The sequence below is a fragment of the Micrococcus sp. Alg238-R198 genome (assembly GCF_900537135.1).
GTDB classification, from domain to species: Bacteria; Actinomycetota; Actinomycetes; order Actinomycetales; family Micrococcaceae; genus Micrococcus; species Micrococcus luteus.
Genome location: NZ_UNRH01000008.1, coordinates 57,672 through 113,316 on the forward strand (window position 1 = coordinate 57,672; position 55,645 = coordinate 113,316).

General features: G+C 73.3%; 51 protein-coding genes and 1 tRNA gene (2 of these 52 only partly in view). 35 read left to right on the forward strand and 17 right to left on the reverse strand.

Going from position 1 to position 55,645, the window contains the following annotated elements; translation table 11 throughout:
- Window positions 1-848 carry the 3' portion of a threonine ammonia-lyase gene (gene ilvA, locus G6R13_RS08775; protein WP_061866918.1) on the forward strand. 484 nt of this gene lie to the left of the window's left edge, so 848 of the gene's 1,332 nt are visible here — the last part of the coding sequence; its start codon lies off the left edge, out of view; the stop codon is at window positions 846-848.
- A 10-nt stretch (window positions 849-858) separates the two neighbouring features.
- Here the strand turns inward: ilvA and G6R13_RS08780 are convergent, their stop codons facing one another.
- From G6R13_RS08780 to G6R13_RS08790, 3 genes are all read right to left on the reverse strand, one after another.
- Window positions 859-1,497 (reverse strand): GPP34 family phosphoprotein, encoded by a 639-nt coding sequence (locus G6R13_RS08780; protein ID WP_061866917.1) that lies wholly within the window; start codon window positions 1,495-1,497, stop codon window positions 859-861.
- 96 nt (window positions 1,498-1,593) lie between these two features.
- Window positions 1,594-2,088: a transcription elongation factor GreA gene (gene greA / locus G6R13_RS08785; protein WP_073115954.1), complete on the reverse strand. Its 495-nt coding sequence runs from the start codon at window positions 2,086-2,088 to the stop codon at window positions 1,594-1,596.
- Between the two features lie 258 nt (window positions 2,089-2,346).
- Window positions 2,347-2,793 carry a DUF4307 domain-containing protein gene (locus G6R13_RS08790; protein WP_002856530.1) on the reverse strand — a complete coding sequence of 149 codons (447 nt, stop codon included), beginning with the start codon at window positions 2,791-2,793 and terminating at the stop codon, window positions 2,347-2,349.
- Window positions 2,794-2,908: 115 nt separating this feature from the next.
- Between G6R13_RS08790 and mca the strand changes: the two genes are divergently transcribed.
- Window positions 2,909-3,901: a mycothiol conjugate amidase Mca gene (mca, locus tag G6R13_RS08795; RefSeq protein WP_080694998.1), complete on the forward strand. Its 993-nt coding sequence runs from the start codon at window positions 2,909-2,911 to the stop codon at window positions 3,899-3,901.
- A gap of 48 nt (window positions 3,902-3,949) precedes the next feature.
- Window positions 3,950-4,354 carry a hypothetical protein gene (locus G6R13_RS08800; protein ID WP_036384966.1) on the forward strand — a complete coding sequence of 135 codons (405 nt, stop codon included), beginning with the start codon at window positions 3,950-3,952 and terminating at the stop codon, window positions 4,352-4,354.
- Between the two features lie 156 nt (window positions 4,355-4,510).
- Here the strand turns inward: G6R13_RS08800 and G6R13_RS08805 are convergent, their stop codons facing one another.
- Window positions 4,511-5,230 carry a hemolysin III family protein gene (locus G6R13_RS08805; protein WP_069941637.1) on the reverse strand — a complete coding sequence of 240 codons (720 nt, stop codon included), beginning with the start codon at window positions 5,228-5,230 and terminating at the stop codon, window positions 4,511-4,513.
- Between the two features lie 105 nt (window positions 5,231-5,335).
- Here G6R13_RS08805 and G6R13_RS08810 point away from each other — a divergent pair, with 105 nt between their 5' ends.
- Window positions 5,336-6,109, forward strand: coding sequence for an isoprenyl transferase (locus G6R13_RS08810; RefSeq protein ID WP_163721452.1), 774 nt, complete (start codon window positions 5,336-5,338; stop codon window positions 6,107-6,109).
- On the opposite strand, the gene G6R13_RS08815 is transcribed toward G6R13_RS08810, so the two are convergent.
- Window positions 6,088-6,735, reverse strand: coding sequence for a rhomboid family intramembrane serine protease (locus G6R13_RS08815; RefSeq protein ID WP_122053981.1), 648 nt, complete (start codon window positions 6,733-6,735; stop codon window positions 6,088-6,090). The genes G6R13_RS08810 and G6R13_RS08815 overlap by 22 nt on opposite strands.
- A gap of 222 nt (window positions 6,736-6,957) precedes the next feature.
- Here G6R13_RS08815 and G6R13_RS08820 point away from each other — a divergent pair, with 222 nt between their 5' ends.
- Complete coding sequence (locus G6R13_RS08820) at window positions 6,958-8,406, forward strand: PhoH family protein (protein WP_163721454.1); 1,449 nt, start codon at window positions 6,958-6,960, stop codon at window positions 8,404-8,406.
- 332 nt (window positions 8,407-8,738) lie between these two features.
- Entirely contained in the window at window positions 8,739-9,242 is a 504-nt protein-coding gene (locus G6R13_RS08825) for an A24 family peptidase (RefSeq protein WP_144825400.1), read from the forward strand.
- 90 nt (window positions 9,243-9,332) lie between these two features.
- On the opposite strand, the gene G6R13_RS08830 is transcribed toward G6R13_RS08825, so the two are convergent.
- Genes G6R13_RS08830 through G6R13_RS08840 form a run of 3 tightly spaced genes read right to left on the reverse strand, consistent with a single transcriptional unit; the run spans window position 9,333 to window position 12,068 of the window.
- Window positions 9,333-10,754, reverse strand: a complete 1,422-nt coding sequence (locus G6R13_RS08830; protein ID WP_163721456.1) for a class II fumarate hydratase — start codon at window positions 10,752-10,754, stop codon at window positions 9,333-9,335.
- Between the two features lie 55 nt (window positions 10,755-10,809).
- The gene (locus G6R13_RS08835; RefSeq protein WP_049147417.1) at window positions 10,810-11,481 is read right to left on the reverse strand and encodes a carbonic anhydrase; all 672 of its coding nucleotides are present in this window, start codon (window positions 11,479-11,481) and stop codon (window positions 10,810-10,812) included.
- Window positions 11,478-12,068, reverse strand: coding sequence for a DUF4245 domain-containing protein (locus tag G6R13_RS08840; RefSeq protein ID WP_163721457.1), 591 nt, complete (start codon window positions 12,066-12,068; stop codon window positions 11,478-11,480). Before G6R13_RS08840 ends, G6R13_RS08835 begins: the two co-directional genes overlap by 4 nt.
- Before the next feature lie 107 nt (window positions 12,069-12,175).
- On the opposite strand from G6R13_RS08840, the gene glpX reads away from it, so the two are divergent.
- The gene (glpX, locus tag G6R13_RS08845) at window positions 12,176-13,198 is read left to right on the forward strand and encodes a class II fructose-bisphosphatase (protein ID WP_163721459.1); all 1,023 of its coding nucleotides are present in this window, start codon (window positions 12,176-12,178) and stop codon (window positions 13,196-13,198) included.
- A 23-nt stretch (window positions 13,199-13,221) separates the two neighbouring features.
- On the opposite strand, the gene manA is transcribed toward glpX, so the two are convergent.
- The 4 genes from manA to G6R13_RS08865 are packed head-to-tail and all read right to left on the reverse strand — an operon-like array spanning window position 13,222 to window position 17,880.
- The gene (gene manA / locus G6R13_RS08850) at window positions 13,222-14,466 is read right to left on the reverse strand and encodes a mannose-6-phosphate isomerase, class I (RefSeq protein ID WP_163721461.1); all 1,245 of its coding nucleotides are present in this window, start codon (window positions 14,464-14,466) and stop codon (window positions 13,222-13,224) included.
- Window positions 14,467-14,507: 41 nt separating this feature from the next.
- Complete coding sequence (locus tag G6R13_RS08855) at window positions 14,508-16,121, reverse strand: LCP family protein (protein ID WP_163721463.1); 1,614 nt, start codon at window positions 16,119-16,121, stop codon at window positions 14,508-14,510.
- Window positions 16,121-16,678 carry a 5-(carboxyamino)imidazole ribonucleotide mutase gene (gene purE, locus G6R13_RS08860; RefSeq protein ID WP_002854497.1) on the reverse strand — a complete coding sequence of 186 codons (558 nt, stop codon included), beginning with the start codon at window positions 16,676-16,678 and terminating at the stop codon, window positions 16,121-16,123. The genes G6R13_RS08855 and purE overlap by 1 nt, the downstream gene beginning before the upstream one ends.
- Window positions 16,675-17,880 (reverse strand): 5-(carboxyamino)imidazole ribonucleotide synthase, encoded by a 1,206-nt coding sequence (locus tag G6R13_RS08865; protein ID WP_163721465.1) that lies wholly within the window; start codon window positions 17,878-17,880, stop codon window positions 16,675-16,677. The genes purE and G6R13_RS08865 overlap by 4 nt, the downstream gene beginning before the upstream one ends.
- 163 nt (window positions 17,881-18,043) lie before the next feature.
- On the opposite strand from G6R13_RS08865, the gene G6R13_RS08870 reads away from it, so the two are divergent.
- A complete protein-coding gene (locus tag G6R13_RS08870) occupies window positions 18,044-18,604 on the forward strand; it encodes a GtrA family protein (protein ID WP_095353426.1) in 561 nt (186 codons plus the stop codon).
- Between the two features lie 27 nt (window positions 18,605-18,631).
- Here G6R13_RS08870 and G6R13_RS08875 read toward each other — a convergent pair whose 3' ends face one another.
- Window positions 18,632-19,255: a hypothetical protein gene (locus tag G6R13_RS08875; protein WP_020628242.1), complete on the reverse strand. Its 624-nt coding sequence runs from the start codon at window positions 19,253-19,255 to the stop codon at window positions 18,632-18,634.
- Between the two features lie 171 nt (window positions 19,256-19,426).
- On the opposite strand from G6R13_RS08875, the gene G6R13_RS08880 reads away from it, so the two are divergent.
- A complete protein-coding gene (locus G6R13_RS08880; RefSeq protein ID WP_020628241.1) occupies window positions 19,427-19,948 on the forward strand; it encodes a WhiB family transcriptional regulator in 522 nt (173 codons plus the stop codon).
- A gap of 55 nt (window positions 19,949-20,003) precedes the next feature.
- Here G6R13_RS08880 and G6R13_RS08885 read toward each other — a convergent pair whose 3' ends face one another.
- On the reverse strand, window positions 20,004-20,549 hold the full coding sequence (locus G6R13_RS08885) for a hypothetical protein (RefSeq protein WP_240335726.1): 546 nt from the start codon (window positions 20,547-20,549) through the stop codon (window positions 20,004-20,006).
- 62 nt (window positions 20,550-20,611) lie between these two features.
- On the opposite strand from G6R13_RS08885, the gene G6R13_RS08890 reads away from it, so the two are divergent.
- Genes G6R13_RS08890 through G6R13_RS08900 form a run of 3 tightly spaced genes read left to right on the forward strand, consistent with a single transcriptional unit; the run spans window position 20,612 to window position 23,787 of the window.
- Window positions 20,612-20,914, forward strand: coding sequence for a DUF3499 family protein (locus G6R13_RS08890; protein WP_010079302.1), 303 nt, complete (start codon window positions 20,612-20,614; stop codon window positions 20,912-20,914).
- 45 nt (window positions 20,915-20,959) lie between these two features.
- Window positions 20,960-22,519 (forward strand): adenosylhomocysteinase, encoded by a 1,560-nt coding sequence (ahcY, locus tag G6R13_RS08895; protein ID WP_240335727.1) that lies wholly within the window; start codon window positions 20,960-20,962, stop codon window positions 22,517-22,519.
- Between the two features lie 47 nt (window positions 22,520-22,566).
- A complete protein-coding gene (locus G6R13_RS08900; protein WP_095353428.1) occupies window positions 22,567-23,787 on the forward strand; it encodes a TIGR01906 family membrane protein in 1,221 nt (406 codons plus the stop codon).
- A 75-nt stretch (window positions 23,788-23,862) separates the two neighbouring features.
- On the opposite strand, the gene G6R13_RS08905 is transcribed toward G6R13_RS08900, so the two are convergent.
- Window positions 23,863-25,701, reverse strand: coding sequence for an AMP-dependent synthetase/ligase (locus G6R13_RS08905; RefSeq protein WP_095353429.1), 1,839 nt, complete (start codon window positions 25,699-25,701; stop codon window positions 23,863-23,865).
- 68 nt (window positions 25,702-25,769) lie between these two features.
- Window positions 25,770-27,383, reverse strand: coding sequence for a phospholipid carrier-dependent glycosyltransferase (locus G6R13_RS08910; protein WP_163721467.1), 1,614 nt, complete (start codon window positions 27,381-27,383; stop codon window positions 25,770-25,772).
- A 96-nt stretch (window positions 27,384-27,479) separates the two neighbouring features.
- Here G6R13_RS08910 and rsmI point away from each other — a divergent pair, with 96 nt between their 5' ends.
- The 13 genes from rsmI to G6R13_RS08975 all read left to right on the forward strand — a co-directional run bounded on the left by rsmI (window position 27,480) and on the right by G6R13_RS08975 (window position 42,872).
- Entirely contained in the window at window positions 27,480-28,337 is an 858-nt protein-coding gene (gene rsmI / locus G6R13_RS08915; RefSeq protein WP_095347423.1) for a 16S rRNA (cytidine(1402)-2'-O)-methyltransferase, read from the forward strand.
- Window positions 28,338-28,520: 183 nt separating this feature from the next.
- A complete protein-coding gene (locus G6R13_RS08920) occupies window positions 28,521-30,008 on the forward strand; it encodes an NAD-dependent succinate-semialdehyde dehydrogenase (protein ID WP_095353432.1) in 1,488 nt (495 codons plus the stop codon).
- 119 nt (window positions 30,009-30,127) lie between these two features.
- Window positions 30,128-31,081: a TatD family hydrolase gene (locus G6R13_RS08925; RefSeq protein WP_095353433.1), complete on the forward strand. Its 954-nt coding sequence runs from the start codon at window positions 30,128-30,130 to the stop codon at window positions 31,079-31,081.
- Between the two features lie 24 nt (window positions 31,082-31,105).
- Window positions 31,106-32,926 carry an ABC transporter ATP-binding protein gene (locus G6R13_RS08930; protein WP_240335728.1) on the forward strand — a complete coding sequence of 607 codons (1,821 nt, stop codon included), beginning with the start codon at window positions 31,106-31,108 and terminating at the stop codon, window positions 32,924-32,926.
- A 60-nt stretch (window positions 32,927-32,986) separates the two neighbouring features.
- A complete protein-coding gene (gene rsmA, locus G6R13_RS08935) occupies window positions 32,987-33,910 on the forward strand; it encodes a 16S rRNA (adenine(1518)-N(6)/adenine(1519)-N(6))-dimethyltransferase RsmA (RefSeq protein ID WP_095353435.1) in 924 nt (307 codons plus the stop codon).
- Complete coding sequence (locus G6R13_RS08940; protein ID WP_095353436.1) at window positions 33,907-34,875, forward strand: 4-(cytidine 5'-diphospho)-2-C-methyl-D-erythritol kinase; 969 nt, start codon at window positions 33,907-33,909, stop codon at window positions 34,873-34,875. The genes rsmA and G6R13_RS08940 overlap by 4 nt, the downstream gene beginning before the upstream one ends.
- A gap of 65 nt (window positions 34,876-34,940) precedes the next feature.
- Window positions 34,941-36,782: an ABC-F family ATP-binding cassette domain-containing protein gene (locus tag G6R13_RS08945; RefSeq protein WP_095353437.1), complete on the forward strand. Its 1,842-nt coding sequence runs from the start codon at window positions 34,941-34,943 to the stop codon at window positions 36,780-36,782.
- Between the two features lie 98 nt (window positions 36,783-36,880).
- Window positions 36,881-38,416, forward strand: coding sequence for a sugar transferase (locus G6R13_RS08950; RefSeq protein ID WP_240335729.1), 1,536 nt, complete (start codon window positions 36,881-36,883; stop codon window positions 38,414-38,416).
- A gap of 64 nt (window positions 38,417-38,480) precedes the next feature.
- Window positions 38,481-38,552: transfer RNA gene (locus G6R13_RS08955), tRNA-Gln, on the forward strand.
- Window positions 38,553-38,589: 37 nt separating this feature from the next.
- Window positions 38,590-40,083 carry a bifunctional UDP-N-acetylglucosamine diphosphorylase/glucosamine-1-phosphate N-acetyltransferase GlmU gene (gene glmU, locus G6R13_RS08960; RefSeq protein ID WP_095353438.1) on the forward strand — a complete coding sequence of 498 codons (1,494 nt, stop codon included), beginning with the start codon at window positions 38,590-38,592 and terminating at the stop codon, window positions 40,081-40,083.
- 111 nt (window positions 40,084-40,194) lie between these two features.
- A complete protein-coding gene (locus tag G6R13_RS08965; protein WP_036340441.1) occupies window positions 40,195-41,175 on the forward strand; it encodes a ribose-phosphate diphosphokinase in 981 nt (326 codons plus the stop codon).
- A 2-nt stretch (window positions 41,176-41,177) separates the two neighbouring features.
- A complete protein-coding gene (gene lepB / locus G6R13_RS08970; RefSeq protein WP_095353439.1) occupies window positions 41,178-41,924 on the forward strand; it encodes a signal peptidase I in 747 nt (248 codons plus the stop codon).
- Window positions 41,925-41,996: 72 nt separating this feature from the next.
- Window positions 41,997-42,872 (forward strand): glycosyltransferase family 25 protein, encoded by an 876-nt coding sequence (locus tag G6R13_RS08975; protein WP_095353440.1) that lies wholly within the window; start codon window positions 41,997-41,999, stop codon window positions 42,870-42,872.
- 20 nt (window positions 42,873-42,892) lie between these two features.
- Here G6R13_RS08975 and G6R13_RS08980 read toward each other — a convergent pair whose 3' ends face one another.
- The gene (locus G6R13_RS08980; protein WP_095353441.1) at window positions 42,893-44,017 is read right to left on the reverse strand and encodes a PqqD family peptide modification chaperone; all 1,125 of its coding nucleotides are present in this window, start codon (window positions 44,015-44,017) and stop codon (window positions 42,893-42,895) included.
- 170 nt (window positions 44,018-44,187) lie between these two features.
- On the opposite strand from G6R13_RS08980, the gene G6R13_RS08985 reads away from it, so the two are divergent.
- The 10 genes from G6R13_RS08985 to G6R13_RS09030 form a co-directional block, all read left to right on the forward strand.
- Complete coding sequence (locus G6R13_RS08985; RefSeq protein WP_095353442.1) at window positions 44,188-45,111, forward strand: glycosyltransferase family 2 protein; 924 nt, start codon at window positions 44,188-44,190, stop codon at window positions 45,109-45,111.
- Window positions 45,108-46,169, forward strand: a complete 1,062-nt coding sequence (locus tag G6R13_RS08990; protein ID WP_095353443.1) for a glycosyltransferase — start codon at window positions 45,108-45,110, stop codon at window positions 46,167-46,169. The genes G6R13_RS08985 and G6R13_RS08990 overlap by 4 nt, the downstream gene beginning before the upstream one ends.
- A complete protein-coding gene (locus tag G6R13_RS08995) occupies window positions 46,166-47,287 on the forward strand; it encodes an RNA-binding protein (RefSeq protein ID WP_163721470.1) in 1,122 nt (373 codons plus the stop codon). The genes G6R13_RS08990 and G6R13_RS08995 overlap by 4 nt, the downstream gene beginning before the upstream one ends.
- A complete protein-coding gene (locus G6R13_RS09000; protein ID WP_095353445.1) occupies window positions 47,284-48,075 on the forward strand; it encodes an acylneuraminate cytidylyltransferase family protein in 792 nt (263 codons plus the stop codon). Before G6R13_RS08995 ends, G6R13_RS09000 begins: the two co-directional genes overlap by 4 nt.
- Entirely contained in the window at window positions 48,072-50,315 is a 2,244-nt protein-coding gene (locus G6R13_RS09005) for an N-acetylneuraminate synthase family protein (protein ID WP_163721471.1), read from the forward strand. The genes G6R13_RS09000 and G6R13_RS09005 overlap by 4 nt, the downstream gene beginning before the upstream one ends.
- Window positions 50,306-51,442 carry a glycosyltransferase gene (locus tag G6R13_RS09010; RefSeq protein WP_236557119.1) on the forward strand — a complete coding sequence of 379 codons (1,137 nt, stop codon included), beginning with the start codon at window positions 50,306-50,308 and terminating at the stop codon, window positions 51,440-51,442. The genes G6R13_RS09005 and G6R13_RS09010 overlap by 10 nt, the downstream gene beginning before the upstream one ends.
- Window positions 51,439-52,476, forward strand: a complete 1,038-nt coding sequence (locus G6R13_RS09015; RefSeq protein ID WP_070709443.1) for a glycosyltransferase family 4 protein — start codon at window positions 51,439-51,441, stop codon at window positions 52,474-52,476. Before G6R13_RS09010 ends, G6R13_RS09015 begins: the two co-directional genes overlap by 4 nt.
- A gap of 16 nt (window positions 52,477-52,492) precedes the next feature.
- Window positions 52,493-53,455: a glycosyltransferase gene (locus G6R13_RS09020; RefSeq protein ID WP_070709445.1), complete on the forward strand. Its 963-nt coding sequence runs from the start codon at window positions 52,493-52,495 to the stop codon at window positions 53,453-53,455.
- 10 nt (window positions 53,456-53,465) lie between these two features.
- A complete protein-coding gene (locus G6R13_RS09025) occupies window positions 53,466-54,599 on the forward strand; it encodes a glycosyltransferase (RefSeq protein ID WP_163721473.1) in 1,134 nt (377 codons plus the stop codon).
- A gap of 168 nt (window positions 54,600-54,767) precedes the next feature.
- Window positions 54,768-55,645, forward strand: the 5' portion of a protein-coding gene (locus G6R13_RS09030; RefSeq protein WP_161664816.1) for a glycosyltransferase family 4 protein. The gene runs 136 nt beyond the window's last position; 878 of the gene's 1,014 nt are visible here — the first part of the coding sequence; the start codon lies at window positions 54,768-54,770; its stop codon lies off the right edge, out of view.

Sequence of the window (55,645 nt, forward strand, 5' to 3'; positions counted from 1 at the left end):
TCGCCGAGGCGCAGCGGTGGGCCACGGAGACCGGTGCCGTGTTCATCCCGCCGTTCGACGACCCGGCCGTGATCGCGGGCCAGGGCACCGTCGGCCTCGAGATCCTCGACGTGCTGCCGGACGTGGACACCGTGATCATGGGCATCGGCGGCGGGGGGCTCATCGCCGGCACGGCCGTGGCCCTCAAGGAGGCCGCCCGGCGTCGTGGGCGCACGGTGCGCGTCATCGGCGTGCAGGCGGCCACCGCCGCCGCGTTCCCCGGCTCCCTCGAGGAGGGCCGCGTCCAGGTGCTGGAGAGCGTGTCCACCATCGCGGACGGCATCGCCGTCGGCAGGCCCGGGGCCCTGCCGCTGCGGATCGCCGCCGAGCTGGTGGACGCCGTCGTGACCGTCACGGACGACGAGATCGCCGCGGCCCTCGTCCACCTCCTCGAGCGCTCCAAGCTCGTCGTGGAGCCGGCGGGCGCCGTCGGGGTGGCCGCCCTGCTGGCGGGCCGCACGGCGGACCTGGGCTTCGAGCTCGGCACCACCGCCGTGATCCTCTCCGGCGGGAACATCGATCCGATGCTCATGCTGAAGTCCATCCAGGCCGGACTGTCGGCCGCGGGGCGCTATATGACCGTGCGCATCCCGCTGCGGGACCGCCCGGGCGAGCTGGCCACGATCTCACGGATCATCGCGGACACGGACGCCAACGTGGTGCGCGTGGACCACACCCGCGTCGGCCCGGAGCTGTCCATGGGCGGCGCGCACATCACGATCGACATGGAGACCCGCGGCGCCGAGCACTCCGCCCAGGTCCTGGAGGCGTTGCGCGCGGCCGGTTACAGCCCGGCCCCGCTGCCCTGACCGGGCCGGCTCAGGCCGCGGAGCCGGCGGCGGCCGCGGTGACGGTGCCGGAGGTCCCGCCCACCGCGCGGCGCACGGCCTGGACCAGGAGGTCCTCGCGCGTCAGTGTCTCGATGCGGCGGACCATCTCGCGGCGGTCGTAGCGCTCGTGGGAGCCCGGCAGCAGGCGTCGGGCGAGGTTGAGGTGCTGCAGCACGCCGAGCAGGAGCACGTCCTCGTCGGCGGGCTCGGCCTCGTCGAGGACCACGGCGGTCAGGTGCGCCAGCAGCTCGGTGCGCTCGGTGCCCCGGGGGACGTGCCGGGTGGCCAGGAAGGCCTTGCGCTCGGTGAGGCGGCCGGTCTCGGTCAGATGGGCGACGACGGCCTTGCGCAGGTCCGGCTTGCCGGCCGCCACAGTGGACACGAGCGGTCGGCCGGCCAGGGCGTCGACCTGTCCGAGGGAGGAGTCCAGGACGGGGTCGCCGGTGGTGCCGGCCGCGGTCACGAGCACGCGGGCCCGGTCCACGGGGACGTCCTCGAGGGTCACGATCCCGGCGGAGCGGTGGTCGGCCAGCGCGGCGGCCGCGAGGGCCACGCGGTGGTGGGAGGGGCTCTCGGAGAGCCCGTCCTCGCGGGTGAGCAGCAGGTGCGCCTTCTCGACGGTCAGCATGGGGCCAGAGTAGCAACGGGGGCGCGGTGGGGCCCGGGACGGACGACGGCCGCGGCCCCTCGAGGGGACCGCGGCCGTCGTCGGGGCCGGGGAGGGTCAGCCGGAGTAGGGCTGGACGTCCTTGATCTCGACCTTGATGTCCTTGCCGTTCGGGGCGGTGTAGGAGACCTTGTCGCCCTTCTTGGCGCCGTTGATGGCCTCGCCGAGCGGGGAGCGCTCGGAGTAGACCTCGAGCGACTCGTCGTCCGCGGCGATCTCGCGGTTGCCGAAGAGGAACGTCATCTCGTCGCCTGCGACGACGGCGGTCACCACGGTGCCCGGGTGCACGGCGCCGTCGTTCTCGGCGGCCTCGCCCACGCGGGCGGTCTCGAGCAGGTGCTTCAGCTCGGCGATGCGGCCCTCGTTCTTCGACTGCTCCTCGCGGGCGGCGTGGTAGCCGCCGTTCTCCTTGAGGTCGCCCTCATCGCGGGCGGCCTCGATGCGCTCGATGATCTCCTGACGGCCGGGACCGGAGATGTACTCGAGCTCCTTGGAGAGGCGATCGTACGCCTCCTGGGTCAGCCACGGGGCGTCGGACTGGCTGGTGGTCATGCTCTGTTCCGCCTTTCTGTCTCGGGTGATGCGGAGTCCGGGGCGCGGCGCACCGGGTCTGGCGCGCGATCCGCGTCCGGCGGACGCGCCCGCATGCGAAAGACCCCGCCGATCAGGAGGGCGCGCGTGCCCCGAGGGCTCCGTGCGACGCCTGCCTGACTCACCGGCGGGGCGGGAATGCTCCGACGAGTCTATCCGGGCGGCGTGCGTCACACCAAAGGCGGCCGCTACGCCGAGGGCGGAGCGGGCCGGGAGGGTTCAGACCTTGCGGCAGGTCTCGACGACGCCGGAGTCGCCCCGCACCACGGTGCGCACGTCCACGGTGTAGCGCTGCTGCGCGTCCGAGGGGGAGTCCCGCCGGTCGGCCGGCAGGGTCTCCAGGCGGACGGTGCGGAAGCCGACGGGGGCGGCGTGGGAGTCGGTGACGAGCACATCGCACTCGGCCTGCACGCCCTCCGGGACGGAGGCCTGGAAGGTGACGGTCGCGTGGCCGTCGTCCTCGATGGTGAAGCCGACGTCCTTGTACTCGATGGCGCCCACGGACATGTTCAGGCCGATCCACACGGACAGCAGCACGGCCACGACCAGCCCGAGCCCGCCGAGGCCCGCCCACAGCCGACGACGGCCCGGACGCGTGTGGTCCGTGCCGTACCGGTTGGCTAATGTGGGGTCCTGCGCGCGGACCGCGGGGGCGTGGTGAGACATCCCCTCCACCCTAGCCGCTGCCCGCCGCCGGAGGCCGATGACGACGTCGGCCTGGACCCCTCACGCCGCCGCCCCCGCGGCGGCCCCGCCATCCGGACAGGAGTGTGCGATCCCCGTGACCGATCAGACCCCCCAGGCCCAGCCCGCCGCAGGCACCGCCCTGCCGCCCTCCACCGGGCTGCGTCTCATGGCGGTGCACGCCCACCCGGACGACGAGTCCTCGAAGGGGGCCGGCACGATGGCCGCCTACGCGGCGGCCGGGGCCGAGGTCATGGTCGTCACGTGCACCGGCGGCGAGGCCGGCACCCTGCTCAACCCGTCGTTCGGGGACACCACCCGGGCGGACCGGGACATCGCGGCCGTGCGCCGCGAGGAGATGGCCGAGGCCGCGGGCATCCTCGGCATCCGGCACGCCTGGCTCGGCTTCCTCGACTCGGGCCTGCCCGAGGGGGATCCGCTGCCCGCCCTCCCGGCGAACTGCTTCGCCGAGGTCCCGCTCCAGGACGCGGCGACCCCGCTGATCTCGCTCGTGCGCCGGTTCCGCCCGCACGTGCTCATCTCCTACGACGAGGTCGGCGGCTACCCGCACCCGGACCACCTGCAGGCCCACGCCGTGACGATGGAGGCCTACCGGGCCGCGGGCCTCGCGGACGAGTACCCCGAGGCCGGGCCCGCGTGGGAGGTCTCGAAGGTCTACTACGACTGCGGCTTCAACCCGCGGAAGTTCCGCACGATGGCCGCGGTGGCCGAGGCCGACGGCGAGGACGTGCCGTTCGCCCGACGCCTGATGATGTTCGACGCGATGGACGCGATGCGCGAGGTGCTGCGCCGCCGTGAAGCCGGGGAGGACGTGCCCGACCCGGAGGTCATCCCGCCGTGGGTCACCGCGGACCACGACGTCACCACGCAGGTGGACGTCACCGGCTTCCTCGACGAGCGCGATGCCGCCCTGCGGGCGCACCGCACGCAGATCGACCCCGACGGCATGTTCTTCGACGCCCCCCACGACCTGCAGCGGCGCGCCTGGCCGTGGGAGGACTTCGCGCTGATCGACTCGCGCGTGCCCTCCGAGCTGCCGGAGCACGACCTCTTCGCCGGCCTGCGCTGAGCCGACCCGGCTCGGGCCGTGCGGCCGGGACCGGTAGAGTGGGGCGGCGTGACACCCCTGTCTGGCCTTCCCCTCGTCCTCACCGCGCTCGCGGCCGCGAGCCCCGCGCCGGTGCCCGCCGTCCCGGAGCCGACGCTGCGCCCCGGGCTCGAGGAGGCGGAGGTCACCCCCGGCATCGAGGGGTTCCTGTTCACCGCGCTCATGGTGGTCATGGCGATCATCGTCCTCCGCGTCATGGTCCGCTCGGTGCGCCGCGTCCAGCAGCGTTCCCCGGAGGCCGAGGCCATGCTCGTGGAGCGCCATCAGCAGCACCTGCCGGACGAGGTCCGCGCGGGCGGCGAGCACCTGGACGCGGACTCCGAGGACCGGCTGCGCCGCCTGCAGGAGAAGTACCCCGGCTACCTCCAGGAGCCGGCCCCGGAGCCCCAGGCCCCGGACACCGGACGCGACTGACCGTCGTCGGGCCCGTGCACGCCCGAGACTCGACGCCGGAGACTCCACGCCCGAACCCTTGAGGCCCGCAGACGCGCCGCTACGGCATGACCGTAGCGGCGCGTCTGCGGGCCTCGGCGCTGCCCGGCGGGGCGCAGACCCCCTTCCTCGACACGCTCAGGCGACGACGAGCACCGCCCGGTAGATGGCGACGGCGTGGCACACGAAGCCGGCCACCGTGAAGGCGTGGAACAGCTCGTGGAAGCCGAACCACTCGCGGTGGATCGTGGGGGCCTGCAGCGCGTAGCAGACCGCGCCCGTGATGTACGCGACGCCGCCGGCCACGATCAGCCACCCCGCCGCCGCATCCGCGGCGAAGAAGTCGCCCAGGTACAGCAGCGCCGCCAGCCCGAGCACCACGTACACCGGCGTGTAGAGCCAGCGCGCGGCATCCGTCCACAGCACCCGGAACGCGACGCCGGCCACGGCCCCCACCCACACCAGGGTGAGCAGCACCCGCGCCCGGTCCGGAGCCAGCAGGGCCAGGGAGAGCGGCGTGTAGGTGCCGGCGATGACCAGCATGATGTTCGTGTGGTCCAACCGCTTGAGGACACGGGAGACCACCTCGTTCCACTGCACCAGGTGGTACGTCGCCGAGACCGCGAACAGCAGCAGGCCCGTCACGGTGTAGACCGCGCTGGCCCACCGCAGCGTCGCGGTCGGCGCGAGCACGATGAGCACGATGCCGGCCGCCAGCGTCAGCGGCGCCATGACCGCGTGGATCCAACCGCGCAGTCGGGGCTTGTACAGCGGATGGTCGGGGTCGCGGATGCGCTCGATGCGCCAGCGCAGGCGACGGGCGGCGTCGGTCTCGCGGAGGGGTGTCACAGGGTCCATGCCTCCATTGTCGTCGGTCGGCCCGGGGCCGGGGCACGGGATGGTCGCTGTGTGCCGCGCGCGTATCCTGGAGGCTCGCAGGACCGTCCGAGAGGGGAGCGCGCCGTGGGTCGACCCGAGGCCTTCTACCGCCTGTACGAGCGGCGGCTGACGCGCGGCCTGGACCCGGAGCGCCTGCCCCAGCACATCGGCGTGCTGGTGGACGGCAACCGTCGCTGGGCCCGCGCGTTCGGGGCGTCCACGCAGCAGGGCCACCAGGCCGGAGCTGAGCGCATCCTCGACTTCATCGGCTGGTGCGACGAGGCCGGCATCCCCGTGGTCACGCTCTACATGCTCTCCACCGAGAACCTGCGGCGTCCGGCGGAGGAGCTCGCCCCGCTCCTGAAGATCATCCAGACGACGGCGGAGCGCCTCGCCCAGCCGGCCGAGGGCCGCGCCCCCGTGTGCGTGCAGCCGGTCGGCGCGGTGGACCTGCTCCCCGAGCCCATGGCGCGACGGCTCGCCGAGGTGGCCGAGCAGACCAAGGGCCACGACGGCGTGCACGTGAACGTGGCCGTGGGCTACGGGGGCCGCCAGGAGATCCTCGACGCCGTGCGCGAGCTGCTGCGGGACGAGCACGCCCTGGGCCACAGCGCGGCGGAGGTGGCCGAGTCCGTCACCGTCGAGCAGATCGCGGACCGGCTCTACACGCGCGGCCAGCCGGACCCGGACCTGGTCATCCGCACGTCCGGGGAGCAGCGGCTCTCCGGGTTCCTGCTCTGGCAGTCCGCCTACTCGGAGTTCTACTTCTGCGAGGCCATGTGGCCCGCGTTCCGCAAGGTCGACTTCCTGCGCGCCCTGCGCGACTACGGCAGCCGTCAGCGCCGGTTCGGCACCTGACGGTCGGCGCGGCCCCACCACAGGCCCAGCAGCACCCCGACGACGGCCCCGGCCAGGTGGCCGGTCCACGAGATGCCGGGGGCCGGCAGCAGGCCGATCAGGCTCGAGCCCAGGTGCGTGAGCGCGACGAGCACGGAGACGACGACCGCCCCGATCCGCCGCACCGCGATCCCGTAGACGATCAGGAACGCGATCAGCGCGTACACGATCCCGGAGGCGCCGATGTGCACTCCGGGGGTGCCGATCACCCAGGTCAGCAGGCCCGAGCCCAGCCAGGCGCAGACGAGCAGGGCCACCGGCCGACGCGAGACCAGGGCGGCCAGCGGACCGAGGACGAGCAGCGCCGTCGTGTTGCCGATCAGGTGGGCCCAGCCGGCGTGCAGCACGGGGGAGAACAGGACCCCGTCGAGGCCGCCGAGGCGTCGCGGGATCAGGCCCACGCCGGGGATGATCACCCGGCCGAGGAAGATCAGCACGACCTGCGCGACCCACATGGCCGCGATCAGCACGGCGGTGGGCGCGACGGCGCCCAGCAGGCGGCCGCCGGCGCGCTCGGCCAGGGTCGGGGCGGGGGCCGGGCCGCCCGGCAGATCGGGCAGGCCGGGGGACGGGCGGTGCATGCTCATGGGCCCTCCTGGGGACGGGGAGCGGGCGGCCGTCGGGACGTCGGCGGCGCGTCTCCAGTGTAGGGAGCACTGGCCCTCGGGGACCGTGGCGGGGCCGGGACGGACCGTCACCGCGACTTCATCCCGGGTTCACCGTGCCGGGACCCGGCGGACGACGCCGCTTCCTAACGTGGACCGTGGGCGGACCCCCGTCCGCACGGTTCACCGGCACAGGAGGCAGACATGGTGGCAGAGCTCGTGGAGCACGCGCAGACCCGGCAGGAGCCGTCGAGCCGGCCGGGCCAGGCGCGTGCCGAGGCGGGGGCGGCGGAGGCGACCGGCCTGCGGACCTACGTGGTGGACACGTCCGTGCTGCTCTCGGACCCGCGCGCCCTGCTGCACTTCGCCGAGCACGAGGTGGTCCTGCCGCTCGTGGTGGTCTCGGAGCTCGAGGCCAAGCGCGCCGACCCCGACCTCGGCTACTACGCGCGCACGGCCCTCCGCCTGCTCGACGATCTGCGCGGCCGCCACGGCGCGCTGGACCAGCCCGTGCCGATCACCCCCGAGGGCGGCGCGCTGCGGATCGAACTGAACCACGTGTCCGTGGACGTGCTGCCCCTGGGCATCCGCGGCACGGACAACGACTCCCGCATCCTCGCCGTCGCGAAGGCGCTCGCGGACGAGGGCGCCACGGTCACGGTCGTGTCCAAGGACCTGCCGATGCGCGTGAAGGCGGCGGCCATGGGCCTCGCCGCGGACGAGTACCGCCACGAGCTCGTGCGTGACTCGGGCTGGCGCGGCACCGTCTCCCTCAGCGTGGCGCAGGAGCGGCTGGACGCCCTCTACGACGACGGCGAGGTCGACCTGGCCGGCGTCCCGCTGGGGACCCTGACCGGCACGGGCGTCGAGACCGGGCCGGAGGAGGCCCCGGCCGAGGCGGACCGCCTGCCGGTCAACACGGGGCTGGTGCTCACCGCGCCCCGGGGCTCCGCTCTGGCCCGGGTCGGCGAGGGCGGCCGAGCCTGCCTGGTGCGCGGGGACCGCGACGTGTTCGGCCTGCACGGCCGCTCCGCAGAGCAGCGGCTGGCCATCGAGCTGCTGACGGATCCGAGCGTGGGCATCGTCTCCCTCGGCGGCCGCGCGGGCACCGGCAAGTCCGCGCTGGCGCTGTGCGCGGGCCTCGACGCCGTGATGGAGCGCCGCGAGCACCGCAGGGTGGTCGTGTTCCGCCCGCTGTACGCCGTCGGCGGCCAGGACCTGGGCTACCTGCCCGGCTCCGAGGGCGACAAGATGGGCCCGTGGGCGCAGGCCGTGTTCGACACCCTGGGCGCGCTCGTCTCCCCGTCCGTGGTGGACGAGGTGGTGGACCGCGGGATGCTGGAGATCCTGCCGCTGACGCACATCCGCGGCCGCTCGCTGCACGATGCGTGGGTGATCGTGGACGAGGCGCAGTCGCTCGAGCGGAACGTGCTGCTCACGGTGCTGAGCCGGATGGGCCGCAACTCGAAGGTGGTGCTGACCCACGACGTCGCCCAGCGGGACAACCTGCGCGTGGGCCGGCACGACGGCATCGCGGCCGTGGTGGAGCGCCTCAAGGGCCACCCGCTGTTCGGGCACGTGACGCTGACCCGTTCCGAGCGCTCCCCGATCGCCGCGCTGGTCACGGACCTGCTGGAGGAGGGCCGAGCCTGAGCCGGGCATGAAAAAGGGGCCGCTGCCGAAGCAGCGGCCCCCGGCGGGGGTGCTCGGCCCCGCGGAGGGGGGGATGGGGGACCGAGGAAGCCCGCCACCATGGCCCCTTTGAAACGGGATTGAGGCCATGGGGTCTGTGTGAGCCCCGTACGTCCATCAGACGGCCGGAAGCTCGTGACTTCACAGTAGACCCACGCGAGGGCTCGTCGCAATGGGCGGCTCCGGTTGCGCTGTGGGCAGAACACCGGGTGGCCGGACCGTGAACGCGAGGTGGCCGGATCGCCCTGTGGACGGCGACCCGGCGGGTGCGCCGCCCGACCTAGGCTGGGCGCATGAGCGGGGTGGGATGGGCGTGGACGCACGGCGCGCCGGCGACGGCGGTGCTGTGGTCCCTGGGACTGGTGTGGTTCGCGGTGTGCACGGGCGTGCTCGTGCGCACGGACCTGCGCGAACATCGGCTGCCGAACCGATGGACGCTGCGGCTGGCGCTGGGCGGGTTGACGATGATGACCGGGGGAGCGCTGCTGGCGGGCCGGGGTGACCTGGCCCTCTGCAGCCTGCTGGGCGGTCTCGGCTACACCGTGGCGATGCTCGCGCTGCACGTGCTCAGCCGCGGCGGCCTCGGGATGGGCGACGTGAAGCTGGCCGGCGGGCTGGGCGTGTACACGGGGGTGCTCGGCCCGACGGCGGTGCTCGCCGCCGGGGTGGGCGCGATCCTGCTCGGCGGCGTCGTGGCGGGGCTGTTGGTGCTCGCGGGCCGGGCGACGGGGCGGACGGCGCTGCCGTTCGGGCCGGCGATGGTGGCGGCGGCCGCCGGAGTGCTGGTGCTGGCGTGAACCACGGACGGCCGCCCTCCGCACGGGAGGACGGCCGCTCGTCGTCGTGGTCCGGGAGACGGCGTCGCGCCGCTCACCGGATCCGCCGGATCACTCCGGGTGGGTCATGGACATGGTGTCCAGGGCCTTGTCCAGCTGCTCCTCGGTGACCTCGCCGCGCTCGACGTAGCCGAGGTCCACGACGGCCTCGCGCACGGTCATCTTGTTCGCGACGGAGTGCTTGGCGATCTTGGCGGCGGCCTCGTAGCCGATCACCTTGTTCAGCGGGGTCACGATGGACGGCGAGGCGCCGGCGAGGAAGGCGCAGCGCTCCTCGTTGGCCTCGATGCCGTCGATCATCATGTCCGCCATGACGCGCGTCGTGTTGGCCAGCAGGCGGATCGACTCGAGCAGGTTGGCGGCCATCACGGGGATGCCCACGTTGAGCTCGAACGCGCCGTTGGTGGAGGACAGGGCGACGGTGGTGTCGTTGCCGATCACCTGGGCGCACACCATGATCGCGGCCTCGCAGATCACGGGGTTGACCTTGCCCGGCATGATCGAGGAGCCCGGCTGCAGGTCCGGGAGGGCGATCTCACCGAGGCCGGTGTTCGGGCCGGAGCCCATCCACCGCAGGTCGTTGTTGATCTTCATGATCGAGTACGCGATGTTCCGCAGCTGACCGGAGGCCTCCACGAGGCCGTCACGGTTGGCCTGGGCCTCGAAGTGGTTGCGGGCCTCGGTCAGCGGCAGGCCGGTCTCCTCGGCGAGCAGCTCGATCACGCGGGCGGAGAAGCCCTGGGGCGTGTTGATGCCGGTGCCCACGGCGGTGCCGCCGAGCGGGACCTCGGCCACGCGCGGCAGCGCGGACTGGATGCGCTCGATGCCGTAGCGGACCTGCGCGGCGTAGCCGCCGAACTCCTGGCCCAGGGTCACCGGGGTGGCGTCCATGAGGTGGGTGCGGCCGGACTTCACGATGCCGGCGAAGTCCTCCGCCTTCTTCTCGAGGGAGACGGCCAGGTGGTCCAGCGCCGGGACGAGGTCGTTCACGAGGGCGGCGGTGACGGCCACGTGCACGGAGGTCGGGAACACGTCGTTCGAGGACTGGGAGGCGTTGACGTGGTCGTTGGGGTGCACCTCGTCCTCGGAGCCGGCCTCCTGGAGGGCACGGGTGGCGAGGGTGGCGAGCACCTCGTTGGTGTTCATGTTCGAGGAGGTGCCGGAGCCGGTCTGGAACACGTCGATCGGGTACTGGTCGTCGTGGTCGCCGGCGATGACCTGGTCCGCGGCGGCGACGATGGCGTCCGCGCGCTCCTGCGAGATGATGCCCAGCTCGGCGTTCGCCTTGGCCGCGGCCTTCTTGATCTGGGCCAGGGCATGGATGTGGGCCGGCTCGAGGGTCTTGCCGGAGATCGGGAAGTTCTCCACGGCGCGCTGGGTCTGGGCGCGGTAGAGCGCGTTCACCGGCACCTTCACCTCGCCCATGGTGTCGTGCTCGATGCGGAACTGCTGATCGGTGTTCTCTGCGGTCATGGTCACATCCTAGGACGGCGCGGGCGCCCGGTGCCGCACCGGACGCCCGACGTCGTCAGACCGCCAGGTCGCCGTGCACGCGGCCCGGTCGCGCGGTGCCCTCGGACAGCGAGTAGGTGAGCCCGACGACGGCGGTGCGCCCCGACTCGACGGCCGCGCGGACGGACTGCGAGGTCTCCAGGAGGTGGTCGCAGGTCTGGTCCACGTGCTCGGCCACGAACTCGTCGACCTCCTCCAGACCGCGGCGGCGCCCGGCCAGCACGGACGGGATGATGCGCTCCACGAGGGGGCGCACGAAGCCGCGCGGCATGGTGCCGGAGATGTAGGACTCGACCGTCGCCGTGACGGCGCCGCACGAGTTGTGGCCCAGGACGATGACGAGCGGGATCTCCAGCACGTCCACGCCGTACTCGATGGAGCCCAGCACGGCGTCGTCGATCACGTGGCCGGCCGTGCGCACCACGAACACGTCGCCGAGGCCCAGGTCGAAGATGATCTCGGCCGCCAGGCGCGAGTCGGCGCAGCCGAATATCACGGCGACCGGGGCCTGGCCGGCCGTCAGCCCGCTGCGGCGCTCGGCGTTCTGGTTCGGGTGGCTCGGCTCGCCCGCCACGAAGCGGCGGTTGCCCTCGACGAGGACCTCCCACGCCTCCGCGGGGGTCAGGTCGGAGGTGGGGACGACGACGTCGGGGGCCGGTGTCGTCTCGGGGCGGGTGTGGGGGGTCATCGGGTCTCCTTCGCGACGCCGTGCGCCAGGTCTTCGAGGACGGCGCGGTCGCCGGTGGTGGTCAGCACCACGGTGCTGCCGTCCACCTCCGCCACGAGCCGTCGCTCCGGCTTCGTCGGATCGGCGTGGAGGTCCCACGCGATCCCGTCGATCTCGATCGTCTGCGACGCCGGGACCTGGTCCACCCGCAGGCTCACCCAGGTGGGGTCGACGTCCTCGGCCTGCTGCAGGCCCGCGAACACCGTGTCCGTGACCACCCAGCCGACGTCCCACGTGGAGACGCCGTCCAGCTTCTGCAGGCGGGCGTAGTTGGCGTACCAGGACTCCGGCACCTCGGGCGCCAGGGCCGGCAGGTCGCCGTCGTCGTGGGGGACCGTGGCGGCCTCGGCGGCGACGTCGACGCGGTCCTCGCGGGGCCGCTGCGGCGGCTCCGGGTTGAGCAGGAGGACCACGGCCACGATCGCCAGCAGAGCCACCAGGGAGAGCACCATGGCCATCCACGGCTGCCGGGCCCGCTGCGCCTGCGTGGCGGTCAGGACGGGGCGGGGGGCGGGGGAGTGGGGGTCGGCGGAGCTCACGGTCAGCATTGTGCCACCCGCGGGAGACCGCCCCCGTAGGATGAGGGCCGGGGCAGAGCCGCCCTCACGCCCCGTCCCGTGCGGACGGAGCGCCGCGAGCAAGGATCGGAGCAGCGATGACCAGCGCGTCCTCGGAGAAGACCGGCTACGAGAATCACGTCCCGGACCGCAACCTGGCCATGGAGTTGGTGCGGGTGACCGAGGCGGCGTCCATCGCCGCGAGCCCCTGGGTGGGTTACGGGGACAAGAACAAGGCGGACGGCGCCGCGGTGGACGCGATGCGCGCGTTCATGGACACCGTGGCCATGGACGGCACCGTGGTGATCGGCGAGGGCGAGAAGGACGAGGCCCCCATGCTGTTCAACGGCGAGCGGGTCGGCGACGGCTCCGGCGCCGCCGTGGACGTGGCCGTGGACCCGATCGACGGCACCCGCCTGACCGCCATGGGCTACAACAACGCGCTCTCCGTCTTCGCGGTGGCCGAGCGCGGCACCATGTTCGACCCGTCGGCCGTGTTCTACATGGACAAGCTCGTGGTGGGCCCCGAGGCCGCCGACTTCGTGGACATGCGCCTGCCGGTGAAGCAGAACGTGAACCTCGTGGCCAAGGCCCTGGACAAGCCCGTCTCCCAGGTGACCGTGTGCGTGCTGGACCGCCCCCGCCACGAGGGCCTGGTCAAGGAGATCCGCCAGGCCGGCGCCCGGGTGAAGTTCATCCTGGACGGCGACGTCGCCGGCGCCATCGCCGCCGCCCGCCCGGACACCGGCGTGGACATGATGATGGGCATCGGCGGCACCCCCGAGGGCATCGTCACCGCGTGCGCGATCAAGGCCACCGGCGGCATCATCCAGGGTCGCCTGGCCCCCACCGACGACGCCGAGAAGCAGAAGGCCCTCGACGCCGGCCTCGACCTCGACGCGGTGCTGACCACGAACGAGCTGGTCACCTCCGACCACTGCTACTTCGCGGCCACCGGCATCACCGACGGCGACCTGCTGCGCGGTGTGCGCTTCGCCGACGGCCGCGTGCACACGCAGTCCATCGTGATGCGCTCGTCGTCCGGCACGGTCCGCACCGTGGACGCCGAGCACGACGTGAAGAAGTGGTCCAAGTGGCTGGGGGACCGCGACGCCCGCTGAGCCCGCGGGCCGGTCTGCCGGGCTCAGCCCCGCGGCAGGCCGGCCACGTGCACCGTCGCCGGGGCGCCGGCCGCGGCGCGGACGGCCAGCGGGCCGGACGCCGTCTCCGCTGCGGGCAGGAACACGGCCTCGCCCGGGCCCAGCTCGATCTCCTGGCCTGCCAGGGCCAGGCTCGCCGTGCCGCGGGTGACCACCGCGATCCCGGGCCCGTGCACGTCGAGCCCGTGGACGGCGTCGTCCTCGAGCGTGGCCTGGAGCAGCTCGAACTCCTCGAACGGCGGGCGGAAGGCCACCACGGAGTCGGCCACGCGCTCGGGCTCGGTGGAGGGCACCGGCAGCGCCTCGAAGGTGACCACGCGGCGCAGCTCGGGCACGTCCATGTGCTTCGGGGTGAGTCCGCCGCGCAGCACGTTGTCCGAGGCCGCCATGACCTCCACGCCCAGCCCGTGCAGGTACGCGTGCACGTTGCCGGCGGGCAGATGGATGGCCTGACCCGGGGCCAGGTCCACGCGGTTGAGCAGGATGGCCACCACCACGCCGGGGTCGTCCGGGTGGTGCTGGGCGGCCTCGAGGGCCGTGGCCAGCGAGGGGTCGCGCTCGGCCAGGTCCGGCGCAGCCCGCAGCACGTCCACGACCTGCGCCACGGCGCCGGGGGCGCCCCACACGGAGTCCGGGTCGAGGATCGAGGTGAACGCGTCCTCGAGGTCCCCGGCGGCGAGGGCCTGGCTGATCCGGGCGGCGGCGATGGCGACGGCGGACGTGTCCCCGTCCGCCCGCTCCGTGAGGGCACGGGCCAGGGCCTCGAAGCTGTCCGAGGAGACCTCGGGGGAGCGGAAGCCGCACATCGCCGAGAAGGGGGTCAGCGCGAGCAGCATCTCCGGCTTGTGGTTCGCGTCCTTGTAGTTGCGCTCCGGGGCGTCGACCGGCACGCCGGCGGCCTCCTCCGCGGCGAAGCCCGCGCGGGCCTGCTCCAGGGTGGGGTGCGCCTGGATGGACAGCGGGGCGCCCGCGGCGAGCAGCTTCATCAGGAAGGGCAGACGGCCCTCCGGTGCGGCGGGCCCGAGGCAGTGCTCGGGGTCCCCGGCCACCACCTCGTCCAGGCCGACGTGGGCGCCGTCCGCCACGACGGCGACGCACGGGGCGCCCGGATGGTCGCCCAGCCACAGCTCGGCCTCGGGGCGGCCGGTGGGCTCGCGTCCCTGCAGGTCGGCGAGGAGCGTGGGGGAGCCCCAGGCGTAGTCACGGATCACGGGCTTCAGGACGTGCATGCGCCCAGCCTAGGTCAGCCCGTCGGCCCGCGCGTCGCGCCTCACGGGGCGGGGACGCACAGCCCGTTCGTCGAGGACGCGTGGTTCAGCACGTCCTCCTGGCCCAGGTCCTCGGCCGTCATCAGGTCCTCGGCGGTGAAGGGCTCGCCGTCGGAGCGGGTCGGCGGGGCCGGCCACGTGGCCGGGTCGTCCTCGTCGACGTCGGGGGCCTCCGTCTCCTGCGCGACGACGGCCAGCACGGTGAGCAACGGCGTCGCCGAGACCCCGGTCGGCTCCGATCCGGCGGTCGCGGACTCGGCGGCCAGCATCTCGTCCACGCGGCGGTGGACGAGGTCGTAGTCGGGGTAGGTGGTGAAGTGGGTGCCCGTGTCGCCGAAGTCGGGCGGGCCGATGGTCAGCCGCCGCATCTTCTGGCCGCGCGAGCGCTCGGCGAGGTCCGCGAACGTGCCGAGCTGGGACTGCGGCAGGTCGGTGGTCACGATCTGCTCGCCCGCCGCGAGGATCCCCTCGAAGCGGGTGAGCACGGTGGCGGGGCTGAACTGCTCCAGCATCGCCGCCTGCATGCACTGCTGCCGGCGGATGCGGGCATAGTCGGTGGACCAGTGCCGGGAGCGGGCGAAGGCGAGCGCGTCGTCGCCGTTGAAGTGGTGGGTGCCCGGCTCCCACCAGATGTTGCCCCAGGCGCCGTCGGGCCGGACGCCGCGGTGCACCACGTAGCCGCCGCTGACGACGTCCACCCCGCCCATGGCGTCGATCAGCTGGGCGAAGCCGCCCATGTCCATGAGGGCGTAGCCGGAGACGTCCAGGCCGAGGATGCCGCCGGCGGCGTCCTTCATGGCCTCGGCGCCGGGGTGTTCGGCGTCCGGGTAGAGGTCTGCGTGATGCTCCTCCACGTCCGTGTAGAGGGCGTTGAGGATGCACTCGTCGCCGCAGTCGAAGCCGTTCGGGTACACGTCCCACAGTGGGGAGCCCTCGACGAACGGCGCGTTCTGGAGGTTGCGGGGCAGGGAGAACATCACGATGGCGCCGGTGCGGGCGTCCACGGAGACCACGTGCATGGAGTCCGGGCGCAGCCCCTGGCGGCCCTCGCCGGCGTCCGCGCCCAGGACCAGGATGTTGTAGCGGCCCTCGGCCTCCGGGACGGCCGGCCCCTCCTGGAAGACCTCGCCGAGCGCCCCGCGGCTCGTGTTCGCCGCCCAGCCGCCGTAGAGCAGGGCGCCGCTGGTGAGCACGAGCGCGAGCGCGGTGACCGCCGCCGTGATCTTCCGCGCGCCGGGGGCGAGCAGGTGCGGCCGGATCAGCCGGAACGTGTCCACCCACAGCACCGCCCAGCCCACCGCCAGCGCCGCCAGGACCACCGCCAGCCCGAGCAGCACGCCGTCCCGGGCCATGAGCGAGATCAGGCTCGCGCGGGAGACCAGCCACCACAGCAGCCCGAGGATCAGCACGGCCCACACGGTGACGGTGACCCGCAGCGCCACGCGGCCGAGCCGGCGGCTGCCGGCGACGAGCTGGGCGCCGCCGGGGACCAGCAGGGTCAGGGCGGTGAGGATCAGCGCCCGGCGGGTGCGCTCGGTGGGGGAGGCGACGCGTGGATCTCGGAGCGGGTCGGGCTGCGCGTGACCGGCGGGCACGGATCCGGTGGCGGACGACATCAGCGGTCGGCGGCCATCCGCTCGCGCAGGCGGGCCCCCTTGGCCCGGGCCTGGGCGTTGAGCTCGTCGGCGTGCTCGGCGAGGGCGGCGCGCAGGCGGTCGCCCTCCGCGGTGTCGGCCGAGGCGAGGATGCGGGCGGCCAGCAGGCCGGCGTTGCGGGCGCCGTCGATGGAGACGGTGGCCACCGGCACACCGGCGGGCATCTGGACGATCGAGAGCAGGGAGTCCATCCCGTCCAGGCTCTTGAGCTTCACGGGTACGCCGATCACGGGCAGGGGGGTGACGGCGGCGAGCATCCCGGGCAGGTGGGCCGCGCCGCCCGCGCCGGCCACGATCACGCGGATGCCGCGCTCGTGCGCGCGGGCGCCGAACTCCACCATCTCGTGGGGCATGCGGTGCGCGGAGACCACGCCGACCTCGACGGGCACGTCGAGCTCGCGCAGGGCCTCGGCGGCCGCGCTCATCACGGGCCAGTCGGAGTCGGAGCCCATCACGACGGAGACGACCGGGGCGTCGTCCTGCAGGGGCTGGGCGGGGGTCTGGGGCGTGGCGGTCATGGGCGGGCCTCCGTCTCGGTGCCGGTGGTGGGGGCGTCGTCGCGCAGGAGTGCGGCGGCGGACTCGGCGGTCCGCACGGCCTCCTCGAGGCTGAGGCCGTGGTCCGCGACGACGTTGACGTGACCGACCTTGCGGCCCGGGCGCACGTCCTTGCCGTAGAGGTGGACCTTGGCCTGCGGGTGGGCGGCGAGGGCCGCGACGCTGCCGGCGTGCAGGTCCTCGCGGGCGCCGCCGAGGACGTTCTTCATCACGACGCCGGCCCCGCGGGGGGTCGTCTCGCCCAGCGGCAGGTCGAGCACGGCGCGGACGTGCTGCTCGAACTGGCCGGTGACGGCGCCGTCCATGGACCAGTGGCCGGAGTTGTGGGGGCGCATGGCCAGCTCGTTCACCTGGAAGCCCGGGCCGACCCCCGGCGTCTCGAACAGCTCGACCGCGAGCATGCCGGTGACGTCCAGCTCCTCGGCGAGGCGGACGGCCGCGGCGGTCGCGGCCGCGGCGACGGCCGGGTCGAGGTCCTGGGCCGGGGCGACCACGAGGTCGCACACGCCGGCCACCTGGACCGAGTCGACGACGGGGTAGACGGCCACCTCACCGGAGGGGGTGCGCGCCACCTGCGCGGAGAGCTCACGGGAGAAGGGGACGAGGGCCTCGGCCAGCAGCGGGGCGATGCCGGCGCCGAGCCACGCGGCCAGGGTGCCGTCCGCGGCGGAGGCGCGGGCGTCGTCGGCGTCGTCGAGCGTGAGCACGCCCTTGCCGTCGTAGCCGCCGCGGGCGGTCTTGAGGATCATCGGCCAGCCGTGCTCGTCGCCGAAGGCGAGGACGGCCTCGAGGTCATCGACCGGCGCCCACGCCGGGTTCGGCAGGCCCAGCCGCTCGACGGCGGCGCGCATGACCAGCTTGTCCTGGGCGTGCTGCAGCGCCTCGGGGCCGGGGCGCACGGCGACGCCGGCCTCCTGCAGGGCCCGCAGGTGCTCGGTGGGCACGTGCTCGTGGTCGAAGGTGACCACGTCCACCGTGGCCGCGAACGCACGCAGGTCCGCCAGGTCCGCGTGGTCGCCGACCACGTGGGGGGCGACCTGGGCCGCTGACGCGTCCGGGGCCTCCGCGAGCACGCGGAAGGGCACGCCGAGCTCCGCGGCGGCGCCCGCCATCATGCGGGCCAGCTGCCCGCCACCGATCACACCGAGTCGAGGGGAAGTCACCCGGACAGGGTAGTCGGACCGGCTGAGAACTCCGTCACGGAGGGGCGGCCGACGCCGGATCCGAGGAGGTCGCGCGCCGGGGGCGCGGCTACAGTGTTCCCCAGCCCTGCGCGGGTCCGGCCCGCGTGCACACCCCCGTCCCGAACCAGAGGAGTCCACGCCCATGCTGTCCGATCTCTGGGGCCGCCTGACCGGGATGGTCTCCCTGCTGTGGCGGGAGGTGGCCAAGTTCGGCACCGTCGGTGCGGCCGCGTTCGTGGTGGACTCGCTCGTCTTCTGGTGGATGATGACCGGCCCGCTCGAGGGGTCCAACGTCAAGGCCAAGATCGTGGGCGGCGTCGTCGCCACCCTGTTCAGCTGGGTCGCCAACCGCTACTGGACGTTCCGGGACAAGCGCTCCTCGAACAAGACGCGCGAGCTCGTGATGTTCCTGATCATGAACGCGATCGGGCTGGGGATCCAGGCCGGCTGCGTGGCGATCGCGCAGTACCTGCTGGGCGTGACCGACCCGACCGGCCTGTTCATCGCCGGCAACGTGATCGGCCTGTTCTTCGGCACCGTGTTCCGCTACTTCGCCTACCGGTTCTGGGTGTTCAAGGAGAAGCTGGACGTGGAGCCCGGCTTCGCCAACGACCTCGCGATCATCACCGGTCAGATGCCCGTGCTGCGCGAGGACCAGCTGCCTCCGCACGGCCGGCACCGCGCCCCCGACGCCGGGGTCTGAGCGTCCCCGCCTGACCCCGCCGCCCCGTCAGGGGCGCACGGTCACCGCCCGGCCCGCGTCCCACGCCTCCAGCGCGGCCCGCACTCCCGCCCACGTCAGGCGGGGGCGCGGGCCGTCGTCGTCCGGGGCGACGTCGGCCCCGGCCGGGATCGACGCGGGCCGCACGTGGTCCACGGGGCCGGGCAGGGCGTCCGGCTGGGCGCGGATCTCGGCGGCCACGTCTACGACGGCCGGGTCGACGGCTGGGCCGTCGAACTCGGGCTCGAGGCCGCGCGGCAGGGCGACGGCGAACACGGCCACGGACGGGTCCGGCCACGCCTCGGGCCGGTCCGTGAGGACGGCGGCGGGGGAGTCGCCCTCGAGGGCGGGCTCGGCCTCGGCGCAGAGCACGCCGAGGGCGAGGGCGTGGGAGAGCCAGTGGACGGGCAGGTCCAGGGCGACGGCGTCGCCCGCGCCGATGCCCTCGGCGCCGAGCAGGCCCGCGAACTTGGCGGCCCAGTTCACGGTCACGCGGCCCGAGAGCTCGATGCGCTGGTCCACCGCGCCGGGCTCGTCCGGGGCCCCCGGCTCCTGGACGAGCGCGGGCCGCGGGGAGGAGGCGAGGCGGAGCACGAGGGGGCCGGTGGACCGGGGTGCGGAGAGGGAGACCATGGGCCCAGTGTGGCACCCGCTCGGTTTGACTCGGCATGAATCACACCGATGTAATGAACCCGGGCCAACGGTCCCGCCAGGAGGGGCCCGCCGGCTTGCCCGGCACCCGCGCGGACCGCATTGTCACCCGGCCCACAGCCGCCACGTCGATCCCGGGAAGAGGCGTCACACATGGAGCAGACCCAGCGAGTCGAGGACGCGCACCGCGCCGATCCCGCGCCGGCGCCTCGTCCGCGGAGCGTCCCCAGCGACTGGTTCCTCGACCCCGCCGACCCGCAGGCCGGCGTCGCCGGCGCGAGCCTCGAGGATCAGGCGACCGCCTTCCTCACCGCCCACGACCTCGACGGCGAGACCGGCACCCCGGCCGCCACCGTCACCGCCCTCTTCCCCGGTGACGCGCGTCCGGTCGAGGCCGCGCCCGTCTCCCAGGACTGGGCCGCCATCCCGGGCGTGACCACCGAGCCCGTCGAGGGCGAGCTGGCCTGGCAGGCGGACGCCCTGTGCGCGCAGACGGACCCCGAGGCGTTCTTCCCGGAGAAGGGCGGCTCCACGCGGGACGCCAAGCGTGTGTGCGAGGCCTGCACCGTCAAGGACGCGTGCCTGGAGTACGCCATGGCGAACGACGAGCGCTTCGGCATCTGGGGCGGGCTCTCCGAGCGCGAGCGTCGCCGCCTGCGCCGCGCCCGCGCCTGACGCGCGGCGCCCGTCCACCGGGCGCGGTGCCCGGTGCGGACCGCCCGGCCCGGGCTCAGCCGCGGCCCCAGCTGGGGTCGAGCACCTGCGGGTCCACGCCCAGCGCGTCGGCGCAACGGCTCAGCGCCACCCCGTAGACGGCCCCCTCGAGGTCGGCCGGGTCGGCCGCGTCCCGCAGCGGCCGCTCGAACAGGGTGATCAGCACCCCGTCCCGGCCCTGCCGCTCGGCCCGCGCGAACAGCGCCTCCTCATCCCGTTCCCGGCCGGCGTGCAGCTCGCGCAGCCGCTCGTCGAGCCGGTCCGGGATGCGCTCCACCCGCGCGGTCACGTGCCGCAGCCCGGGCGCGTCCAGGGAGCCCAGCCGGTCCACCGCCTTCTCGACGGCGGTCAGCAGCGCCTCGCCCCGGCCCCGCTCCGAGCGCGCACCGAACGGGCGCGGATGCCGCAGCCCTCGGCCACGGCGGTCCCGGCCGCCGCGCCCCGCGGGGGAGGAGACGCCGGCCTCGGCCGGGCCGCCCTCGACGCCCGGCTCGGCCCCCGCGGCGTCGCCCGCCCGGAACGGCAGGGGGTCGAGGGGATCGGAGGCGGCGGGCGCGGTCATGCGCGCCATGGTAGGCCACCGCCCCGGGCCGTCCGCCGAGTAGGGTGACGGGCGTGGGACCCATGCGACGCTGCAGCAAGACCGGATGCCAGAGCCCTGCCCTGGCCACGCTGACGTACAACTACGCGGACTCGCAGGTGGTCATCGGGCCCCTGTCGCGCCGGGCGGAGCCGCACACGTACGACCTCTGCGGCGAACACGCTCGGCGCACCACGGCCCCGCGCGGCTGGGAGGTGCTGCGGCTGGAGCTGCCCGAGCACTACGAGGCCCTCGACGCGGACGGCGGAGTGCGCACGGTCCCCACCCGGCCCATGGCCGCCCCGCCGGCCCGCCCCGGGCTGCGCGTGGTGCGTGACGGGGACTGACGCGGCACGTGTCGTGCCGTCCGGGGCATCGCTAGGCTGGAGGGCATGACTGAGACCTCCGCAGAGTTCCGCACCCCCGACGTCGACCCGGCCTTCGCCAACCGCACCACCGTGCCCGGTGCCTCGTTCGACTTCACGGTCCGGGACCTGTCCTTGGCCGAGGCGGGCCGCCACCAGATCCGCCTGGCCGAGCACGAGATGCCGGGGCTGATGTCCCTGCGCGAGGAGTACGGGGAGACCCAGCCGCTGAAGGGCGCCCGCATCGCCGGCTCCCTGCACATGACCGTGCAGACCGCCGTGCTCATCGAGACCCTCACCGCCCTCGGCGCCGAGGTCCGGTGGGCCTCCTGCAACATCTTCTCCACGCAGGACGAGGCCGCCGCCGCCGTCGTCGTGGGCGCCGGCACCCCCGAGGACCCGCAGGGCGTGCCCGTGTTCGCCTGGAAGAACGAGTCCCTCGAGGACTACTGGTGGACCGCCTCGCAGATCCTCACCTGGCCGGGTGCGGACGAGGATCCGGAGCGCGGCCCCAACATGATCCTGGACGACGGCGGCGACGCCACCCTGCTGGTGCACAAGGGCGTCGAGTTCGAGGCCGCGGGCGCCGTGCCCAGCGCCACCGAGGAGGACCCCGAGGAGTACCGGATCATCCTCGAGACGCTGCGTCGCTCGCTGGCCCGCGACCCGCAGCACTGGACCCGGACCGCCGGCACCCTGCGCGGCGTCTCCGAGGAGACCACCACGGGCGTGCTGCGTCTCTACCAGCTGGCGCAGGCGGGCCGCCTGCTCTTCCCGGCGATCAACGTGAACGACGCCGTGACGAAGTCCAAGTTCGACAACAGGTACGGCATCCGCCACTCCCTGCCGGACGGCATCATGCGCGCCACGGACGTGCTGATCGGCGGCAAGGTGGCCGTGGTCTGCGGCTACGGCGACGTCGGCAAGGGCGCCGCCGAGGCCCTGCGCGGCCAGGGCGCCCGCGTGATCGTCACGGAGATCGACCCGATCTGCGCGCTGCAGGCCGCGATGGACGGCTACCAGGTGGCCCGCCTCGAGGACGTGGTGGGCGAGGGCCACATCTTCGTCACCACCACCGGCGGCAAGGACATCATCATGGCCGAGCACATGGCCGCCATGAGGGACAAGGCCATCGTGGGCAACGTCGGCCACTTCGACAACGAGATCGACATGGCCGGCCTGGCCCGCATCCCCGGCGTCGTGAAGACGGAGATCAAGCCGCAGGTCCACGAGTGGACCCTGGACGGCGGCACGGAGGCCGAGCGCAGCATCATCGTGCTCTCCGAGGGTCGCCTGCTGAACCTCGGCAACGCCACCGGCCACCCCTCGTTCGTGATGAGCGCGTCCTTCACCAACCAGGTGATGGCGCAGATCGAGCTCTTCGGCGGCTCCACGGGCACCGGCGCCCTGACCGGCGACCACTACGAGAAGCGCGTCTACACGCTGCCCAAGGTGCTGGACGAGAAGGTCGCCCGCCTGCACCTGGACGCCCTCGGCGTCGGGCTGACCGAGCTGACCAAGGCCCAGGCCGAGTACCTCGGCGTGGACGTGGCCGGCCCCTACAAGGCCGACCACTACCGCTACTGATCCCCGGCGCCCGCGGGCGGACGGACCCACTCGAGAGAGGCACGAGCATGGCTTCCCATCAGGCCGGCCGCGGGCGCGACGAGCGCGCCGGGGCGGAGGACTTCGATTCCGGACTGGACTACGGCGCGTTCGTCGAGGACGACGCCGCAGACGACCCTAACCGCACCCAGGCGCTGCCCGCCATGGGCCGGGACGACGACGGCGGCGCCCAGCACACCTCGGCGCTCAGCCCCGAGGACCTCGCCGCGCTGCGCGGCGGGGACGCGGCGGCCGCGGACCAGCACACCGCCGGCCGCCCGGCCGCGGACGCCGACCGCGACATCGTCGCCTCCCGGGCCGTGCCCGAGGGCGGCCGGCGGCCGCTGCCCGGCGCCGACGAGCTCGGCCCGCTGAGCGCCGCCGTCGGGGCCCGCGCGGCGGGGTCGAGTGCCGCCGCCCCGGTTGACCGCTACCCCGAGGACGGCACGGCCGCCCCCGTGGCCCAGGCGGCGGCCCTGCAGGGCCCCACGCCGGAGGAGCGCGCGCGCCTGCCCAAGGCGGGCCCGCGCCTGGCGCAGGTGCTGCTGGCGATCCTCGCCCCGCTCGCCCTGCTGCTGGCCACCGTCCGCCTCGTGGCGAGCCCGGTGTTCCTGTGGCTGGAGTACCACCGGCCCGGGTTCCCCGCGGACCGGTTCGGCTTCACCCTCGCCGACCGCATGCACTACGGCTCCGCCGGGCTGGACTACGTGACCAACCTGGCCGGGCCGCGGTATCTCAGCAGCCTCACGCACCAGGGCGCGCCGCTCTTCACCGAGGTCGAGGTCGACCACATGACGGATGTGAAGACCGTGCTGTGGATCGCCGCCGCGGCGCTCGTGGTGCTCGTGGTGGTGTGCGCCCTGCTCATCGCGTCCCTGCTGCGCACCAGCCCCGGCGGGGTGCGCCGCGCCCTGTTCGCCGGCGCCGTGTGGCTGCCGCTCGCGGTGATCGCGCTCGCGGTCCTGGCGGTGCTGGGCTGGGAGACGTTCTTCGCCGGGTTCCACTCGCTGTTCTTCGCGGACGGCACGTGGACGTTCTCCGTGCGGGACGCCCTCATCCGTCTCTACCCCCAGCAGTTCTGGGTGGACGCGGCCGTGGTGGTCGGGCTGGTGACCCTGCTGGCGTCCCTCGTGACGCTCGTGCTCACGTGGCCCACGCGCCGCCGTCGTGAGCTGAGCGCGGACCGCCGCGAGCAGCTGCTGCGCACCCGTCTGCGCTGGGCCCGGGAGGACGACGCCGTGGTGCGCTGACCGCCGCCGGACGGCACCGGGAACGGGTCGGGAGGACGAGGCGTCCTCCCGGCCCGTCATCGTCCGGGGGCGGGGTCAGCGACGGTAGAGGGCCTCGACGTCCTCGGCGTGGTCCTCGATCACCTGGGTCCGCTTGAGCTTCTGGGACTGGGTGACGTGCCCGGAATCCTCGGTGAACGGGTGGTCCAGGATGCGGAAGCGGCGGATGGACTCGGCGCGGGAGACGCCCTCGTTGACCTGGTCCACCGCCTCCTGGATCGAGGCCAGCACGGTGGGGTCCGTCGCGGCCTCGGCCGGCGTGAGGCTGAGCTCGCGGTCCAGGGCCCACTGGGTGAAGGCCTCGGTGTCCAGGGTGATGAGGGCGCCCACGAACGGGCGGTTCTCCCCGACCACCACGACGTGCTCGATGAGCCGGTGCTGGCGCAGCGCCTCCTCCATGGGCGTGGGGTACACGTTCTTGCCGCCGGCGGTGATGATCACGTCCTTCTTGCGGCCGGTGATCCGCAGGAAGCCGTGCTCGTCCAGCGCGCCGATGTCCCCGGTGCGGAAGAAGTCGTCCTCCATCGCCTCCGCCGACGCCTTCGGCATGCCGTGGTAGCCGTCGAACACCACGGGGCCGCGGATGAGGATCTCGCCGTCCTCGGCGATCTTCACCGTCACCCCGGCCACGGGCAGGCCCACGGTGCCCACGCGGTGCGCGCCGGGGATGTTCACGGTGGCCGGCGCGGTGGTCTCCGTGAGGCCGTAGCCCTCCACGATCGGAATGCCGGCGCCGCGGAAGAAGTGCACCAGCTCCGGGGAGAGGGCGGACGCGCCGGACACGCACGAGATCACCTCGCCGCCGAGGGCCTCCCGGATCTTGCGGTAGACCAGCCGGTCGAACAGCGCGCGCCGGGCGCGCAGCAGGGCCGAGGGCCCGGGGCCGTCCCCGAACTCGGCCTCGTCCACGGCCGTGGACCACTCGATGGCGGTGCGCTTGGCGGCCGCGTAGATCGGCCCGGTGCCGCTCTTCTGGGCCTTGGCCTCGATGCCGGCCTCGACCTTCTCGAACACGCGCGGCACGGCCAGCAGCCACGTGGGGTGGAAGGAGGCGAGGTCGCCGAGCAGTGTGGCCGGGGAACCGGAGTGGGCCACCTGGATGCGGGCGTAGAGGCAGATGACCTGGACGGCGTGGGCGAGCACGTGGGCCAGCGGGAGGAAGAGCAGGGTGCGCGACGTCGTCGTCTCCGGGGACCACTGGACCACCTCGCGCGCGAAGTGCAGCACGTTGATGGCCGCGCCCACGAAGTTGCCGTGCGTGATCACGGCGCCCTTCGGGCGGCCGGTGGTGCCGGAGGTGTAGACGATCGAGGCGGGGCTGGCGAGGGTCGCCAGCGAGCGGGCGTGCTCGACGGCGTCGTCCGACACGAACGCGCCGGCCTCGGCCAGCTCCGCCAGCCCCGCGTCCGTCAGCGGGAACGTCGCCACGTCCACGCCCGCGTGCCCGGCGGCCTCGGCGACGCGCTCGCCGAGCTCCTCGCTGCCGACGGCGACCACCCGCAGCCCCGAGTCCGTGACGATGTGCTCCACCTGGTGGGCGGAGGAGGTCTCGTAGATCGGCACGGAGACGGCGCCGGCGAACCACACGGCCTGGTCGAGGACGGCCCACGCGTAGGAGGTGGGGGAGAACAGGCCCACCCGGTCCCCGGGCTGGACGCCGTGGGCGATGAGGCCGGCCGCCACGGCGCGCACCTGGGTCAGGAACGCGGTGAAGTGGACGTCCACCCAGCCGCCCGCGCCGTTGCGCTGGGCGTACACGGGGGCGTCCGGCCGATCGGCACAGGAGGCGACGATCAGGTCCGTGATGTTGGAGTCCGCCGGCGGCATGCCGACGAGCTCGGTGGCGGACTCATGGACGGGGCTCTGGTTCTGCACGGTCCGAGCGTATCCATTTTCGGACGTGCGGCGCGCATTCGGGCACACCCGCGCCCGCGACGCGGCCGTCAGATCCAGCTGCTGAACCACATCCGCCAGCGCCACTGGTCGTACGGGATGACGTCGCCGATCCACACGGGCAGGAAGAACAGGGACACGGCGACGGCGATCGTCACGTACGCCAGCACCAGGGCCGAGCCCCAGCGGGGCCCGGGCCGGCGGCCCGGCCGCAGCAGCAGCGAGAGCGCCAGGGCGATCATCATCACGAGGAAGGGCTCATAGGCGATCGTGTAGAAGAAGAACATGGTCCGCTCGGGCCACAGGAACCACACCAGCTGCCCGGCCACGTAGGCGCTGAGCAGGGCGCCAGCCCGCCAGTCCCGGTGGCGCACCAGCAGCCACACGCACACGAGGACGGCGGCCAGGCCCGTCCACCACACGAACGGGTTGGCGATGTCCGTGATGGCCGCCGAGCACGCGCCCGCGGCGTCCGCCGGGCAGATCCCCTCGCCGGGCTCTGCACCCTCGTAGTAGTAGCTCACGGGCCGGCCCATGAACGGCCAGGTCCACGGGTTGGCGGCGTAGTCGTGGGGGCTGGTGAGGCCCTGGTGGAAGGTCGTGGACTCCACGTGGTAGTGCCACAGGGAGCGCAGCGGACCGGGGACCAGCCCGGCGAGCAGGCCCTCCGGCGGGTTGTCCCGGTGCCAGTCCCGGTAGTAGCCGCCCTCCGTGACGAACCAGCCGGTCCACGAGGCCAGGTAGGCGACCAGGCCGCCGCCCACCACGGCCACGAACGCGTACAGGCCGTCCTTCTCGACGCCGGCCCACGCCCAGTGCCGCACCCCGGCGGTCCGGCGCGCGGACATGTCCCACAGGACCGTGAGCAGGCCGAAGGCCGCCATGAACGCCAGCCCGGAGAGCTTCACGGCGCAGCCGGCGCCCAGCAGCACGCCTGCGAGCAGTCGCCACGGGCGCCAGCCGAGCCACGGCCCGCTGGCCAGGGCGTCGCGTCCTAACCGGGCGACGTCGTGGGCGAGCCGCTCCGCGAGCAGCCGCCGCCCGTGGACGCGGTCCGCCAGCAGGGCGGCGAAGGCCGCGAGCACGAAGAACGAGAGGAAGATGTCCAGCAGCCCGATGCGGGACATCACCAGGTGGTGGCCCTCCACGGCCAGCAGCAGCCCGGCGACCGCGCCCAGGGACACCGAGCGCAGCAGGTGCTGCGTGGCGAGGGCGACCAGCAGGACGGACAGCGTGCCGGCCACCGCGGCGCTGAACCGCCAGCCCACCCCGTTGTCCGGGCCGAACGCGAGCATGCCCAGGCCGATCAGCCACTTGCCCAGCGGCGGGTGCACCACGTAGGCGGCCCCCTCGAGCGGCTCCGCCTCGCCGCGCGCGAACGCGTCGTTGACGTCCTCGTCCCACCGCCGTTCGTAGCCGGACTCCAGGAGGGAGTAGGCGTCCTTGGGGTAGTAGGTCTCGTCGAAGATCAGCTGGTCCGGGTGGGCCAGGTTCGTGAACCGCAGGACGCCGGCGATCACCGTGACCAGCAGCGGCAGGATCCAGTGCCACCGCGTCAGGGGTGCCGCACTCACCCCGAGGCGGGCGCGCAGGGCGGCGGCGCCGAAGGGGCCGTCGTCGACCGCGACGGCGGCGGGGCGGGGGGCGAGGGCGGTGGCGGGCACGGGCTCCATGCTAGGGGGACGGGTGGACGGCGAGACGTGCACGGTGACCGGGGCCGTAGGCTCGGGGCAGCCGTCCGTCCGTCGAAAGGTCGTCCCATGCCCGAGGGCCGCATCGTCCTGGCCGCCACCCCCATCGGCAACCTCGGGGACGCGTCCGCGCGCCTGCGTGAGCTGCTGGCGGAGGCGGACGTGATCGCCGCCGAGGACACCCGGACCGCGCGGCGCCTGTGCGCCGGACTGGGCGTCACCCCGGCGGGCAGGGTGGTGGCCCATCACGAGCACAACGAGGCGGCCTCCACCCAGGGGCTGCTGGACCAGGTGCGGGGCGGTGCCACGGTGGCGGTGGTCTCGGACGCGGGCATGCCCACGGTCTCGGACCCGGGCTATCGGCTCGTGGCGGCCGCGGTGTCCGCGGGGCTGCCCGTGACCTGCGCGCCCGGCCCCTCCGCCGTGACCACCGCGCTCGCCCTCTCCGGCCTGCCGACGGACCGGTTCGCCTTCGACGGCTTCGTCCCTCGCAAGGACGGGGAACGACGGCGATGGCTCACCTCCCTGCTGACCGAGGCACGCACCGTGGTCGCCTTCGAGTCGCCACAGCGTCTGGCGGACGCGCTGGCCGTCGTCGTGGAGGTCCTCGGTGCGGAGCGGCCGGTGTGCGTGGCCCGCGAGCTCACCAAGCTGCACGAGGAGGTGGTGCGCGGCACCGCGGCCGAGGTGCATGCCTGGGCTGCGGAGCGGCACGCGGGGGAGGGGATCCGCGGGGAGATCGTGCTGGTGATCGGGCCGGCCGCGCCCGGCGCTGAGGGCGAGGCGTCCGAGGCGGACGCCGTCGCCGAGGTGGCGGTGCTGGTGGAGTCCGGCACCCGGCTCAAGGAGGCCGTGGCCGCGGTGGCCGGAGCCCACGGGATGCGGAGCCGGGAGCTCTACCAGGCGGTGCTCGCGGCCCGGGGCTGACACGTCCCCGGCTACACAGATGCTCATGCGCGATGGCGCGGCCCCGGGGCCTGGCTAGGATCAGCCGTGGAGCCGCTGCCGACCGCCGCCGGACGGCGTCGGAATAGCCGTGGCCGTCCACCCGTTCCCCTGAGGGACGCGGGGCGTGCCGCCTCCGACCACCGACCCCGAAAGAGGTGCATCATGACCGTGACCGCTGAGCGCGAGAAGGCGCTGCTGGAGTCCGTCCCCACCGGCCTGCTGATCGACGGCGAGTGGCGCGATGCCTCCTCCGGCAAGACCTTCGAGGTGAAGGACCCGGCCACCGGCAAGGTCATCGCGAGCCTGCAGGACGCGAACTCCGACGACGCCATGGCCGCCTTCGACGCCGCCTGCGCCGCGCAGGCCGACTGGGCCCGCACCCCGGCCAAGGAGCGCGCCGACATCCTGCGCCGCGCCTACGACCTGATCAACGAGCGCGCCGAGGACTTCGCGCTGCTGATGACCCTCGAGATGGGCAAGCCGCTCGCCGAGGCCCGCGGCGAGGTCACGTACGGCAACGGCTTCCTGCGCTGGTTCTCCGAGGAGGCGGGCCGCCACTACGGCCGCACCCTGACCGTGCCCGAGGGCACCCTGCGCATGCAGGTCCACCACCGCCCGGTGGGCCCGTGCCTGCTGATCACCCCGTGGAACTTCCCGCTGGCCATGGCCACCCGCAAGGTGGGCCCCGCCGTCGCCGCCGGCTGCACCATGGTCCTCAAGGCCGCCAAGCTGACCCCGCTGACCACCCAGCTGTTCGCGCAGGTGATGCAGGAGGCCGGCCTGCCCAAGGGCGTGCTCAACGTCGTCGCGGGCTCCTCCGCCTCGTCGATCTCCAGCCCGATCCTGCAGGACCGGCGCCTGCGCAAGGTGTCCTTCACCGGCTCCACGCCGGTCGGTGTGCGCCTCATGAAGGACGCCGCGGACAACGTGCTGCGCACCTCGATGGAGCTCGGCGGCAACGCCCCGCTCATCGTCTTCGAGGACGCGGACCTGGACGCCGCCGTCGAGGGCGCTTTCGCCGCGAAGATGCGCAACATGGGCGAGGCCTGCACCGCCGCCAACCGCTTCCTCGTGCACGAGGACGTGGCCGAGGAGTTCACGCAGAAGTTCGTGGCCAAGCTCGAGGCGCTCAAGCCCCTGCGCGGCACCGACCCGGAGTCCACCCTCGGCCCGATCGTGGACGAGGGCGCGCGCGACGACATCGACCAGCTCGTCCAGGACGCCGTGGCGGCCGGCGGCGAGGTGCTCACCGGCGGCCACAAGATCGAGGGCGACGGCTACTTCTACGCGCCGACCGCGATCAAGGTGGAGAAGGGCAACCCGATCCTCCAGCAGGAGATCTTCGGCCCCGTGGCCCCGATCGTGACCTTCTCCTCCGAGGAGGAGGCCATCGAGATGGCCAACGACACCGAGTACGGCCTCGCCTCCTACGTGTTCACGAAGGATCAGGCCCGGATGTACCGCGTGGCCGAGAGCATCGAGTTCGGCCTCATGGGCTACAACGTGGGCGTCATCTCCAACCCGGCCGCGCCGTTCGGCGGCGTGAAGCAGTCGGGCCTGGGCCGCGAGGGCGGCGCCGAGGGCATCGAGGAGTACACCTCGGTGCAGTACATCGGCATCGCCGACCCGTGGGCGGCCACGAAGGCCTGACCTCTCCGCCGATCCGTGCCCTCCGGGGGCGGTATCGGGTGGTATCCACGTCGGATACCACCCGATACCGCCCCCGAGGCGTGTCGGGGGGGCGGGCTCGGCTCCCTAGAGTGGGGTGCATGGCCCACGCATCCGAGACCCCCCTCGCCTACCGCGCCCCCGCCCAGCAGCCGGACGACGACGGCGGCCCGCGCCGGGACGCCCACGAGGAGAAGTCGGGACGTCGGCGGCGCCTCGAGTACCCGCCCGCACCCGAGCCGCTGCCGGCGCCCGTCGTGGACAACCACACGCACCTCGACTTCCGCGACGGCCTGGTCCGCGTGGACGTCCACCAGGCGATGGACGCGGCGGAGGCCGTGGGCGTGACCGGGGCGGTCCAGGTGGGCTGCGACGTCGCCTCGGCCCGGTTCACGATCGCGGCGATCGAGGCCGAGCCCCGCCTGCTCGGGGCCGTGGCGCTGCACCCCAACGACGCGGCCCGCCTGGCCGAGCGCGGCGAGTTCGAGGAGGCGTTCGCGCAGATCGCGGAGCTCGCCCGCCACCCCCGCGTGCGCGCCGTCGGCGAGACGGGCCTCGACTACTTCCGGACGCAGGACGAGGCCGGCCACGCGGCGCAGCAGGAGTCCTTCCGCCGGCACATCCGACTCGCCCGCGAACTCGGTACGGCCCTGCAGATCCACGACCGGGACGCGCACGACGACGTCGTCCGGATCCTGCTCGAGGAGGCGGCCGACGGCGGGCTGCCCCCGCACGTGGTGTTCCACTGCTTCTCCGGCGGCCCCGATCTGGCCCGCACGTGCACCGAGCACGGCTGGCACATGTCCTTCGCCGGCCCCGTCACCTTCAAGGCCAACGACGAGCTGCGCGAGGCGCTGCGGACCGCCCCGGCCGAGCTGCTGCTCGTGGAGACGGACGCGCCCTTCCTCACGCCGCATCCGCACCGGGGCCGCCCCAACGCGCCCTACCTGGTCCCTCTGACGCTGCGGGGCATGGCGGAGACGCGCGGCGACGACGTGGCGGCCCTCGCCCGCGCGGTGGGCGAGAACACCGCCCGGGTGTACGGGGCGTTCTAAGCGGATCCAGACCCGGCCCCTAGGATGGGCGGCGTGCTGACCCGACTCCTCAAAGCCCGGCTGCCCGAGGGAACGCAGTACCTGGTGGACCGCCCCATGCGGATCCGCCTCGTGTTCGTGGTCCTCGGGTCCGTCCTCGTGGCCGGCCTCGAGATGGTGGCGCTCGCCTCGATCCTCCCGCTGGTGAACCTGCTGACCTCGGGGGAGCTGGGCTCGCCGGCGCTCGAGGGGCTGCTGGCCCGGTTCGGGGCCGTGACGGTGCCGGAGCAGACGGTGGCCTTCGCCGTCGTGATCGTGCTGGCCTTCCTGCTCAAGGCGATCCTGGTGCTCGCGTTCCGCTGGTGGACCATGGGGTTCACCAACCAGAACCTCATCCGCACGTCCGCCACGCTGCTGCGCTACTACCTGCGGGCCGACTACGGCCTGCACCTGACGCGCACGGTCGGCACCCTGGTCAACAACGTCACCGGCACCTCCAGCATGGCCTACACGGGCGTGGTGAACGCGTCTGTCACGTTCCTCACGGAGGCCGTGACGCTCGTCGCGGTGGCGGTCGTGGTGGGCGTCGCCATGCCGCTGACGGGGCTCGGGATGGCCCTGTACTTCCTCGCCGTCGCCTGGGTGATCAAGACCGTGATCCGCCGCCCGGCCTCCCGCTTGGGCTGGACCCTGGTGACCGCGGGGGAGCGGGCCAACACGGCGGCGCTGCAGGGCCTGGAGAACTACAAGGACGTGAAGATCCGCGGCAACGACTCGGCCTTCATGGAGGAGTACCGCGCGGCCCGCATGGAGAGCGCCGAAGCCACGCGGCTCAAGATGATCCTCACGATGATGCCGCGCTACGTGCTCGAGGTCGCCTTCGTGGCCGCCATCGCGGCGCTCGTGGCCGTGGCCTTCATCCAGGGCCGCGGCGGGGAGGCGTTCGGCTCGCTCGCCCTGCTCGCGATGGCCGGCTTCCGCGTGCTGCCGTCCATGGCCGCGCTCATGGCCACCACCAATGAGATCCGCACCTCCTGGCCGGCCTTCGAGCGCACGACGGCGGAGCTCGCCGCCGCGCAGCCGGTCCTGCACGCGGCGGACCGGCCCTACGAGCGCATCACGTTCGAGGAGTCCATCGAGGTGCGGGACGCGTCCTTCACCTACCCCGGCAAGGCCGAACCGGTCCTGCGCGACATCGACCTGCGCATCCCCTTCGGCTCCTCGTACGCCTTCGTGGGCGGCAGCGGTGCCGGCAAGACCACCCTGGTGGACCTGGTCATCGGCTTCCACCACGCCCAGCGCGGTGGGGTCTACGTGGACGGGGTGGAGCTCGGGGCCAACCCGCGCGGCTGGTGGGACAACGTGGCGTTCGTCCCGCAGTCCGTCACCGTGGTCAACGGGACGGTGCTGCACAACGTGCTCCTGGACGTCGAGGCCACCCAGACGGCGGACCGGGCCGAGGTGGAGCGCGTGCTGCGCGAAGCCCAGCTGGGCCAGTGGCTGGACGAGCTCCCCGACGGCCTGGACACCGTGATCGGCGAAGGGGCCGTGGGCGTCTCCGGCGGCCAGCGCCAGCGCCTGGGCATCGCGCGCGCGCTCTTCCGGCGCCCCCGCCTCCTCGTGCTCGACGAGGCGACGTCGGCCCTCGACAACCTCACGGAACGCCGGGTCACCGAGGTGATCGAGTCGCTGCGCGGCCGGATCACGGTCATCGTGGTCGCCCACCGTCTCTCCACGGTCAAGCGCTGCGATCAGATCGTGCTGATGGACCAGGGGCGGATCATCGGCCAGGGCACGTTCGCCGGGCTGCAGGAGACGAGCCCCGAGTTCCGCGAGCTCGTCCGGCTCGGTGACCTCTCCACCTGAGCGGAGCCCGCGCCGCTGCGTCCCGGCTACCCCGTCCGGTGCCCCGATAGACTCGCGGGCATGGTCCAGCCCTCCCCGCACCCCGCCCCCGCCCCGCTGCTGAGCGCCGCGGACGTGCGGCGCATCGCCGCCGAGCTGGACCTGCGTCCCACCAAGCAGTGGGGCCAGAACTTCGTGATCGACCCGAACACGATCCGGCGCATCGTGCAGGCAGCGGACGTGACCGCGGACGAGCACGTGCTCGAGATCGGCCCCGGGCTGGGCTCGCTCACCCTCGGCCTGCTGGACGCGGCCGCCGCCGTCACCGCCGTCGAGATCGACCCGGTCACCGCCGCCCGCCTGCCGCGCACCGCCGCCGAGTTCCGCCCCGGGGCCGAGGACGCCCTCGCGGTGCTGCACGCGGACGCCATGACGCTGAGCGAGCAGGCCCTGGCTGAGGTCCGGCCCGCTGCCGCCGCCGGCGGCCCCACCGCGCTCGTGGCGAACCTGCCCTACAACGTGGCCGTGCCTGTGCTGCTGCACGCGCTCGCGGTCCTGCCGGGGCTGCGGCACGGCCTGGTCATGGTGCAGGAGGAGGTCGCGGACCGTCTCGCGGCCGGGCCCGGCTCCAAGGTGTACGGCGTGCCGTCCGCCAAGGCGGCGTGGTACGCGGACGTGCGCAAGGCGGGCACCATCGGCACCCAGGTGTTCTGGCCGGCTCCGCGCATCCACTCCGGGCTGGTCGCCTTCACCCGGCGCGAGCCGCCGGCGGGCGGCGCGCCCCGCCGGGAGGTCTTCGCCGTGGTGGACGCCGCCTTCGCCCAGCGCCGCAAGACCCTGCGCGCCGCGCTCGCCTCCTGGGCGGGGTCGCCGCAGGCGGCGGAGGACGCCCTGGTGGCCGCCGGCGTGGACCCGCGCGCCCGCGGCGAGGCCCTGGACATCGCGGCCTTCGCGCGGATCGCCGAGCACGGCCCGCGGCGTGCGGCGGAGGAGGTGAGCGCATGACGACGGAGGACCTCGGCCTCGACCCCACGGCCCGGCACGTCACGGTCAGCGCCCCCGGCAAGGTGAACCTGTCCCTGCGGGTGGGACCACCCGGGGCGGACGGGTACCACCCCGTGGCCACCGTGTACCTGGCCGTCAGCCTGCGGGAGACCGTCACGGCGATCGCGCGCGCGGACGGGAGGATCACCGTCGGCCCGTCGGGCCGCCACATCAGTCTGGTGGACACCCAGGACGTGCCCTGGGACGAGCGCAACCTCGCGCACCGCGCCGCCGCACACCTGCGGCGCACCCTCGGGCTGGATCCTGACACCCACGGCGTCCACCTCGAGGTCGCCAAGCAGGTCCCGGTCGCGGGCGGCATGGGCGGCGGCTCCGCCGACGCGGCCGCCGCGCTGCTCGCGTGCAGCGCCCTGTGGGAGACCGGACACGCCCGTGCCGAGCTCGCCGAGCTGGCCGCCCCGCTGGGCGCGGACGTGCCCTTCAGCGTGCTGGGCGGCGCCGCCGTCGGGCTCGGGACCGGGGCGGAGCTGACCCCCGTCGCGGCCCGCACCCCGGTGCACCTCGTCCTCGTCCCGGCGGACGCCGGGCTGTCCACCCCCGTGGTGTTCCAGACCCTGGACGAGCTGCGCCGGGAGGGCCACCTGCCCGACGGGCCGCCGCGCCCGGACGTGAACGAGGCCGTCCTGCGGGCCCTCACCGCGGCCGATCCGCTCGAACTCGCCACCGCCATGGACAACGACCTGCAGACCCCGGCCGTCGTCCTGTTCCCCGAGCTCTCGGACGTCCTCGACCTCGGTATGGACGAGGGCGCGCTGCGCGGCATGGTCTCCGGCTCCGGCCCCACCCTGCTCTTCGTGGCGCAGGACGAGGCCTCCGCGCTGCGGCTGGCCTCGGCCATCGAGGAGCGCACGGGCGTGCGCGCCCTCCCCGTCCACGGCCCCGTGCCCGGCGCCCACGTGCTGTGACACCCGGCGGCGCACCCCGCCGCACCCGACCACCCCTCCTCCGTCCGGAAAGGACCACCTCCTCCATGGCCCACCTGCTCGGCGCCGAGAACATCGGCATCGCCTTCGGAACCCGCACCGTCCTCGAGGGCCTCTCCCTCGGCGTGGATGAGGGGGACCGGATCGGACTCGTGGGCCGCAACGGCGACGGCAAGTCCACCCTCATGCGCATCCTCGCCGGCCTCCAGGAACCCGACACGGGCCGCGTCACCCGCCGCGGCGGCGTCCGCGTGGGCGTGCTGGACCAGCAGGACCGGCTCGACCCGGAGCACACCGTGCGTCAGGCCGTGGTCGGGGACGTGGACGACCACGTGTGGGCCTCGGACCCCAAGGTCCGGGACGTCCTGGGTGGTCTCCTCGACGGCTTCGACCTCGAGCAGTCCGTGCGGGGCCTCTCCGGCGGCCAGCGCCGGCGCGTCGCCCTGGCCCGTCTGCTCGCCGGGGACGACGACGTCCTCTTCCTCGACGAGCCCACCAACCACCTGGACGTCGAGGGCGTCGCGTGGCTCGCCCGCCACCTGAAGCAGCGCTGGCGCCCCACCGACGGCGGCCTCGTGGTGGTCACCCACGACCGGTGGTTCCTCGACGAGGTCTGCACGCGCACGTGGGAGGTGCACGACGCCACGGTGGACCCGTTCGACGGCGGCTACGCGGCGTGGGTGCTCGCGCGCGCGGAGCGCTCCCGGCAGGCGGCGGTGACGGAGCAGAAGCGTCAACAGCTCGTGAAGAAGGAGCTCGCCTGGCTGCGCCGTGGCGCCCCGGCGCGCACGTCCAAGCCGAAGTTCCGCATCGAGGCGGCCAACGCCATCATCGAGGACGTCCCCGCCCCGCGTGACTCGGTGTCCCTGGCGAAGATGGCCACGGCCCGGCTCGGCAAGGACGTCCTCGACCTCGAGCACGTGAGCCTGACGCTGGGGGAGAAGCCGATCCTCGACGACGTCACCCTGCGCCTGGCGCCCGGCGAGCGGCTCGGCGTGGTCGGCGTCAACGGTGCGGGCAAGTCGACCCTGCTGCGCCTGCTCGACGGCCGCATCGCTCCGGACTCGGGGCGGCTGAAGCGCGGCAAGACGGTGGTCTCGGCCACCCTCACCCAGGACGTGAAGGAGCTCGACGACGTCGCCCACCTGCGCGTCGCCGAAGTCATGGCCCGCGAAGGCTCGTCCTTCCAGGTCGGCGACCGCGAGATGTCCTCCGGCCAGCTGCTCGAGATGCTCGGCTTCGGCACCTCCCGGCAGTGGACTCAGGTCTCCGAGCTCTCGGGCGGCGAGCGCCGGCGCCTGCAGCTGCTGCGCCTGCTCGTGGGCGAGCCCAACGTCCTCATGCTCGACGAGCCGACCAACGACCTGGACACGGACACCCTGGCCGCCGTCGAGGACGTGCTGGACGGGTGGCCGGGGACCCTCGTGGTGGTCTCCCATGACCGGTACCTGCTCGAGCGTGTCACCGACCACCAGGTCGCCCTGCTCGGGGACGGCAAGGTCCGCGGCCTGCCGGGCGGGGTGGACCAATACCTCGAGCTGCGCGCCGCGATGGACGAGGCCGGCGGCCCGGCCCGGGGAGCCGGCCCGGTACGGGGCCGCAACGACGTCGTCGGGACGTGCGCGGGCATGGGCGGGCCGGAGGAGGACACCGGGCCCACCGAGGCGGAGCGTCGGCTGGCCCGCAAGGAGATGGCCCGGCTCGAGAAGCAGATGACCCGGCTGCGGGACCGCAGGTCCGGCCTCGAGGCGCGGATGGCCGAGCTGGGGCAGGCGCAGGACTTCGACGCCCTCACCGCGGCCTCCGCCGACTTGAAGGACCTCGACGCACAGCTGGACGTCCTGGAGGAGGAGTGGCTGCAGGCTGCCGAACTCGCCGAAGGGGGCTGACCGGCGGGGGCTCACAGGAGAATGCGGCAGGTGTCACAGCCGGCTGCTGTCTCCGCCCTATAATCGAGGGTTGGGGCACAGCACCATGCCCGGCCCACATGACGTGGACCATCCCCCACGTCAGGACGGAGGAGCAGGCCGTGATCGCGAGCCCCGGTGACGAGTCGACCACGCTCCGCATGGGCTCGACCGCCCGCGGCCGTGTCCTGGGCCGGCCCTGGGAGCGAGGCCTTCCGCGACTCGTCCTGGTCGTGGACGTGGTCGCGGTCCTGCTCGCCACCTTCGTGTCGGCCCAGCTCCGCTTCGGCGGACCGCGGCGCACCACCCTCCCGGGCGCCGCACTCGTCGACTACAGCGTCATCAGCCTCGCGCTGAGCGCGGCCTGGGTGCTCGCGCTGACCATCCAAGGCTCCCGGGACATCCGGATCTTGGGGGTGGGCACCGAGGAGTACAAGCGGGTCCTGCAGGCCACCCTGTACCTCTTCGGCACCGTCGCGATCCTCGCCTATGCGGCAGGTCTCGAAGTGGCGCGCGGCTACGTGGGCCTGGCTCTGCCGCTGGGCGTGCTCCTGCTCCTGCTGGGCCGGTTCCTCGTGCGCGGGTGGGTGGCGCGGCAGCGACACCGCGGCAGGTTCCGGCGGCGGCTCCTGCTCGTCGGCGGCCCGAAGGCCGTCCGGCACATCTTCGAGGCCCTCGACTCCGAGGCCGGCGCCGGATACGCCCCCGTGGCCGCGGCCCTCCCCGGATACAAGACCCGGCAGGAGGACTACCTCCCGATACCGGTCTCCACGGACCTGGACACCGTGGAGGACGTGGTCGCCCACGTGGAGGAGCGCGACGTCGAAGCCGTGGTGATCACCTCGGGCCACCCGTTCGTCCCCTCGGACGTCCGCCGACTGGGCTGGGAGCTGCAGGAGCGCGGCGTCTCCCTGATCATGGCACCCGCCCTCGTGGACGTCGCCGGACCCCGCCTCCACACGCAGCCCCTCGCGGGTCTGCCGCTCATCCACCTCTCCACCCCGCGCCTCTCCGAGGGCAAGGCGTTCGCCAAGCGGGCGTTCGACGTCGTCGCGTCGGGGCTGGGCCTGATCGCCATCTCGCCGCTGTTGATCGCCGTCGCGATCGCGGTCAAGGCCACGGACGGCGGGCCGGTGCTGTTCCGGCAGGAGCGCATCGGTCTCGGCGGCAGGCCGTTCACCATGCTCAAGTTCCGTTCCATGGTGGTGGATGCCGAGGAGATCCGGCAGCGGCTCGTCTCAGACGGCGGGGATGCGGACGTGCTGTTCAAGATGAAGGACGACCCGCGTATCACCCGGGTCGGCAAGCTCATCCGCCGCACCAGCATCGACGAGCTGCCCCAGCTCGTGAACGTGCTGCGGGGGGACATGTCCCTCGTGGGCCCGCGGCCCCACCTGCCGCACGAGGTCGAGGCCTACGAGCAGTACGTGCACCGCCGCTTCCTGGTGCAGCCCGGCATCACGGGGCTGTGGCAGGTCTCCGGCCGGTCCGACCTCCCGTGGGAGGAGGCGGTCCGCCTGGACCTCTACTACGTGGAGAACTGGTCCATCCTGGGCGACCTCGTGATCCTGGGGCGGACCGTCAAGGCCGTGATCGCCGCCGACGGCGCCTATTGACCCCGGATCCGCGCGACCCGTGTGGAAGAATGGGCCGTCGTCGCCGCCCCCTGGGGTCCGGCGCTCCGCCCTGGTGTAATGGCAGCACGCCGGCCTTTGGAGCCGTGCGGTCTAGGTTCGAATCCTAGGGGCGGAACCCCCGTCCGCTGACCCCCACCGGTGCAGGAGCCCCCATGTCCCAGCCGTCCGCCCGTCCCTCCGCCGTGATCGTCCTGGCCGCGGGCCAGGGCACCCGCATGAAGTCGACGACGCCGAAGATCATGCATGCGATCGGGGGGCGCTCCCTCGTGGGCCACGCGCTCGCGGCGGCCTGGTCGCTCGCGCCGGAGCACCTCGTGGCCGTGGTCCGGCACGAGCGGGCCCGCGTGGCCGAGCACCTCGAGACGGTGGCGGCCCAGCTGGGCATCGACGCGCTGGCGATCGCCGACCAGGACGACGTGCCGGGCACCGGCCGCGCCGTCGAGCTGGGCCTGGCCGCCCTGCCCGCGGACATCGAGGGCACCGTCGTGGTGACCTACGGCGACGTCCCGCTGCTGACCCCGGAGACGCTCGCCCGCCTCGTCGCGGACCACGAGGCGGACGGCAACGCCGTCACCGTGCTCACCGCCACCCTCGAGGACGCCACGGGCTACGGCCGCATCGTCCGCGACGCCGAGGGCCTCGTGGAGCGGATCATGGAGCACAAGGACGCCCTCGCCCACGCCGAGTCCACGGGGGACGACTCCTTCGTGGCGATCCGCGAGGTCAACTCCGGCATCTACGCCTTCGACGCCGCCCTGCTGCGCCGCACCCTGCCGGAGATCTCCACGGACAACGTGCAGGGCGAGAAGTACCTCACGGACGTGCTCGGCATGGCCCGCGCCGAGGGCGGCCGTGTCGCCTCGGTGGGCACGGACGACGTGTGGGAGGTCGAGGGCGCCAATGACCGCCGTCAGCTCTCCGACCTAGGCCGCCAGCTCAACGACCGCGTGCTGCGCGGCTGGATGAAGGAGGGTGTCACGGTCGTCGACCCGTCCTCCACGTGGGTGGACGTCACCGTCTCCCTCGCCTCGGACGTCACGCTCAAGCCCGGCACCCAGCTGCATGGGGCGACGTCGGTGGCCACGGGCGCCGTCGTCGGCCCGGACTCCACCCTCACGGACACGCAGGTGGGGGAGGGCGCCGTGGTGAAGCGCACCGACGCCACGGAGACCGTGATCGGCGCGGGCGCGACCGTCGGCCCGTTCACCTACCTGCGCCCGGGCACGGTGCTGGGGGAGGACGGCAAGATCGGCGCGTTCTACGAGACCAAGAACGTGACCGTGGGCCGCGGCGCCAAGCTCTCCCACCTGGGCTACGCCGGGGACGCCGAGATCGGCGAGTACACCAACATCGGCTGCGGCAACATCACCGCAAACTACGACGGCGTCGCCAAGCACCGCACCGTGATCGGGGCCCACGTGCGCACCGGCTCGAACACGGTGTTCACGGCCCCGGTCTCGGTGGGCGACGGCGCCTACACCGGTGCCGGCGCGGTGGTCCGCGACGACGTCCCGGCCGGCGCCCTGGCGCTGAACGCCGTGGCGCAGCGCACCATCGAGGGCTGGGTGCCCGCCAAGCGCCCCGGCAGCACGTCCGCGCAGGCCGCTGTGGCGGCCGGGGCGACGGTCGCGGACGCCGAGGGCTGATCCCTCGCGCCCTAGGATGGGTGCGAGGACCGGGCCGCCCCGGGCGGCCGACACCGACGCCGGACGCCGTCGGTCCTGGAACGCGAGACCACGAAGGATGTTGAGGACGTCATGACGGAGCTGAGCCGCAGCGAGGACAAGCGACTGGTGCTGGCCACGGGCCGCGCCCACCCCGAGCTCGCGCAGGAGATCGCCGAGGAGCTTGGCACTGAGCTGCTCCCCATGAGCGCCTACGACTTCGCCAACGGCGAGATCTACGTGCGCTCGGGCGAGTCGGTGCGCGGCAAGGACGTGTTCATCATCCAGTCGCACCCGGCGCCGCTGAACAACCACCTCATGGAGCAGCTGATCATGGTGGACTCCATGAAGCGCGCCTCCGCCCGCCGCATCACGGTGGTCTCGCCGTTCTACCCGTACGCCCGCCAGGACAAGAAGGGCCGCGGCCGCGAGCCGATCTCGGCCCGCCTCGTGGCGGACCTGTACAAGACCGCCGGCGCCTCCCGCGTGATGAGCGTGGACCTGCACACCGCCCAGATCCAGGGCTTCTTCGACGGCCCGGTGGACCACCTGTTCGCCATCCCGCTGCTGGCGGACCACATCCGCTCCAGCGTGGAGGGCGAGGAGGTCACGGTGGTCTCCCCGGACACCGGTCGCGTGCGCGTGGCAGAGCAGTGGGCGGACCGCCTGGGCGGCGTGCCGCTGGGCTTCGTGCACAAGAGCCGGGACCTCACCGTTCCGAACAAGGCCGAGTCCAAGACCGTGGTCGGGGACGTTGAGGGCCGCGTCTGCGTGCTGATCGACGACATGATCGACACCGGCGGCACCATCGCCGGCGCCGTGCAGATCCTCAAGGACGCCGGCGCCAAGGACGTCATCATCGCCGCCACGCACCCGGTGTTCTCGGACCCGGCCGCCCAGCGTCTCGGCGAGTGCGGCGCCCGTGAGGTCGTGGTGACCAACACCCTGCCCATCCCGGAGGAGAAGCGCTTCGAGACCCTCACCGTGCTCTCGATCGCCCCGCTGATCGCCCGCGCGATCCGCGAGGTCTTCGAGGACGGCTCGGTCACCAGCCTCTTCGACGGCGTCGCCTGACCATGGCCGAGCGCGTCGAGCCGGCCCACGGGGAAGACGGCGGCGCGGTGGCCGCGCCGCAGCCTCGCCGTCCGCGCCTGCCGTTCTGGGCCTCCCTGCTGCTGAACGTGGTGGTGGCCCTCGCGGTCGTCGCCGTGGTGCAGGCCCTGTGGGTGAAGGTGTACTCGGTGCCTTCCGGCTCGATGGAGAACACCCTCGAGGTGGGGGACCGCATGCTGGTCAACCGCACCGCCTACCCGGACGGGATGGCGGAGTCCCAGGACGTGGTGGTCTTCACGGCCAACGAGGACTGGGCGCACCCCATGCCACCGGAGGGGGCCGTGGAGAACGCCGTCCGCACGTTCGGCGACCTCACCGGCATCGGCCGCTCGCACGAACAGGCCCTGGTCAAGCGCGTGGTCGGCACCGCGGGGCAGACCGTGGAGTGCTGCACCGCCGAGGGCGCGGTGACGGTGGACGGGGAGCCCGTGGACGAGCCATACGTCCACAACGATCTGCCGTTCATCCGGGACGAGCTGGACTGCGAGTCCGAGGTGATGTCCGCGCGCTGCTTCGGCCCGGTCACCGTGCCGGAGGACTCGATGCTCGTGCTCGGCGACCACCGTTCGAACTCGGCCGACTCCGTGATCGCGTGCCGCGGCATCCCCGCCGACCAGGCCGGGGACTGCGCGCGCTTCGTCACCCGCGAGGACATCGTGGGCGAGGTCTTCGTGACCGTCTGGCCGCCCACGCACTGGGGCGGGCACTGAGATACGTCGTGGTGGCGGCGTCGGGTCGGCGCATACGCAACGGCCAGGAGAAGGGAAAGGGGTGAGCGATCAGTGGCAGTCAAGCCGCGCTCTCCGAGGTCCCGCATCATCCGTCGTGTCGTCATCGCCTTGCCGGACAGCACGCGCCTGTCCGGGTTCCGAGCCCAGCCGGGGGGCGAGGACTTTGAGGTGTTCGACGCCATCGACAATCGTTCGGGTTCGGTGACAGAGCGCTTCGATGTGGAGCGGTTCCGGGACTTTTTCCAGCGTGATCCCCGTCCCGGTGAGATCGGCTGCACCCTGAGCCACATGGGGGTCATGCGAAGTTTTGCCGAGGAGGTCGGAGCTGAGCGTGACCTGTTGCTCGTCGCGGAAGACGACGCGCGGTTCGTCGATGGCTTCGAATCGATTCTTGCCCCACTGGCACGACATGTGCCCCCTACGTCGCTCGTCGTTCTAGCCGACCCTCACGGCCCCGCCGGACGGCGCGACCGATCCGTAGGGAGTAAGTCTGAGCATTTCGTCCAATTGTCACTCTTCGCGCGCCGATTTGCGCACCCTTCTCGTCGCGGCGTTGTAACCATGGGCCGCTGGAGTGCTGGGTTGACCGGCACGGGCTTGTATCTGGTGACCAGGGCAGCCGCACGTGGCATCGTGCGGTCACTTGACGAGGAGTTCGGTGGGCGGCCTTGGTGGGTGGCCGACTACCACGGGTTCTATCGGGACGAACTGGGCATCGATGTCCTTGCCGTGCGCCCGAATCTCGCTGGCTGGGAGGGGGAGTCGTCCATCCAGGACGACGACCACGTGGGATGGCGCGCTGTGAATGACAGGGAAGCATCACACGTCGGCTTGGGTGTCTTCCTGAAGGAGTGGCGCTACCGGGCACTCCGTAAGGCGCAGTCGACGAAATTTGATCTCCTCTGGCGCCTACGGAAGACACCATAGGGACGACCGCCGGCGCCGACTCAGCCGGCCGTGGCCAGCTGCACGGCGATCAGGGCGTCCATCGCCTCCTGCACCCGGGCCTCGGCGTCCTCGGGCACGGGTCCTTCGGTGCGGAGGCAGGCCACCACGTCGGCGGCCGTCCGCGGCTCGTCCAGCAGGAGCCAGACGGACGGGCCCAGACCTTCGAGCACGACCAGGCGGTCCGAGGCGAGCAGGACCAGGCGGCCGTGGTCGGTCAGGATGCCGTCGTCGACGGCGCAGCGGGACACCGCGCCCGGGACCGCCGCACCGACCGAGGCCCGCAGCTCCTCCTCGGTGAGCGCCTCCCAGGCGGGGGTGACGGGCGTGGGCGGGGCCGCCAGCAGGCCGTCGACGACGCCCCGCAGGTCCTCGGCTTCGGCGTAGACCAGGCGTTGGGCGCCGCCGACCGCGTCGAGGACACGGCAGAGCGTCACGAGGCCGCGGGGGAGCAGGGAGAGGGAGGACGTCTGGGGGACGAGCGCCCCCAGCGCAGCCACGAGCTCCATGGGCTCCGCCCGCGGCGACACCGAGCCCTCCGGATCCCGCACGCGATCCAGCACGGTGATCCGGGCCAGTCGGGCGTCAGGAAGGGTCGGGCCGAGACCGAGGTCGTCCGGGCCGCGCTGGGTCTTCGGCCGCACTCCGTGTGCCTCCAGCACGGACAGCGGCTTGGGGTACGGGGTGACGGCCAGGCCGTCCGGGGCGATGATCGCCGTCTCGTCGGTGAGATAGTCGAAATGGGGTCCCAGCCGGCGCGTGGCCGTCGTCTTGCCCGTCCCGGACGCCGCCACCAGGACGATCGCCTCCCCGGTGTCCGGTGCGGCGAGGCACGCGGCATGGAACATCAGGTGGGTGCCGCGGGCGGACTCGATCGCCTGCGAGGTCGCCAGGAACACCAGGTCCTCGTGCCACTGGAGCCACGGACGCGCGGCGCCTGCGCCCCGGTGCGCATCCGCGTCGGCGGGCGACTCCACGGCCTCCACACCGCATCGGGCCCAGGACTCGATCACCTCCGCCCGCTCGTCTCCCGTGAGGCCGCTGACCGTCACAGCATCGAGTCCGGCGCCGATGCGCAACGCGGTCGTCTCGCGCGTGGCTTCGTCCTCCCCCTGGGTGCCGGGCATGGCTCACCCCTTCCATCCCGTGGTTGTCCGGTCAGTGTACCGAGCACCGTGTCGACGGCCACGAGGCCGCCCCACCGGACGACACGGGTCCTCGCCAGACGCTCTCTATACTCGTCACAGGTTCTCGGGCGCTGGGTGCGCCCTCCATCCGAGCTGAGGGAGGAGCCCGCATGGCAGCCCAGTCGCCCACGGCGGCGGTGACCGTGGTGATCCCGCACTACGGCGATCCGGCCCCCACCCTCGCCCTCGTCGACCGCCTGCTGAGCGATCCCGGAGACGCGCTGGCCGCCGTCGTGGTCTCGGACGACGCCTCGCCCACCCCGTACCCCGAGGCGCACGATCCGCGTCTGACCGTGGTGCGCCGCGAGCGCAATGGCGGGTTCGGGGCGAACGTGAACACCGGCCTGGCCGCGGTCACCACCGAGCTGGCCCTGGTCCTCAACTCGGACGCGGAGATCACGGGGGCGCAGATCGACGCGCTGGTGGCGGCAGCCGCTCCGTACCAGCCGGCCGTGGTCAGTCCGCAGGTCGTCAACGGGGACGGCACGCCGCAGTGGTCCGGGCGGCACTTCCCCACGGTGCTGCACCAGACCGTCGAGTGGCTGACCCCGCTGGCCCGCTTCCGCCACCTGGACGTGCTCCACGAGGCCGTGGGGCACGACGTCGCGGCGGCCCGGTCCGTCTCGCCCGTGGCGGTCGACTGGGTGATGGGCGCCGTGCTGCTCCTGCCGATGGCGCAGGTCCGCGCCGTCGGCGGGTTCGACGAGGAGTACTTCATGAACTCCGAGGAGGTCGATCTGCAGCGCCGCCTGCGCGAGCACGGTGTGCCGTCGATCGTGGTGCCGGCCGTCCGTGTGCCGCACGGGCTGCACGGCTCCTCGGACCCGCTGCGCCGGCGCGGCTGGCTGGTGGACTCCCGGTACCGCTACGCCCGGAAGTTCGGTCACCCCCGGGTCCTCAAGGCCGCGCTCACCGCGGCCACCGGGGCGAACTTCGCCGTGAACGCGCTCCGGCAGGCCCGCGGTGTGGACGTGGACGCCCGCACCGTGCTCCGGGACGAGCACGCGCTGGTCTGGAAGGGGCGGCGCCGATGAGCGCCACCGGCTACACCGTGCCCGCGCCGCCCGAGGCGCGGGGCAGCCGCTCACCGGAACGGCTGTTCCTCGTCTCGCCGGCGTTCCACGGCTACCACCGCTCCATCGCGGCGGCGTGGGCGGCTCAGGGCTTCGACGTCACGGTGCACTGTTACGACGCCTACGCCACGCTCGGCATGAAGCTGCGGAACAAGGGGTTGCTCGAGCTGCCGCAGAAGGCGGGCGTGGACCGCACGGCCGCGCGGGTCGCCTGGGACACGGGGCGGGCCGTGGCCGCGCTGCGCGAGGCCCGGCCGGACCGCGTGCTCGTCATCAAGGGGGACTCGCTGGGCGAGGCCTTCTGGTCCGAGATCCTCGATGCGGGCCTGCCCCGCATGCTCTGGCTGTACGACGACCTCGCGCGGCACGACTACTCGATGGAGTTCCTGCGCTCCGTCGGGCCGGTGCTCAGCTACGCCCGCTCCGAGGCCGAGCTGCTGGCCGGCGAGGGCGTGGACGCCCACTACATGCCCAACGGCTTCGACCCGGCGATGGCGCTGCCCCAGGTGCCGCGGCGCGACGAGCTGGTCTTCGTGGGCTCGCGCTACCCGAACCGCGTGGAACTGCTCTCCCGCCTGGCCGCGGCCGGGGTGCCCGTGCGCGCCTACGGGCGGCAGTGGAGCCACCACCCGGTGGACCGCCTGCGCACGTGGGAACTCACCCGCCCGGACCTGCCGGCCGAACGGGACATCCCCCTCGAGGCGGCGTACGCCGTGCAGGCGGCCGCCGCGGGCGCCATCAACATCCATGGCCTGCAGGCCGGCCACGCGATGCGGACCTTCGAGGTGCCCGGCATGGGCGGTCTCCAGCTCGTCGATCGGGCCGACGTGGCCGAGTTCTACGTCCCGGACGAGGAGGTGCTCGTCTTCGAGGACGCGGACCACCTCATCGAGCTGGGCCGCCGGATCGTCGCGGATCCCGCCTGGGGAGCGCGCATCCGGGAGGCCGGCCGCCGCCGGTCGCACGCGGAGCACACGTTCGCGCACCGGGCGGCCATGGCCCAGGGGTGGTGGGCATGACCGACGCGCCCCTCTTCTGGCGCGCCGAGGACCTGCCGCGCTGGCAGGCGTGGCAGCGCGCCCAGTGGCCGCTGACCCGGCGGGCCGCGGACACCGCGCGCTCGACCGTGCGCGGCGTGGTCGGGGCCCTGACGCGCCGCCGCCCCACCGGCGACGACGCTCCCCGCCTGCTCCTGCCGGCGGGGGACGTGCACACCCTCGTCGCCCTCGAGTCCTTCGGCCCCACGCAGCTGGCCGCGCTGGCCTCGCCCGTGGCCGCCCTGGCGACCGCGCGGCCGGAGGTCGCCGCCGGGGTCGGCTGGGTGCTGCCCGCCGGTGACACACCCGCCCTGCCCGGGGCCGCGGGCCACCGGGAGCACGCCGCCACCGCCGACGTCGTGACGGATCGCCTGTCCGGGCTCCGCCGCGTCCTGGTGGCGGGGGAGTACCTGCCCTCGGGCCGCGCCGCCGTGCGCTGGGCCCGGCAGCGGGGGGCGCGGGTCAGCGTCGTCCAGCACGGGCTGCTGGCCGTGTCCACGCCGCCCGTGCCGCAGGACGCCACCCTGTACGCCTTCACGAGCGCGGACGCGCACTGGTGGACCCAGGGCCGCGCGGATGTGGAGGCCGTCCCGGTGGGCTCGGCGCTGCTGGGGCAGGCCCGCCGGACCGCGCCCGCGGTCTCGGGCGCCGGGGACGACGGCCCCGGGGTGTTCCTCGGCCAGCTGCACGGCGCCGAGCTGCCCCGCCGGGACTTCGCCGCGGCCGCCGAACAGTACGTGCGGGCCACCGGCGCCGCCTACCGCCCCCACCCGGCCGAGCGGGATCGCCTCTCCCGCGGCCAGCACGCGGCCTGGCGCAGGGCCGGGCTGCGGATCGACGACGCCGGGGCGCCCCTGATCGCCACCCGCGGGCCCGTGGCCGCCGTCTTCTCCACCGGGATCCTCGAGGCCGCGCAGGCCGGCAGACCCGCGTGGGCCGTCCACCCGGACCCGCCCGCCTGGCTGGAGGGGTTCTGGCGGCGCTACGGCATGAGCCGGTGGCGGCCCGGCCGCACCCCGGAGCCCACCCCGCCCCTGGCCTCGCCGACCGCGGACCCCGCGGCCGCGATCGCCGAGCACGTCTGGAAGGAGACCGTGTGAGCATCCTGTGCGTCATCCCCGTGCGCGGCGGGTCCCGGGGGCTGCCCGGCAAGAACATCCGCCTCCTGGGCGGCCACCCGCTCGTCGCCTGGACCATCCAGGCCGCCCTCGAGGCGGAGGAGGACCTGCACGTGGTGGTCTCCACGGACTCGGCCGAGATCGCCGAGGTCGCCCTCCGCTACGGCGCGGACGTCCCGGGCCTGCGCCCGGCCCACCTGGCCCAGGACTCGACCCCCACCGAGCCCGTGATCGAGCACGTGCTCGCGGCCGAGCGCGCGGCCGGCGTCGAACCGGAGGGCGTGATGCTGCTCCAGGCCACCAGCCCGCTGCGCCTGCCCGGCACCCTGGACCGCGCCGTGCGGCAGTTCCGGGACACGGGGGTGGACTCGCTGGTCGGCGTCGTCCCGGTGTCCCCGTTCCTGTGGCGCCACGCCGCGGACCCCGACGGGGAGCCGATCCCGGACTTCGACGTCACGGCGCGCAAGCGCCGGCAGGACATGACGCGCACCGACCTGCGGTTCCGCGAGAACGGGTCCCTCTACGTGACGCGCCCCTGGGTCTACGACCGGCTGCACAACCGGCTCGGCGGCCGGATCGGCCTGTTGGAGCTCGACGACCTCGAGGGCGTGGACATCGACACCGAGCTGGACTTCGCCCTGGCCGAGCAGCAGATGGACCAGTACCTGGCGGTCCACAAGGTGCTCCGGCACCGCTCCGACCTCGGTGCCCCGCGCACCGCCGAGACCCCCACCACCGGCCCGAACCGCACCCCCGGAGGCGCGCAGTGATCATCGAACGCAGGCTCACCCCCTACCTTGTCTTCCCCGAGGACTCGCTCCTGGCCGCCCTGCAGAAGATGACCGACAACCGCGAGCGCACCGTGTTCGTCGTGGACTCCCACGGCTTCCTCGTCGGCTCGCTGACGGACGGGGACGTGCGTCGCTGGCTCGTGGCGCATCCGGAGGCCTCGCTGGACGTGGCCGCGGCCGACGTCGCCCATCGCGACCCGGCGACGGCGTCCCTGGGCGCCTCCCCGGCCGAGATGCGCGAGGCCCTGCCCGCCGGGGCGCTGCACCTGCCGCTGCTGGACGAGCGCGGCCGCCTGACGGCCCTGGCGATCAACCGGGAAGCGGAGCTGCGGATCGGCGGGCACCGGATCGGGGAGGGCCACCCGGCGTTCCTGATCGCGGAGATCGGCAACAACCACCAGGGCGATGTGGACCTGGCCCGCCGTCTCGTGGACCTGGCCGTCGAGGCGGGCGCGGACGCCGTGAAGTTCCAGCTGCGGGACATGGACGCCCTGTACCGGCAGTCCGGTGCGGCCACCGCCGGTGAGGACCTGGGGGCCCAGCGCACCCTGGACGAGCTGGCCAAGTTCTCGCTCTCCGCCGCGGACATGGTGCGGGTGTTCGACCACGTCCGGGAGGCCGGCGTCGCCCTGATGTGCACCCCGTGGGACGCCCCGTCCATGCGGGCGCTGCGCGAGTACCCGGTGGACGGCGTGAAGATCGCCTCGGCGGACCTGACGAACCACGGGCTGCTGCGGGACGCGGCCGCCTCCGGCCTGCCGATGGTGCTCTCCACCGGCATGTCCCGGGAGGAGGAGATCCGCGAGGCGGCGGCCCTCGTGCGTTCCTTCGGCGTCCCCTTCGCGATGCTGCACGCCCAGTCCACCTACCCCGCCCCCTACAAGGACGTGAACCTGGCCTACCTGGACCGGCTCGCGGAGATCGCGCAGACGCCGGTGGGCTACTCGGGCCACGAGCGCGGCTTCCACGTGGCCCTGGCCGCGGTGGCCCGGGGCGCCGCGATCATCGAGAAGCACTTCACCGTGGACCGCGGGCTCGAGGGCAACGACCACAAGGTCTCCCTGCTGCCGGAGGAGTTCGCGCAGATGGTCCGGCAGACCCGGGACATCGAGGAGTCGATCGGCGTCGGGACCGAGCGCGTGGTCTCCACGGGCGAGGCGATGAACCGCATCAACCTGGCCAAGTCCCTGGTGGCGGCCCGTCCGCTGCGGGTCGGCGCCACGATCACCGCCGACGACGTGACCGTGAAGTCCCCGGGCCGTGGCCTGCAGCCGAACGAGCTGCCGCGCCTGGTCGGCCGCACGCTGCACCGCGAGATGGCCGAGGGCGACTTCTTCTTCGCCGGCGACCTCACGGACACGGTGCCCACCGGACGCCAGTTCGAGTTCCGGCGCCCCTGGGGCCTGCCGGTGCGCTACCACGACGTCGCGGCGCTGACGAAGGACTGCACCCCGGACTTCCTGGAGTTCCACTTCTCCTACAAGGACCTCGAGATCGACATCGACTCGGTGTTCACCGAGCCCATGCCGATGGGCTTCACCACCCACCTGCCGGACATCTTCTCCGGTGACTTCCTCGTGGACCTGGCCAGCGACGACGACGCCGTGTGGGAGCGGTCGATCGCCGAGGTGCAGCGCACGATCGACATCACCCGGGACCTGAAGCGCTGGTTCCCGAACGAGGAGGAGCCCATCATGGTCATCACCATGGGCGGGTTCACCCTGGACCGGCACATCCGCCCGGAGGAGCGGCTGCCGAAGTACGAGCGCATCGCCGAGGCCGTGAAGCGCCTGGACACCGCCGGCATCCGGATCGCCGCGCAGACGCTGCCGCCGTTCCCGTGGCTGATGGGCGGTCAGCAGTATCACAACCTCTTCATGGACCCGGACGACACCGTGGCGTTCGTGGAGGCCACGGGGGTGCCCCTGTGCCTGGACATCTCCCACTCCAAGCTCTCGGCCACGTTCCTGGGGATCCCCTTCTCGGAGATGGTGGAGAAGCTGGCCCCGCACACCATCCACCTGCACCTGGTGGACGCCACCGGTGTGGACGGGGAGGGGCCGCAGATCGGAGAGGGTGACGTGGACTGGCCCGTGCTGTGCGAGCAGCTGGACCGCCTGGCCCCCGGGGTGAGCTTCATCCCGGAGATCTGGCAGGGTCACATCAACAACGGCGAGGGCTTCTGGACGGCCCTGGACCGCCTGGAGCAGTGGCTGTGATCCCGGAGGCCGCGACGGCCACTCCGGCCCCGCTGGCGCTCTGGGTGGTGCCGGTCGCCGACCTCGGCGGCGTGGCCCGGCACGTCCTCGACGTCGCGCGCGTGGGCCTGCCCGGCCTGCGTCTGGCGGTGCTCTGCCCCGAGGGTCCGCTCGCCGAGCGGCTGCGCGAGCAGGGCGCGGCGGTGTTCACCGGGGACGTCGGTCCCGACGCCGGCCTGGCCGCCTCGGTGCGCACGCTCCGCACGGCGGTGCGCACCCTGCGCCCGGCCGCGGTCCACACGCACCTGGCCTACGCCGACCTCGCGGCCTTCACGGCGCTGGGCGCGGGGCGGGCCGTGCGGCGGGCCGGTGCGCCGGCGCTGCTCAGCACCGAGCACGGGATCGCCCCGGACGACGGGCTGTACAACCGGGCTGCCGCGGCCCGGGTGAAGAACGCCGCGCACCGCACCCGGCTGCGCGGCACCGACCTCGTGATCGCGGTGGCGCAGTCCACCGCGGACGTGCTCCAGCGCAAGTGGGGTGCGGGGGCGCCCCTCACCGTGGTGCGCAACGGCGTGGACGTGCCTGCGGTGCGCGCCGCGGCCGCGGGGCGGCGGCGCGCACCGGGGGAGGGGCTGCGGATCCTCTCCCTGTCCCGGCTGGCGCCAGAGAAGAACCTCGACCGGCTGATCGCCGCGCTGCCCGCCCTGCTGGAGCGGGACCCCGGGACGCGGTTGACGCTGGCCGGCACCGGGCCGCTCGCGGCTGCGCTGCGTGCCCAGGCCGAGGACCTCGGTGTCGCGGATGCGGTCGACCTTCCCGGCTTCGTGGAGCCGTGGGGCACCATGGCCGAGCACGACGTGCTGGTGCAGCTCTCCGCGTGGGAGAACCTCAGCTACACCCTGCTCGACGCCGCGGCCGCCGGCCTGCCCGCCGTCGCCACGGACGTGGGAGGCAACGGAGAGATCCTGCCCCCCGAGTGGCTGGTCCACGAGACCACTCCGGCGGTCATCGCCGACGCCGTCGTGCGTGCCGCCGCCGACGGCCCGGGCGAGGTGTGCATGGGCGACGTGGAGACGATGGCCCGGGCGACCGCCGAGGCGACCCTCGAGGTGCTCGGGCGCCGGGTGGGGAAGACCTCAGGATGACCGGACGCATCTGGATCCTGGCAAACCAGGGCGAAGTGGGTGGCGGCGAGGTGATGCTGCACCACCTCGCCACGGCCCTGCGCGAGCTCGGTCGGGACGTGGGCGTCGTGGCCCCGGCGCACCCGGCCGAGACCGCCGATCGTCTGGCCGCGGACGGCTTCGACGTGGTCCGCGTGGGTAGGCCCGGACGCCTGGGGTACCTGCGCGCTCTCCGGGCCTGGGACCGAGGCCGCGGCGGGGACGACGTCGTGTGGTGCAACGGGCTGCTGCCCGCCACCGCACTGGCCGGCCGGCGGCGCCGGATCGTGCACCTGCATCAGGTACCCGAGAAGCCGGTTCTGCGCGTGTTCTCCGCCCTGGCGCGTCCCGGTGCGCTCGCGGTCCTCGCGCCGTCCCGATTCGCGGCGGACCGCATCCGCGGGGCGCGCGTGCTCCACAACTGGGTTCCGGCCCCGACGGCGCCGCAGACACGGCGGGCCCGCGGTGCCGATGATCCGGTGACCGTGGGATTCCTTGGCCGCCTGTCCGAGGACAAGGGCATCGTCACCCTGCTGGAGGCCGCCGCGCTGCTGCGGAAGACCGACCCGGGTGCTTTCGTGTTCCGCGTCGCGGGGGAGAGCCGATTCGTGGCGGAGGACGAGGCGGACCGGCTCGCCACCGCCCTGAAGGCAGCCGGTGAGGACGTCCAGGTGCTCGGCTGGCAGGACAGCGGTGAGTTCCTGGCCACCGTGGACGTGCTGGCCGTGCCGTCGCAGTGGGCCGAGGTCTTCGGCCTGGTGACGGCCGAGGCGATGGCGGCGGGCGTTCCGGTGGTGGCTTCCGATGCGGGGGCCGTTCCCGAGGTGGTCGGCAGCGATCACCCCTTCGTTGTTCCGCAGCGCGACGCCGCCGCACTCGCGAATTGCTTGCGGGCGGTACGAGCGATCGATCTGGGGGCGGTGGCCCACTCCCAGCGACGCCGCTGGGAGTCGCTGTTCTCACCCGAGGCCGGCCGCGCCGCCGTCGCCGAGCTCCTGGATGACCTGTCCCTATGATCCCCGCGGAGGACTCATGACCGAGACGCCCCTGACCCCCGAGGCCAGCGTGATCGTCCCCAGCCGGGGCGGCGCCCAGCGGTTGCCGCGCCTGGCCGGCGCCCTCGCCGCGCAGGAGGGCGCCCCGCCGTTCGAGGTCCACGTGGTCGTGGACGGGGATGTGGACGGGTCGGAAGCGGTGCTCGCGCAGTTGGCCGCGGAACACCCGGGCCTGGACCTGAGCTGGACCGTCTTCCCCGAGAACCGCGGACGGGTCGCCGCGCTCAACGCAGGTGCCGACGCGACGTCCGGCCGCATCCTCATCCGCACCGACGACGATCTGGAGCCCGGACCCCACTACATCCGGGACCACGTGGCCGCGCACGCGGGCGGGCATGGCGGCGTGATCGGATTGACGGCCAATGTCCTCCCGGACTCCGCCTATCAGCGCGTCTACGGTGACGCCCAGGACGAAGCGCACCGTCGCCATGCCTATGCCCTTACGGCAGAGCAGCAGTGGCGGCACTGGGCGGGCAACGTGTCCGTCCCCCGCACCCTCCATGCGGAGCTCGGCGGCTACGACCCGGACTACCGCCGCTATGGCTGGGAGGACGTGGACTTCGGCTACCGCCTCCATGCCGCCGGGTATCCGGTGGAGATCCGGCCGGAGCTGGAGACCCGTCACCACGCGGCGGCGGTCACCACCTACACCAAGGCGCGCCGGGCTCTGCATTCCGGGTCCGCCCGGCAGATCTTCATCGCCAAGCACGGGGCGGACGCACTCGGCGGGGACCGCGCCCCGGGCGGGCCGTGGGGGGCCGCCGTGCGGGCGGTGGCCGCTCTGAGCACGGAGCGCACGATCCGGTGCAGCTCCGCCGTCGTCGAGCGTGCCGCTGCCGTGTTGCCGGCGCCGATTGCACGAAAACTGATCGCGTTGCAGGTCGAAGCCGCCGCGGAGACCGGACGCACCCGGCCGGGGCGTGCCCGCCGGCAGTTCTGAGGGGAGCACCATGACCGACACGACGCGCGGCCGGATCGCCATCGCCCACGACTACCTCACCCAGAAGGGCGGGGCGGAGCGGGTGGTGCTCGCCCTGCACCGGATGTGGCCGGACGCGCCCATCTACACGACGTTCTACGACCCCGAGGGGACCTTCCCGGAGTTCAAGGACGCGCACATCATCACCTCACCGCTCAACCGGGTGGGGCTGCTGCGGAAGGACCCTCGGCGGGCACTGCCGCTGCTGCCCCTGGCCTCCTCACTGATGCACGTGAAGGAGTCGGTCGCCGTCGTCTCGACCTCCGGCTGGGCGCATGGATTCCGTTACAACGGCGCCACGCTCGTCTACTGCCACACCCCGGCGCGTTGGGTGTACCTGCTGGACGACTACCTGGGCGAGGGCGGCCGGGACAGCATCAAGGGCCGGATCGCCCGCGTGCTGCGCCCGGGTCTGCGCAGGTGGGACCGCGCGTCCGTCCGGCGTCGATCACGCTATGTGGCCAACTCCACGGTGGTGAAGGAGCGGATCGAAGACGTCTACGGGCTCGACGGCGTGGACCTCGTGTTCCCGCCGCACTCCGTGAGCACGGAGGGCCCGCAGGCGCCGATCCCCGGCGCCGAGCGGCTGGCGGAGGACGGTTTCCTGCTCTCGGTCGCGCGGCTCATGCCGTACAAGCACGTGGATGTGGCCATCGAGGCTGCGGCCCGCGCGGGGCGGCCGCTCGTGGTGATCGGCAAGGGCCCGGAGGAGGCACGGCTGCGCGCGATGGCGGGGGAGGACGTGGTGTTTGGCCAGGACCTCACCGACGCGCAGCTGCGCTGGGCGTACGCGCACGCGACGGCACTGATCGCAGCGAGCCACGAGGACTTCGGCATCACCCCGCTCGAGGCGAGCGCGTGGGGCGTGCCCACCGTGGCGCTACGGGCCGGCGGTTACCTGGACACCGTCGTGGAAGGCGTCAACGGGGTGTTCGTGGAGGAGCCGACGGTGGATGCGGTGGCCGGAGGGGTGGAACGTCTGCTGGCTCATGACTGGGACCGGGCGGCGATGCAGGCGCACGCCGAGCAGTTTTCCGAAGTGGAGTTCAGCCAACGAATTCGCAATGCGCTCACGAATCTGCCGCGAATTGCGGGACAGCGATGAGCATCCCTCGGCGTCTGGTGTAATGGCCACATGCGAGCCAACGATCCCGGGGTGACACTCACCGTAGCCGTCACATACCCGGGGGACCCGACTGACCCCCAGTCTTGGTCTGGCACTCCGGCGGGTCTCATCCGGGGCCTCGAGGCGGCGGGAGTCCGGGTGGTGCCGGTGGACCTGACCCCGCCGTCCACTGCCGCTCGAGTCTGGACTCGGGTGACGGCACAACGGCTTCGCCCGACGGCCGACGAGTTGCTGACGCTTGGCCGTGAGAGTGCTGCCTACGCCCGCCTGGTGGAGCTGACTGCACTGTACCGCGTTCCCCGCCATGTGGACGCCGTCCTCCAGATCGGCACGGGCTACCGAGTTCACCACCGACGACTCGCCACTTTCGAGGATATGACGATCGCCCAGGCGGTCGAGCACGCGTGGGGCCCGTTTCCTGACCTGCCGCCAGCTCTCGTCGACGGACGACGGCGCCTGCAGCAGAGCGTCTACGAGAAGGCGGGCATCTGTTTCGCGGCTACATCCTGGGTCGCTGACTCCATCAGTGACGACTACGGAATTCCTCGCGAGTGGATCACGGTGACGGGGCTGGGCGTCAATCGAGAGGGGCAGCCTTCCACGGACAAGGATTGGAGTTCGCCGCGGTTCCTCTTCGTCGGCCACGACTGGGAACGTAAACGCGGCGACGCCGTGGTCAAGGCCTTTGCGCAGGTGCGCGACCTGTACCCCGACGCCCTCCTCCACCTGGTCGGCGCGGGTGTCCCCAACATCGATGCTGACGGGGTCGTGGTGCACGGGCTCCTGCCCATCTCAGAGCCGGCGGCGCAACAGCGACTGGGACGCCTCTTCGCCGAAGCCACGTGTCTCGTCGTGCCCAGCCGACTCGAGCCCGCAGGCATCGTGTACGCGGAGGCCGGCCGCATGGGCATTCCCTCCATCGGGACCACTGTGGGCGGGGCCTCAGACATGATCGGCGACGGTGGGATCGTCGTGGATCCGTCAGACCCAGGGGGGGTCAGTGAAGCCATGCTGCGTCTGGCGGA

What these genes read in the sequence shown, in the direction of transcription:
- G6R13_RS09025 (WP_163721473.1), top strand. Translation starts at nt 53,466, where the DNA reads ATGACCGACACGACGCGCGGCCGGATCGCCATCGCCCACGACTACCTC.
- G6R13_RS08925 (WP_095353433.1), top strand. Translation starts at nt 30,128, where the DNA reads ATGGCCCACGCATCCGAGACCCCCCTCGCCTACCGCGCCCCCGCCCAG.
- G6R13_RS08990 (WP_095353443.1), top strand. Translation starts at nt 45,108, where the DNA reads ATGAGCGCCACCGGCTACACCGTGCCCGCGCCGCCCGAGGCGCGGGGC.
- G6R13_RS08985 (WP_095353442.1), top strand. Translation starts at nt 44,188, where the DNA reads ATGGCAGCCCAGTCGCCCACGGCGGCGGTGACCGTGGTGATCCCGCAC.
- G6R13_RS09020 (WP_070709445.1), top strand. Translation starts at nt 52,493, where the DNA reads ATGACCGAGACGCCCCTGACCCCCGAGGCCAGCGTGATCGTCCCCAGC.
- G6R13_RS08815 (WP_122053981.1), bottom strand. Translation starts at nt 6,735, where the DNA reads ATGAGCATGCACCGCCCGTCCCCCGGCCTGCCCGATCTGCCGGGCGGC.
- glpX (WP_163721459.1), top strand. Translation starts at nt 12,176, where the DNA reads ATGACCAGCGCGTCCTCGGAGAAGACCGGCTACGAGAATCACGTCCCG.
- G6R13_RS08920 (WP_095353432.1), top strand. Translation starts at nt 28,521, where the DNA reads ATGACCGTGACCGCTGAGCGCGAGAAGGCGCTGCTGGAGTCCGTCCCC.
- greA (WP_073115954.1), bottom strand. Translation starts at nt 2,088, where the DNA reads ATGACCACCAGCCAGTCCGACGCCCCGTGGCTGACCCAGGAGGCGTAC.
- glmU (WP_095353438.1), top strand. Translation starts at nt 38,590, where the DNA reads ATGTCCCAGCCGTCCGCCCGTCCCTCCGCCGTGATCGTCCTGGCCGCG.
- G6R13_RS08825 (WP_144825400.1), top strand. Translation starts at nt 8,739, where the DNA reads ATGAGCGGGGTGGGATGGGCGTGGACGCACGGCGCGCCGGCGACGGCG.
- rsmI (WP_095347423.1), top strand. Translation starts at nt 27,480, where the DNA reads ATGCCCGAGGGCCGCATCGTCCTGGCCGCCACCCCCATCGGCAACCTC.
- ahcY (WP_240335727.1), top strand. Translation starts at nt 20,960, where the DNA reads ATGACTGAGACCTCCGCAGAGTTCCGCACCCCCGACGTCGACCCGGCC.
- G6R13_RS08805 (WP_069941637.1), bottom strand. Translation starts at nt 5,230, where the DNA reads ATGGACCCTGTGACACCCCTCCGCGAGACCGACGCCGCCCGTCGCCTG.
- G6R13_RS08870 (WP_095353426.1), top strand. Translation starts at nt 18,044, where the DNA reads ATGCTGTCCGATCTCTGGGGCCGCCTGACCGGGATGGTCTCCCTGCTG.
- G6R13_RS08890 (WP_010079302.1), top strand. Translation starts at nt 20,612, where the DNA reads ATGCGACGCTGCAGCAAGACCGGATGCCAGAGCCCTGCCCTGGCCACG.
- G6R13_RS08995 (WP_163721470.1), top strand. Translation starts at nt 46,166, where the DNA reads ATGACCGACGCGCCCCTCTTCTGGCGCGCCGAGGACCTGCCGCGCTGG.
- G6R13_RS09015 (WP_070709443.1), top strand. Translation starts at nt 51,439, where the DNA reads ATGACCGGACGCATCTGGATCCTGGCAAACCAGGGCGAAGTGGGTGGC.
- G6R13_RS08965 (WP_036340441.1), top strand. Translation starts at nt 40,195, where the DNA reads ATGACGGAGCTGAGCCGCAGCGAGGACAAGCGACTGGTGCTGGCCACG.
- G6R13_RS08855 (WP_163721463.1), bottom strand. Translation starts at nt 16,121, where the DNA reads ATGTCGTCCGCCACCGGATCCGTGCCCGCCGGTCACGCGCAGCCCGAC.
- purE (WP_002854497.1), bottom strand. Translation starts at nt 16,678, where the DNA reads ATGACCGCCACGCCCCAGACCCCCGCCCAGCCCCTGCAGGACGACGCC.
- G6R13_RS08900 (WP_095353428.1), top strand. Translation starts at nt 22,567, where the DNA reads ATGGCTTCCCATCAGGCCGGCCGCGGGCGCGACGAGCGCGCCGGGGCG.
- G6R13_RS08980 (WP_095353441.1), bottom strand. Translation starts at nt 44,017, where the DNA reads ATGCCCGGCACCCAGGGGGAGGACGAAGCCACGCGCGAGACGACCGCG.
- G6R13_RS08840 (WP_163721457.1), bottom strand. Translation starts at nt 12,068, where the DNA reads ATGCTGACCGTGAGCTCCGCCGACCCCCACTCCCCCGCCCCCCGCCCC.
- lepB (WP_095353439.1), top strand. Translation starts at nt 41,178, where the DNA reads ATGGCCGAGCGCGTCGAGCCGGCCCACGGGGAAGACGGCGGCGCGGTG.
- G6R13_RS08780 (WP_061866917.1), bottom strand. Translation starts at nt 1,497, where the DNA reads ATGCTGACCGTCGAGAAGGCGCACCTGCTGCTCACCCGCGAGGACGGG.
- rsmA (WP_095353435.1), top strand. Translation starts at nt 32,987, where the DNA reads ATGGTCCAGCCCTCCCCGCACCCCGCCCCCGCCCCGCTGCTGAGCGCC.
- G6R13_RS08820 (WP_163721454.1), top strand. Translation starts at nt 6,958, where the DNA reads ATGGTGGCAGAGCTCGTGGAGCACGCGCAGACCCGGCAGGAGCCGTCG.
- G6R13_RS08835 (WP_049147417.1), bottom strand. Translation starts at nt 11,481, where the DNA reads ATGACCCCCCACACCCGCCCCGAGACGACACCGGCCCCCGACGTCGTC.
- G6R13_RS08875 (WP_020628242.1), bottom strand. Translation starts at nt 19,255, where the DNA reads ATGGTCTCCCTCTCCGCACCCCGGTCCACCGGCCCCCTCGTGCTCCGC.
- G6R13_RS08830 (WP_163721456.1), bottom strand. Translation starts at nt 10,754, where the DNA reads ATGACCGCAGAGAACACCGATCAGCAGTTCCGCATCGAGCACGACACC.
- G6R13_RS08950 (WP_240335729.1), top strand. Translation starts at nt 36,881, where the DNA reads ATGACGTGGACCATCCCCCACGTCAGGACGGAGGAGCAGGCCGTGATC.
- manA (WP_163721461.1), bottom strand. Translation starts at nt 14,466, where the DNA reads ATGCACGTCCTGAAGCCCGTGATCCGTGACTACGCCTGGGGCTCCCCC.
- G6R13_RS08885 (WP_240335726.1), bottom strand. Translation starts at nt 20,549, where the DNA reads ATGACCGCGCCCGCCGCCTCCGATCCCCTCGACCCCCTGCCGTTCCGG.
- G6R13_RS08945 (WP_095353437.1), top strand. Translation starts at nt 34,941, where the DNA reads ATGGCCCACCTGCTCGGCGCCGAGAACATCGGCATCGCCTTCGGAACC.
- G6R13_RS08880 (WP_020628241.1), top strand. Translation starts at nt 19,427, where the DNA reads ATGGAGCAGACCCAGCGAGTCGAGGACGCGCACCGCGCCGATCCCGCG.
- G6R13_RS08940 (WP_095353436.1), top strand. Translation starts at nt 33,907, where the DNA reads ATGACGACGGAGGACCTCGGCCTCGACCCCACGGCCCGGCACGTCACG.
- G6R13_RS08930 (WP_240335728.1), top strand. Translation starts at nt 31,106, where the DNA reads ATGGGCGGCGTGCTGACCCGACTCCTCAAAGCCCGGCTGCCCGAGGGA.
- G6R13_RS08790 (WP_002856530.1), bottom strand. Translation starts at nt 2,793, where the DNA reads ATGTCTCACCACGCCCCCGCGGTCCGCGCGCAGGACCCCACATTAGCC.